A 57,671-nucleotide genomic window follows, 5' to 3' on the forward strand; every position below is an offset into this window, starting at 1 on the left:
AGGCGAATTCTACAGCGTTACAAGCTGCTGTCAACTACCTTTTTCACCGCTGCCGATCAGAAGATCGAAGCACCTCCAGTACTGCCTGAAACATCTAACTCGTTGATACTCAAGGAGTTTTCCGCTCCAACTACGCTGGAAGTGGGGCGCATTATAAGGGGATCTGAGAGGGCGTCAACCCTTAATTTCAATAAACCTCAATTAATGTTCAAAGTGCCGCTTGCGGTCCCTTGCAGCTATTGCGCACTATAGTGCTCAACCGCACGATCACCCATGGATCACCCCCTAGACATGAGCACTCAACCCCGCAGCCTGGCCACCACCCTATTCCCCATTGGCCTGCTATTAATAGCCATGGCGTCGATCCAGTCCGGCGCCTCCCTAGCCAAGAGCATGTTCCCCATGGTCGGCGCGCAAGGCACCACAACCCTGCGCCTGGTATTTGCCAGCATCATCATGCTGCTTCTATTGCGCCCCTGGCGGGCACGCATGAACAGCAGCACCTGGCGCAGCGTGATCATCTACGGCATGGCCTTGGGCGGAATGAACTTCCTCTTCTATATGTCGCTGCGCACGGTGCCGCTCGGCATTGCCGTCGCGCTGGAGTTTACCGGGCCCTTGGCGGTTGCGATTCTCGCCTCACGCCGGGCCATCGACTTTGTCTGGATCGCATTGGCCATCGTCGGCCTACTGCTGTTGATACCGGTCGGCCAAACCGGCAGCGCCATTGACCTGGTAGGCGCCGGCTACGCGCTTGGCGCCGGAGTGTGCTGGGCGTTGTATATCCTTTATGGACAGAAGGCCGGAGCCGAAAATGGTATTCAGACCGCAGCCCTGGGCGTAGTGATCGCGGCACTGTTCGTTGCCCCCATCGGCGTTGTGCACGCGGGCAGCGCTTTGCTCAGTCCGGCGTTGATTCCCCTGGCACTGGGCGTGGCTATCCTCTCGACCGCCCTGCCCTACAGCCTGGAAATGGTCGCCCTGACGCGGATGCCAGCGCGCACCTTCGGTACCTTGATGAGCATCGAGCCGGCATTCGGTGCACTGTCGGGCCTGCTGTTCCTGGGCGAGGTACTCAGCGTTGCCCAGTGGCTGGCCATCGCCGCCATCATCACCGCATCGGTTGGCGCCACGTTGTCGATGCGCAAGGAAACCACGCCGCCGGTAGCCGCCGACTGACATGAGAAATATTTCCATTTGAGACGGCGTTAGCGGTTGTACCCATCCGCCCGGCTGATTAAGCTGTCACCAAATCATAATATTTACGCTATCTACTGTGCCGAACACGGACGCTGGGGAAATTTCAGGAAGAAATCGACGCGATGACGACGGGGGCAGGCAATGTGGTCGCTCCTGCATTTAAGGACAGGAATGAAACGTATTTTGCTCATCCTGGCCATCTTGGCCATTGCTGGGTGTGCCGCTACCGCCAAAACCGAGGTGAAGCGGGGGAAAAAGGGACTGCATATCAATTGCTCCGGCCTCTCCTCCTCCTGGGAAAAGTGCAACAGCAAGGCAGCCACCTCTTGCGGCAGTCGAGGCTATAAAGTCATAGCCCGCTCCGGTGACACTGACGAAGAGCCCGGCGACTACTTGTTCGGGATCAACCCCGCCGGCTACACCAGCCGCAGCATGATCGTGATCTGCAAGTAGCAACGCAAAAGGGCAGCCGACGGGCTGCCCTTTTTATTGCACGCGCAAGCTGCTCAGATCGCTGCGGTGCGCGCCTGCAGCCAGGCCAGTGCCTCACCCTGCAATAGAGGGGTCAAGCGCTCACGTACCTCGGCGTGATAGCTGTTGAACCAACGCAGCTCCTCTTGGCTGAGCATCTCGGGCAGCAGGCAACGGCTATCGATTGGACACAGGGTCAAGGTTTCAAAGGCCAGGAAATCGCCAAAGGCGCTTTTGCCCACCTCGCGATTGACCACCAGGTTCTCGATCCGCACGCCCCACTCACCTGGCCGATAGGTTCCCGGCTCGATCGAGCTGATCATGCCCGCCTGCATCGCGGTTTGTGGCGTGGTCGCCGCCTGGTAGGCGATGACCTGCGGCCCCTCATGCACATTCATGAAATAGCCCACACCATGGCCGGTGCCATGACCATAGTCGACCTGGTCAGCCCAAATCGGCGCGCGGGCGATGGCATCGAGCAGCGGCGAGAGGATACCGCGCGGGAAGGTCGCCCGCGACAGCGCGATCATGCCCTTGAGCACCCGCGTGCAATCCTGGCGCTGCTCAATAGTCGGACTACCAATCGGCACCATCCGCGTAATGTCAGTGGTGCCCCCCAGATACTGGCCGCCCGAATCGATCAGCAGCAAGCCATCACCTTCGATCAGCGCATGCGATTGCTCGGTGGCGCGGTAGTGCGGCATCGCCCCATTGCCATTGAACGCAGCGATGGTGGAGAAACTCAGTGAGACAAAGTCTGGTCGCCGGGCACGGGCGGCGGTCAGGCGCTCATCGATAGTCAGTTCGGTAATGGGTTCCTTGCCCAGGGTCGCTTCGAACCAGGCGAAGAACTCGCAGAGTGCAGCACCATCCTGCTCCATGGCCTTGCGGATATGCACCAGGTCCTGCTCGCCCTTGCGAGACTTGCTCAAGGTCGTCGGGTTGACCCCTTCAAGCAATGACACCTGCGCATCGAGCTTATCCAGCAACCCGCAGGTAACTCGCGTCGGATCGACCAGCAGCCGGCTGCCTTTGCCGATAGCCGCCAACGCCGCCCCGATCTGCTCATAGCCCAGCACTTCAATGCCGTCGACCGACAACACCTGACGCAGATGCGGATCAATCTTCTCCAGCCCGACGAACAACGTCGCCTGCTCCTGGCTGATCAAGGCAAAGGAGACGAACACCGGATTGTAGGAAACATCGCTACCGCGCAGGTTGAACAACCAGGCAATGTCGTCAAGGGTGGCAATGAAGTGCCAGTGCGCGCCCTTATCCCGCATGGTCTGGCGCAGATCCGCCAGCTTCTGCGCGCGATTGACCGTGGCATGCGGTGGCAAGTGCTGATAGACAGGATTGCCAGGCAGCGCCGGGCGGCCCTCCCACACGTGCTCAAGCAGGTCCTTGTCGGTCTTGAGCTGCGCCCCTCGCGCTTGAAGGTTCTGCGCCAATTGGCGAGAAGCACTCAGCGCCAGCACCGCACCATCCACTGCCACGCAGCCTTGCTGCTTAATGTTTTCCCCTAGCCACTCCAACGCGCCAGGCCGGCCGGGCAGCATTTTCATCAGTTCGATACCACTGCCGGCGAGCTCGTTCTGCGCCTGCTCCCAATAGCGGCTGTCGACCCACAGCCCGGCGAAATCCGCCATTACTACCAGGGTCCCGACCGATCCATGAAAACCGGACAACCACTCGCGCCCTTGCCAATGGCCCGGCAGATATTCCGACAGATGCGGATCGGCAGAAGGCACCAGCAAGGCGTCCACCCCTTCCTTGGCCATGACCTCACGCAGGCGTGCGAGGCGCGCTGGCACGCTTTGCTGAATCGGGGACTGACTGTTCATGCGCACTCCTGCGATAACTTCTTCGACATTCAATGGCCTCGATAATGGAACAGCTGCCAGCTCGCCGCAATCGGCACGATGCCGTTATCCCCGCCACCGTCGATCAATCTTGCTGAACTTCGCCGCCGCTGCGGCTTCACATTTCATACACGCCCAGCGGACGAGATTGCACATGCCCTGTTCTCCACAACCGCACAGCGCCGTAGTACTGCTCGACACCCGCGAGCACACCCCTGAGCACGAGCACGCCACCCATCTGCAGCTGGCCGAGCACCTGGCCAAGCTGCTGGGCATAAACTGTACACAGCCTGATCAGCCACCAACCGCAGCTGATCGCTACTACTACCTCCCTACCGAAACCCTGATCGATCCGCAGCGCTACCGCGGTATGGGTATCAACAGCGAGCAGGACCTGTTCGGCGGCATGGTCAGCCATCCTTATATAGCTACCAAGGCGATCTCCCATCCGTTGCCCGCCAATGGCAGTTTTCCACCGGGCTGGACCGACGCCTTCGCCCAGCAGGCCAGTGATGCGCTGCTCAAGGGTTATACCGTGTTCAGCAAGGACGACGCCCGGCGTGCGGCGCAGCTGCTGCTACCTGAGGGGGCGGTGCGGATCAAGCCCGTGTTGGCAACCGCAGGTCGTGGCCAGCAAGTCATCGAACAGATCGATCAGCTGGAACCGTTACTGGCTGAAATGGATGACCAGACATTGAGCCTTTGCGGACTGGTCCTGGAGGAAAATCTCACTGATGTGCAAACCTTCAGCGTCGGCCAGGTGCGAGTGGCCGGCTTGACCTGCAGCTATCACGGCACCCAGCGCCTGACCCATGACCACCAAGGTATCGAGGTATACGGCGGATCGGATCTGCTGGTGGTACGGGGTGACTACCAGGCCCTGCTGCAATTGCCACTGGAAGACCCGGTTCGCTTGGCAGTCAATCAAGCCATGGCCTATGAACAAGCCGCTGAGCAGCACTTCCCAGGCTTTCTTGCCTCGCGGCGCAATTACGACATCGCGCGCGGGCTGGATCAGCACAACCATATGCGCAGCGGTGTGCTCGAACAATCCTGGCGACTAGGCGGCGCCAGCAGTGCCGAAGTACTGGCCTTGCGGGCGTTCGCCGATGACCCGACCCTGCAACGGGTGCAAGCCTCGAGTCACGAAGTGTTCGGCACCACGACGCTGCCCGCAGACGCCACTCTCTTCTATCAGGGGAACGACAGTGAACTCGGACAATTCAGCAAATACGCACGGATCCGCGAGCATGACCATTCAGAGTGAGACCGTCGAATTGCAGGTCCAAGGCGAAACCATCGCCGGAACCTTGGTCAGCCCTGGCAGCAAGATGCCAGGCATTCTGTTCGTCCACGGCTGGGGTGGCAGCCAGCAGCGCGACCTGGCCCGGGCGCGGCAGATCACCGGCTTAGGTTGCGTCTGCATGACCTTTGATCTGCGCGGCCATGAAAAAACCGAAAGCCAGCGCCTGACCGTCACCCGCGAGCAAAACCTGGATGACCTGTTGGCCGCCTATGATCGGCTGGTCAGCCATCCTGCAGTTGACCCTGGCGCAATTGCCATCATCGGCAGCAGTTACGGCGGCTACCTGGCGACCCTACTGACCTTGCAGCGCCCAGTGAAATGGCTGGCCATGCGCGTGCCGGCGCTGTACTGGGACGATGAGTTCAACATCCCCAAGCAGGCGCTCGACCGCCAGCGCCTGAATGCCTACCGCCAACGCAGCCTAGGCCCGGCCGACAACCGTGCCCTGGCCGCCTGCGCGGAGTTTGCCGGCGACGTGCTGTTGGTTGAGTCCGAGCAGGACGACTATGTCCCACACAGCACCTTGATGAGCTACCGCTCAGCGTTCGTCAGCGCCCACTCCCTGACCCATCGCACTGTCGATGGCGCCGACCATGCGTTGTCCAGTGAGGAAAGCCAGAAGGCCTACAGCGCGATCCTCGCTGCATGGATCAGCGAAATGGTCATCGGCGCGCGCCTGGACCGCTACCCGCATTACGCGCCCTGGTACGCCTGAGGCTCGCCAACCTCGCAGTGCAAGCCGCCATCGGCGCCGCGCACCAGACTGCGCAAGGTCTGATAAGCCGCGAAATTCACCCCCTTGGCCTGATGCTGGCAGAGCAGGTCAAGGAACGGCTCCTCGACAAAGCACGCGCTTGCCGCAGCCCATTCATAACGCGATTGCCATTGCAGGTATTGCAGCACGCGGCTGCCATCGTCGCTGGCCTGGATGCTCACACCCAGCAAGCCTTCGCAGCGCGAGGCCAGCTGCTCACTGCGCAGCACCAACGCTTGAGCCAGTGCGGCCTGACGCGCCGCTGGCACTTCGTATTCGATCATCTGGGTGAACCACAGGGCATTAGGGTTTGCCGTCATGGGCTGTCTCCTTGTAGCGGATACTTGCAGCAATGATGGCCGGCAGGGTAAAACCTCCAGTTAACTCAAGGTCAAGGACTATTTTCATGCCGAGCAAATCGCCCAACAGCGAAGAACGCCTGCTCAGCGTCGGCCAGCTCGCCAGTCGCAGCGGGGTAGCGGTCACCGCCCTGCACTTCTACGAAACCAAAGGCTTGATCCACAGCACTCGTAATGCGGGCAATCAGCGCCGCTATCCACGGGCGATGCTGCGCCGGGTTGCGGTGATCAAAATGGCCCAGCGCTTGGGCATCCCGCTGGCCGACATCGCCCAGGCCTTGGCCAGCCTGCCACAAGACCACACCCCCAGCGCCGAAGACTGGCAGCGACTGTCCGCACGCTGGCGCCAAGACCTGGACCAGCGCATCGAAGCGCTGACCCTGCTGCGCGACCAGCTCGATGGCTGCATTGGTTGCGGCTGCATGTCACTCAAGGAGTGCCCGCTGCGCAATCACCATGATCGTATGGCCGAGGAAGGCCCCGGTCCTCACCTGCCCGTGGCAAACGACTACGCTTGACTGACATTCGCCAAGACCCCACAGGAGGCAGCAATGAGCAACCAGGCTTTAATCATCATCGATATCCAGAACGATTACTTCGCAGGGGGCAAATGGACCTTGGAAGGCGCCGACGCGGCAGCTGACAATGCCGCCCGGCTGCTGGCCGCCGCCCGCGAGCGCGGTGACCTGGTGGTGCATGTACGTCATGAGTTCGAATCTGCCGACGCACCGTTTTTCACTCCCGCATCCGAAGGGGCGCAGATACATCACAAAGTGACCCCGCTCGAAGGCGAGCCGGTGGTGCTCAAGCACCAGGTAAATGCTTTTCGCGATACCAACCTCAAGGCCGTGTTGGATCAACGTGGTATCGACAAACTGACCATTGTCGGCAGCATGAGCCACATGTGTATCGACGCCGCCACCCGCGCTGCGGCTGATTTCGGCTACCAAGTCTCAGTCGCCCACGATGCCTGCGCCACCCTGCCCCTGGACTTCACCGACCAGCAAGTGCCTGCGGCGCAGGTCCACGCAGCGGCGATGGCCGCCTTGGCATTTGCCTATGCCGAGGTCGAAAGTACCGACAAGCTGCTGGACAGCTACCAACGCTAAACCTCAGATCACCACATTGCGCACGAAGCGCACAGGTACGTCACCTTCGTTGCGGTAGGCATAGGTGCAGTCGCTGGGAAAGACATGGAAGTCACCCGCGCCAAGCACGTGGACCTGCCCTTCGATGATCAAGGTCAGACGGCCCTCGGCGACGTAGATCTGCTCGCTCCAGCCCTGGGCGTCGGCTTCGCTGGCGTAGCATTCGCCTGGGGCCAAGGTCCATTCCCACAGTTCGACCTCGCGCCGGGCGGGGCTGGTGCCGAGCAACACGGCTTTGCTACCGGCACGCTCGCCGGCCCAGGCCAACTCGTCGATTCGGCTTGGGTCGCGCTTGTCCGGCGCCTGGATCAAAGTGCTGAAGGCCACCCCAAGGGCTTCGGCGATCAGATCCAAGGTGGTCAGGCTGACGTTCTTTTCACCCGCCTCGATAGCCACCAGCATCCGCCGACTGACCCCGGAACGCTCAGCCAAGGCGGCCTGGCTCAAGCTAGCAGCAGCGCGCAGTTGACGAACATTCTGACTGACATGCTGTAACACCGAGGCTCGGTGCGCAGAATTTTTGTGCACTATATTGCTCACTCATCTAGGTTGCGCAGTATACTGCCCACTTTGCGGCGATTGTGCGCCGCCTCCGCCGAGTGTGCAAGACCATGAGCCAAGCCCCCAGCAGCCCACACACCTGCGTTTCCTTGCGCCTGAGTAAAGCCGAGTTGGTGCTGGTGTTCATCACCATGCTGTGGGGCGGCACCTTCCTGATCGTGCACAACGTCATGACCGTCAGCGGGCCGATGTTCTTCGTCGGCCTGCGTTTTGCTGCGGCCGCCTTGTTCGTTGGGCTGGTGTCGGCGCGCGCACTGTCAGGGCTGACCTTCACCGAGCTCAAGGCCGGGGGGCTGATCGGGGTGACGATCATGCTCGGCTACGGTTTGCAGACCATGGGCCTGCAGACCATCAGCAGCAGTCAATCGGCGTTCATCACGGCCCTTTACGTGCCGTTCGTGCCGCTGCTCCAATGGCTGGTGCTGGGCCGTCGCCCTGGACTGATGCCAAGCATTGGTATCTGCCTGGCGTTTGTGGGGCTGATGCTGCTCGCCGGCCCCACCGGTGGCAGCCTGCACTTCAGCGAAGGCGAACTGGTAACGCTGGTCAGCGCGGTAGCGATTGCCGGTGAAATCATCCTGATCAGTCGATACGCCGGCCAAGTCGACGTGCGCCGGGTCACCGTGGTGCAACTGGCTACCGCCTCGGCCTTGTCGTTCCTGATGATCGTGCCGACCCAAGAACAACTGCCGGACTTCTCCTGGCTGTTGCTGACCAGCGCGCTTGGGCTGGGCTTGATGAGTGCGATCATCCAGGTGGCGATGAACTGGGCACAGAAATCGGTTTCGCCCACCCGGGCAACCCTGATCTACGCAGGTGAGCCGGTCTGGGCCGGGATAGTCGGACGCCTTGCCGGCGAGCGGCTCCCGGGCGTAGCGTTGCTCGGCGGCCTGCTGATCGTGGTCGCGGTTATCGTCAGTGAGCTAAAAATACGCCGCACGCGCGACCCAGTGCAGCAGCAAGCCGAAGACCTGCATCAAGCCCAAGGCGAACGCGAAACAGGACAATAAAGCGGCAAACAGCAGCTATGCTTTGAAAAAAACTGTTATAAAAAAACAGCGTGTCACACCCCTTTTGTATGATTCTGCGACAGCTTGCGTGTTGGTGATCACCTTCCCGGCACGTATTATCCTTGGAAACTTCTCCAGATTAGGTCGCTATGTCATTGATAGTGCTATTGCTTCTGCCGTTCCTGGGCAGTTGCCTGGCAGCCGTCCTGCCGCACAACGCGCGAAATGCCGAGTCCATTCTCGCCGGGCTTGTGGCGTTGGTCGGCACCGTCCAGGTGGCACTGATGTACCCGCAAATTGCCGACGGCGGGGTGATTCGCGAAGAATTTCTCTGGTTGCCTAGCCTGGGCTTGAACCTGGTGCTGCGCATGGACGGCTTTGCCTGGCTGTTCTCGCTGCTGGTACTGGGCATCGGCACGCTGGTGTCACTGTACGCCCGTTACTACATGTCGCCGCAAGATCCGGTGCCGCGTTTCTTCGCGTTTTTCCTGGCCTTCATGGGCGCAATGCTCGGCCTGGTGATCTCTGGCAATCTAATCCAGCTGGTGTTCTTCTGGGAGCTGACCAGCCTGTTCTCGTTCTTGCTGATCGGCTACTGGCACCACCGCGCCGACGCCCGCCGCGGCGCCTACATGGCGTTGATGGTCACCGGCGCGGGCGGGCTGTGCCTGTTGGTAGGGGCCCTGCTGCTTGGCCATGTGGTCGGCAGCTATGACCTGGACAAGGTCCTCGCCTCCGGCGAGGCGGTACGGCAGCACGCCCTGTATCCGGTGTTGCTGCCGCTGATCCTGATTGGCGCGCTGAGCAAAAGTGCGCAGTTCCCCTTCCAGTTCTGGCTGCCACATGCCATGGCAGCACCCACCCCGGTATCGGCCTATCTGCACTCGGCCACCATGGTCAAGGCGGGGGTATTCCTATTGGCCCGGCTGTGGCCAACCCTGGCGGGTAGCGAAGAATGGTTCTGGATCGTCGGCGGCGCTGGGGCGATCACCCTGCTGCTGGGCGCCTTTGCCGCGATGTTTCAGAACGACCTCAAAGGCTTGCTGGCCTACTCGACCATCAGTCACTTGGGCCTGATTACCCTGCTATTGGGTTTGAACAGCCCACTGGCCGCAGTCGCCGCCGTGTTCCATATCCTCAACCACGCCACCTTCAAGGCGTCGCTGTTCATGGCGGCCGGGATCATCGACCACGAAAGCGGCACCCGTGACATTCGTCGCCTCAGCGGGCTGATCCGGCTGGTGCCGTACACCGCCACCCTGGCCATGGTCGCCAGCGCCTCGATGGCAGGCGTACCGCTGATGAACGGCTTCCTTTCCAAGGAAATGTTCTTCGCCGAAACCGTGTTCATCAGTTCCACCGCCTGGGTCGAGGCCGCCCTGCCTGTGATCGCCACCCTGGCTGGCACCTTCAGCGTCGCCTATGCGCTGCGCTTCACCGTCGATGTGTTTTTCGGCCCAACTGCCCAAGACCTGCCGCATACTCCGCACGAACCCCCGCGCTGGATGCGCGCGCCGGTCGAACTGCTGGTGCTGACCTGCCTGGTGGTGGGCATCTTTCCCGCTCAATCGGTTGGTCCGCTGCTCGCTGCGGCAGCGTTGCCAGTGGTCGGCGGTACCTTGCCGGAATACAGCCTGGCGATCTGGCATGGCTGGAATGCACCGCTGATCATGAGCCTGATCGCCATGTGCGGCGGTGTGGTGCTCTACCTGCTGCTGCGCAAGCAACTGCGTCGGGGCCGCTTCCCTTATCCGCCGCTGATCGAGCGCTTCAATGGCAAGCGCCTGTTCGAGCACGGTTTGGTGCGCCTGATGTTGCTGGCGCGCCGCGTTGAAGGGGTACTCACCACCCGCCGCCTGCAAAAACAACTGTTCATGCTGGTCCTGGCGGCGTTTATCGCCGGCCTCATGCCAGTGCTGTATACCGGCCTGACCTGGGGTGATCGACCGAAAATCCCAGGTTCCGGAGTGTTCGTCGCGCTTTGGCTGATTGCCATTGCCTGCGCCATCGGCGCCGCCTGGCAAGCCAAGTACCACCGTCTGGCTGCGCTGATCATGGTCAGCGTCTGCGGCCTGATGACTTGCATCACCTTTGTCTGGTTCTCCGCGCCTGACCTGGCCCTGACCCAACTGGCAGTAGAAGTGGTCACCACCGTGCTGATCCTGCTTGGCCTGCGCTGGCTACCGCGCCGGATCGAAGGAGTGTCGCCGCTTCCTGGCAGCCAGGAGCGCGCGCGCCTGCGGCGCCTGCGCGACTTGCTGCTGGCGGTACTGGTCGGTGGTGGCATGGCGCTGCTGTCCTACGCCATGCTGACCCGGCCAACGCCCAACGACATTTCCTCGTTCTACCTCAGCCGCGCCCTGCCGCAAGGCGGCGGTACCAATGTGGTCAATGTGATGCTGGTGGACTTCCGCGGTTTCGACACCCTCGGCGAGATCACCGTCCTGGTCGCCGTGGCCTTGACCGTCTTTGCCCTGCTGCGTCGCTTCCGCCCGCCGAAAGAGAGCATGCAGTTGCCTGCCCAGCAACGCCAATTGGCGCCGGACGTGGTCACCGACCTGATCAACCCGCGGCACGCCACCGATACCGCTCTGGGCTTCATGATGGTCCCGGCTGCGCTGGTGCGCCTGCTGCTGCCAATCGCCCTGCTGGTGTCGATGTACCTGTTCATGCGCGGTCACAACCAACCGGGAGGCGGCTTCGTCGCCGGCTTGGTGATGTCGGTGGCGTTCATCCTGCAGTACATGGTCGCCGGCACCCAATGGGTCGAGGCGCAGATGAGCCTGCGACCGCTGCGCTGGATGGGCACCGGCCTGCTTTGCGCGACCCTGACCGGTGCCGGCGCGATGCTGCTGGGCTACCCGTTCCTGACCACCCATACCGCCCACCTGCACCTGCCTTTGCTGGGTGATGTTCACGTGGCCAGCGCGCTGTTCTTCGACATCGGCGTATACACCGTGGTGGTGGGCTCGACCCTGCTGATCCTGACCGCGCTGGCGCACCAATCGGTCCGCGCCTATCGCCCCAGCAGCCCGCAGAGAACCAACCCACAGCAATCCAGCCAAGCAGGAGCCGCCTGATGGAAGAAGTCATAGCAGTAGCCATCGGTGTCCTGGCCGCCTCCGGCGTCTGGCTGATCCTGCGTCCACGGACCTACCAGGTGATCATGGGCCTGTGCCTGCTCTCCTATGGGGTCAACCTGTTCATCTTCAGCATGGGCAGCCTGTTCATCGGTAAGGAGCCGATCATCAAGGATGGCGTACCGCAAGACCTGCTCAACTACACCGACCCGCTGCCCCAGGCACTGGTGCTCACCGCGATCGTCATCAGCTTTGCCATGACTGCACTGTTCCTGGTAGTGCTGCTGGCCTCGCGCGGCCTGACCGGCACCGACCACGTCGATGGCCGGGAGCGTGACGAATGAGCTGGATGAATCAACTGATCATCGCGCCGATCCTGCTACCGCTGGTGACTGCCTCGCTAATGCTGTTGCTCGGTGAGAAACGTCGGCGCCTCAAGGGCCATCTGAACCTGCTGTCGAGCATCATTGGCCTGGCGATTGCCATCACCCTGCTCACCTGGGTGCGCACTCAAGGTCAGGCCGAGTCGATTGGCGTGTACCTGCCCGGCAACTGGCCGGCGCCCTTTGGCATCGTACTGGTAGTCGATCACCTCTCGGCGCTGATGCTGACCCTCACCGGTATCGTCGGAGTCAGTGCGCTGCTGTTCGCCCGCGCCCGTTGGGATGGCGCCGGGGCCAGCTTCCATGCGCTGTTCCAGATCCAGCTGATGGGCTTGTATGGGGCCTTCTTGACCGCCGACCTGTTCAACCTGTTCGTGTTCTTCGAAGTGTTGCTGGCGGCCTCTTACGGCTTGCTGCTGCACGGCTCGGGGCGCGCACGGGTCAAGGCAGGGCTGCATTACATCGCGATCAACCTGTTCGCTTCCTCGCTGTTTCTGGTCGGCGCAGCCATGCTGTATGGGGTCACCGGCACGCTAAACATGGCCGACCTGGCGTTGAAGATCCCCCTGGTACCGGAGGCTGACCGGGGCCTGCTGCATGCGGGCGCGGCGATCCTGGCGATGGCGTTCCTGGCCAAGGCCGGTATCTGGCCGCTGAACTTCTGGCTGGTGCCCGCTTATGCCTCGGCCAGCGCGCCGGTGGCGGCGCTGTTCGCAATCATGACCAAGGTTGGCCTGTACGCAGTGCTGCGACTATGGACGTTGCTGTTTTCCGGCCAGGCCGGTGCTTCGGCGCATTTTGGTGGGCAATGGCTGATCTACGGCGGCCTGGCGACCCTGGCAGTGGCGGCAGTGTGCATTCTCGCTGCCCAGCGCCTGGAGCGCATGGCAGCACTGAGCATTCTGGTTTCGGCCGGCACGCTGATGGCCGCAGTGGGCTTTGGCCAGCCGATCCTCACCGGCAGCGCGCTGTTCTACCTGGTCAGCTCGACCCTGGCACTGTGCGCGCTGTTCTTGCTGGCCGAGCTGGTCGAACGTTCGCGCTCGGCCAATGAAGCACCGCTGGATGATGACGAAGGCATGCCTTCGCCGTTGGAGTCACTGCACCCGCCCAAGGGCATCAACCTGGACGACGAGCAGAAGGCGGTGATCGGCCAGATCATCCCCTGGACCATGGCCTTCCTGGGCTTGAGTTTCATTGCCTGCGCCTTGCTGATCATTGGCATGCCGCCGCTGTCTGGCTTTATTGGCAAACTGGGCCTGATCAGCGCGCTGTTCAATCCGCTCGGCCTGGGCACCGCCCCCGAGCAGCCGTTGTCCGCCGCCGGCTGGACGCTGGTAACGCTGTTGATCTTGTCGGGCATGGCCTCGCTGATCGCCTTCGGCCGTGTCGGTATCCAGCGCTTCTGGAAGCCTGAAGAGCGCCCTTCGCCACTGCTGCGACGCTATGAGTGCCTGCCGATCGTGATCCTGCTCGGCTTGTGCATCATCTTGAGCTTCAGGGCCGAGCCACTGCTGCGTTACACCCAGGATACCGCCGCGAGCCTGCAAGCGCCTGATGCCTATATCGAAGCGGTGATGGCTACCCGGCCGGTCCCAGGCCCCACCACCTTTGACGTACAGGTGCAGCCATGAGCCGAGTCTTTCCCGCACCGCTGCTGTCCGTTGCACTGTTCGTTCTGTGGCTGCTGCTGAACCTGTCACTGAGCCCTGGCAATCTGCTACTGGGCGCTCTGCTGGGCATTCTCGCGCCGATCCTGATGGCGCCGTTGCGCCCTCAGCACGCACACGTGCGCAGGCCGTGGGTGATCGCCAAGCTGATCGGCCGCGTTGGCCTGGATGTGATCATTTCGAACCTGCTGGTAGCGCGTAGCGTGCTGCGTGCCGGCAGCCGTCCGCCACGCTCGGCGTTCGTCCACATTCCCTTGGCCTTGCGCGATGCCCACGGCCTGGCGGCCTTATCGATGATCACCACGGTGGTCCCCGGTACCGTTTGGTCGGAGCTGGCGCTGGACCGCAGTGTCCTGCTGCTGCATGTGTTCGACCTGGACGACGAAGCGGACTTCATCGAACACTTCAAGCACACCTATGAACGCCCGCTGATGGAGATTTTCGAATGACAGGCCTGCTCGCCAACGCCATTCTCGCCAGCCTGTTCATCTTCGCCATCGCCATGGCCCTGGCGCTGGTCAGGCTGTTTCGCGGCCCGTCCGCCCAGGACCGGGTGCTGGCGCTGGACTACCTGTACATCCTGGCCATGCTGATGATGCTGGTACTGGGCATTCGCTACGCCAGTGATACCTATTTCGAGGGCGCACTACTAATCGCCCTGTTCGGCTTCGTCGGCTCTTTCGCCCTGGCCAAATTTCTCTTGCGCGGTGAGGTGATCGAATGACCGAAGCCCTTGAACTGCCATTGTGGCTGGAGCTGGTCACTGCCGCCCTGCTGCTGACCGCCAGCCTGTTCGCCCTGATCGGTGCCCTGGGGCTGGTGCGCATGAAAGACTACTTCCAACGCATGCACCCGCCCGCGCTGGCTTCGACCATCGGCGCCTGGTGCGTCAGCCTGGCGTCGATCGTGTATTTTTCATGGGTCAAGCAAGGGCCGGTGCTGCATGCCTGGCTGATTCCAATCTTGCTGTCGATCACCGTGCCGGTGACCACACTGCTGCTCGCCAGAGCGGCCTTGTTTCGCAAGCGCATGTCGGGGGAATCGGTGCCAGAAGAAGTCAGCAGCGGCCGCGATCGCGGCAACTGAACCGGCCTCAGCTACGCACCCACTAGCCTGGATCCTGGCTCAGCCTCTCTAGCTCACGTCGCACCATCGCGGCATACGGCGCGGGGTTGAGCCGGTACAGCTCACCCGCCACCCAGCCTAACCAGGCACCGCCCAGCTCATCTTTGCGCGCCAACAGTTGCTCGGCTTGCGCCGTAGCGCGGGCTTGATGCTGAGTGTGAAACTGCGCCCGTCCAGCAGGCGGGCCTTCAGTGCTCACTCGCTAGCCTTGAACGTGGTGAGTTCGCCCTTGCGCCATTTGGCAACTTTGCCGGTTACCGCTTTGAGCATCTTGCCCAGGCCTTCCTGCACTTGCTGCTGTGCGGCGAACACCAGCATTACCCCGTGACCGTTGCGGAACACGATGCCATCACCTTCCGGGACCGAGACAAAGGCATAGTCGCCCTGGCCATAGACATTGAGCTTGATTTCACGAAAACGCAGTTCCAGCTTGCCACCCTCACGACTGGGCAATACTGCCGCGCGAAAGTGATCACCAACCTTGAGTTCCAGGCGTGGCTTGTCATCGACCACCAGAGCGCTTTCAGTGTCGATCTCAGCCATGTACAGGCCTTCAGGACTTTGCTCGGTGACATAGACAAACCGCCCTTGGAACAGCTTGACCAACTTGGCCCGCAAATCACCCAAGGCAAACAATGCGTGGGTATCGAGTGTACTGACTGCCAATGAAGAGTTCCTCAAACCGGTTACATGCGCACCCCTTCGGAACCCCGGAGCGGCGCGGTCATTTCTAAACGATGCTTAAAAGATTATTAAAACCATGCACGATGGGTCTGTGAACATTGGCGATACGTCGCGCAGGAATTATTACTCCAGCTCGCCAGCCAAAGCGTCACAACCTGATAACGGCAGTTTTCCCCATTAGGGAAGCGTAATGTCTGACAACAGCAATGCCAGAAAAGATGCAATAGATAACAGCAGGCCCCCACAGAATGGGCCTCAGCATTCATCAGCGCATTACAAGGGACGAAATATGCACGAAAACACCGAAATCCGTCGAGAGGTGAAAGAAATTTCTTACCTCTATCGGGACAAAAAAGAGCCGCGTTTCGTGGTAATCCCGGCCGGTATCGCCTTCTTTCATGTTACCGAAAGCTCAACTGGGCGAGTCAAGGGCTTCAGGCGGCGTCACCAGGATGCCTGTGAACTGGCTCGCCATCTTGAACGATGAGGCAACCCTCAGGCTGCCTGCCCCTTGGCTAGCTGAGCCATCCAGACGGCCTGACACTCGAGCGCTTCGCCGCGGCTGGCGAACGCCGTACCACGCCGCTCGCCATTGACCAACACCACCCAACACACCCTACGCCCCATGGCCTTGAAGGTAGCAGGCACCCCGGAGCCTATCATTACGGCAACATCGACTCGGCTATGCATAATCCCCTCCGGAATTTAATTAGCAACCTAACGATATAGCTATGATACGCCCGCTCGGGGCTGAATAAAAGCACTCGCCCGTACTGCTGTTTTGCGCCAACAGCAATAAACCCAGGGTTCAATCGAGCCCAGGCTCGGGTCGATAACCCAGGCGCAAACCACCCCAGTGCCGGCCTTTGACGAATACCGGTACCGACAGATCGTGCATCAGCTCAGCAGTATCGCGGCTGTAGGTCTGCAACAGCAGGCGCTGCTGATGACTGCCGCAGCGTATGCCAGTGCGGTCATCGAACAGCCGTTTGCTGCGATTGTGCGCGGTGTCATGGGCCTCATCACCGGTGAGCGGCAGGCTGAACGCCGCATTGTGGGTGGGCACGTAACCTTCTGGGGTGCAGGCGATGGCATAGACCATGCCCTCGTGTTGGGTCAGCAGCGGCTCCTGGATGCCTGGCAGCACACTGTCGGTGTACTGATCAAAACGCGTGTTGAAACGCGGTGGGCGCATGCCGGGGATAGGCTGATAGCGGCGATCGAACAAATCATCCAGGCTGATGAGACCTTGCTCGATATCCTGCTCGAAGCGCTCGCCAATCGCCTGTGCCCCCCGCATAGCCAAGTCGAAAATGCGCTGGTGATAGTCATCCAGACCGACTTCGGCCAGGCGTTCGCTGAGCGCTTCGGCCTGGCTCTCCATCTGCACCGCTGCCTGGGCCAGGCACTGGGTCTGCTGGTCACTGAGTTCAAGGTCGGCGCGCACCTGCCCCACCGCTTGAAACAAGTTGTCCAGTTGCACTTGGTTGACTGCGGTACCCTCGGCGATCTCACCCACTTGGTGCTCCACGCTGGCGGCAAGCTGGGCAATCTGAGTCAGCTGCTCGCCAGTATCTTCGACCTGCTCCAGGCCGCTACTCAGATCGCCGGCCAAGTTGCGGATCTGCTCGACCACCTGGGCGGTACGCGCCTGAATATCGGCCACCATCTCTCCCACTTCGCCGGTAGCTGCCGCAGTACGCCCCGCCAGCCCCCGCACCTCGTCGGCGACGACCGCGAAGCCACGCCCATGCTCACCCGCACGGGCGGCCTCGATGGCGGCGTTGAGCGCCAGCAAGTTGGTCTGGCTGGCGATGGCCTGAATCACCAGGGTGACCCGGGCGATGTCCTCGCTGCGCTGATGCAACGCTTCGATCAACTCGCGGCTGGCGGTTGCGCGAGTGCTGAGCTGATGCATGCGCTGGATCGAGTCGGCCAGTACCTCGCGACCCGCAGCGCTGCTGACATGCGCAGTACGTGCGGCGTCCAGGGCTTGCTGGCTGAGCTGGGCGGTGGCCTTCTCGGTACCGATCATGATCTGCGCACTGTCGACGATTCGCGAGGCGGCGCCCAACTGCGACTGCAAGCGCGTGGCCAGCTGCTGTACCGAAAACGCCATGGCAGCGGCGGACAGCGCGTTATGCGTGGTATTGCGCGCCAAGCTCTGGGTCAGATCGTGGGGCATGGGTAATGGCTGCTCGGCGACGTCGGCAGCCGCTGGCTTACGGCGCCAGAGCGGGATCCACAGCACCAACAACGCCAAGGGTAACGCCAGATAGAACGGCAGTTGAGCAAAGGCCATCGCGGCCAGCACAACGCCCAGCGCCAGGCCTTGCAACAGGGCGACGGTGACAGGGATTCGGCCAGGTGTCGGCTGGAGTGATTGGCTGGCGGGCAGAGATCCTTCTCGCATCATCTTCGTGGTCATCCGTGTGTCGTTATTATGCGGCCATTAAACGCCACTATTAGGCCATTATCTATGGCTCTTTAGGAGGTAAGGGGCTAGGGGTTGACGCAGGACAAGCTTATGGATGGCTCAGGATATAGCGCTGCGCTGAAGATGGCTCCGCTAGCGCGGCGCTTCGCGGGCAAGCCCGCTCCTACAGGGCCCGCGTGGTTTGGTGAGTCAGCGCAGTGCCTGTGGGAGCGGGCTTGCCCGCGAAGGGGCCGGCAGCGGGGACGTAAAGACCATGGACGGGCAAGAAAACGCAAAAAGCCCCAGGGATCGCTCCGTGGGGCCATGCGACAAACGCTGGATCAGATCTGGCGCTGGTGGCGGCCGATCTGCTCGTGGCGCTCTTGGGCTTCGATGCAGTACTTGGTGGTCGGGCTGATCAGCAAGCGCTGCAGGCCAATTGGCTCGCCGCTGTCTTCGCACCAGCCAAAGCTGTCGTCACCAATACGGCCCAGGGCCATCTCCAGCTGCGGCAGCAGGCGCTGGTCGCGCTCGATGCCGTTGACCAGCCAGTGACGCTCTTCCTCGACCGATGCCACGTCAGCTGGGTCCGAAGGGGTATCCAGGCTTTCAATGGTAATGCGGCTCTGCTCGATGCGCTCGTGGGTATCTACCTTCATCGCTTGCAGCAGCTGGGTGAAGAACTCCAGCTGTTCAGCGTTCATGTAGTCATCGGCCGACATGGCCAGCAACTGTTCCTTGGTCATCGATTTCTCTATGAAAAAATGTGCATTTGGGCGATTCAAATGTCGCCCACGCCAGTGCGAGGGCAACGGAATTCTTCAAGCGCCAACCGGCACTCTTTTACAGGGGGCGGCAGTCTAAGGCGACACGTCGCACGGGGCAACAGGGATTAGCCTGCAATTGTCCGAAATGACGCGGAATCCGCCCATCGGCCAGATATCTCCTACCTATGCCAGGCCCTACCCTAACAATTGGCTCAAGACCGCACGCAATTTGCCCGGTTTGACCGGTTTGTTCAGCAGAGGTGCCTTGAGCCGCTGCATGGCGCGCCGACTTTGCTCGCTGCGATCGGCGGTGATCATCACTGCCGGGATGGCGCAGGCGAAGTGCGACCTCAAGTCGCGGACCACATCGCAGCCGGTCAGGCCATGGTCGAGGTGAAAGTCCGCCAGCACCAGTTCTGGGGGGCGATCCTGCAACACCTGCAACGATTCGTCCAGATCTCCCGCAGTAACCACCTCGCATCCCCATTGGGCAAGCAGCGCAGCCATGCTCTGGCGGATGCTCAACTCATTGTCCAGTACCAGCAGGCGTCGCCCAGGCAGCGGGTCGCCGACACGGGCCTGAGGCAGGGACAGGCTGCCCTGGGCGGGCTGCTCATTGGATAACGGCACTTCAATACTGAACACCGAGCCGCGCCCCGGCCAAGACCGGACATCGATGCGGCAATCCAGGATCCGCGCAATGCGCTCGACGATCGCCAAGCCCAAACCCACGCCTTTGCGGTCGACAGCGCGGCCGACATCGAGCTGGTTGAATTCCAGGAAGATCGATTGCAGCCGATCCGCAGCAATACCCCGGCCACTGTCCCAAACCTCGATGCGCAGCCGCTCACCGCGCTGGCGCCAGCCCATCAGCACCCGACCGTGCTCGGTGTAACGACAGGCATTGCTCAAGAAATTACGCAGGATGCGCGTCAGCAGACGCATATCGGTACGCACCACACGCTGGCCACCCCGCACCCGCAAAGCCAGCCCTGCAGCCTCGGCCACCGACTGGAATTCCGAATCCAGGGGCAGCAGCAGATCGTCCAGGCGGTAGTAGTCCAGGTCAGGCTTGATCGCCGCCTGATCCAGGCGGGAGATGTCGAGCAGGTCGGTGAGCAGGTCTTCGGCGCCTTCCAGCGCCTGGTGCGCCCGCTCGACCAGCAATCCTTCTGCCTGGGCCAAGGGCCGCTCGCGCAGGGTCGAGATCAGCAGCCGGGCAGCATTGAGCGGTTGCAGCAGGTCATGACTGGCGGCGGCCAGGTACTTGTCCTTGCTCAGGTTGGCCGCTTGCGCAGCGTCACGTGCCTCGATCAGTTCGTTGGTGCGTTCGGCGACCCGCAGCTCAAGCTGGTCGTTGAGTTGCTGCAAATGGGCCTGGGCCTGCTTGCGCTCGGTGATATCTGCGACAAACCCTTCTACTACGCCCACCTCATCCGGACGCAGCAGCAGGTTCATCAACACATCGATGCTGCTGCCGTCACGCCGGCGCAAGCGGGTCTCATAGCCCAGCAGGGCATGCTCGCGCTGCAGCACCTGGACAATCTCCTGCAGCTCATCAGTGCCACGGTCGAATAACAAGCTGGCCAGGTCGCTGCGCGAGAACAGCAACGCCTGCGGCTGATCGAAGCCGAGCATGCGCGCCAAGGCAGGGTTAGCCGCCCGCATGCCTTGCTCCAAGCTGGCCTGGAAGATCCCATGTACCGCGTGCTCGAACAGCCACTTGTAGCGATTGCGCTCTGCCTCCAACTCCTCCAGGCGCACCGCCAGTTCCGGATAATGGCTCTTGCGCACGGTGTGGTTGGACAACCCCAGCAGCCCAGCCAGGGCATCGGCGCTGGGCTCAGAGGGCCTCGCCATACACCACCTCGACATCACGCAGGCTGGAGTTCCTCGGGTTGGTGAGGATGCACGGGTCATCCATGGCGTGACGCGACAAAAACGGGATATCGCTGCTACCCACCCCGTGCAAGCCAAGCGTTTCATGGAAACCCACCGCATGCTTGAGGGCGATCAGATGCTCGACCAAGCGCTTGCGTACCTGCTCATGGTTCAGGCCACGGCAATCGATACCCAAGGTTTGGGCGATCACCTTGAAGCGATCTGGCGCGGCGCTGTAGTTGAACGCCACCACATGCTCGACCAGCACCGCATTGCACAGCCCATGCGGCAGATCGAGAAAGCCGCCCAGGCTATGCGACATTGCATGCACCGCACCGAGGATGGCATTGGAAAACGCCAGGCCCGCCTGCATGCTGCCCAGCATGACTTTTTCGCGCAGGGCGATATCGTTGGGGCTGGCGATCATCTGCACCAGGTTGCCATTGATCAGGCGCATCGCCTCCAGTGCATGCGGGTCGGTCAGCGGCCCGTGGCCGGTAGAGACGAACGCCTCGATGGCATGCACCAGGGCATCGATGCCGGTGCAGGCAGACAGGAACGGATCCATGCTCAAGGTGGTTTCGGGGTCGATCAACGACACATCCGGCACCACTGCCTTGCTGACGATGGAAAACTTCATCCGCTGTTGCTGGTTGGAAATGATCACGAACTGCGAAACATCGGCAGAGGTGCCCGCCGTGGTGGGGATCAGGATCAGCGGCGGGCTCGGCACGCGAATGGTGTCGACCCCTTCGAACTCAAGAATGTGCCGGCCGTGGGCGACTACGATGCCAATACCCTTGGCGCAGTCCATCGGGCTACCGCCGCCGACGGCGACGATCACATCGCACTGTTCGCTGCGGTAACGCTCGGCGCCGGCCATCACCTCTTCGACCCGCGGATTGGGCGAGACGTCGGTGTACAGGCAGTAGTCGATGCCCTGCCCTTGCAGACTGGCTTCGATATCGGCCACCCATCCGGCAGCCACCACACCCGGGTCGCTGACCAGCAGCACCTTGCGCGCACCGAACGTGCGGGCGTAGTTGGCGACATGGTGCCTGCAACCGGCACCAAAGATGATTTCGGGGGAAACGAACTTGCGCAACTGGCTCAGATTAGGGCTCATGCAACGCCTATTGTTCTTGTCGTAGTGTTCCTGAGCCTAAAGCATCCAGCAGGGTTTGTAATCCAGGTGAGCGCCGGCCGCCGCACACAGCGACCGGCGCCTGGAGGATCAACGGTTGGCGAAGTACATGGTCACTTCGAAACCGATACGCAGATCAGTGAACGCGGGCTTTTTCCACATAGGTTCATCCTCTTCTGGCACCACGAGATTGCGGTGCGTTTATTGATACACCGTTTCCGGTGCACTGCCATTGCTACTTTAGGACCGGTTACTACCCATACCGATCAAAAGAAGCCCAGGGGATTGATGTCGTAACTGACCAGTAGGTTCTTGGTCTGCTGGTAGTGGTCGAGCATCATCTTGTGGGTTTCACGGCCTACGCCGGATTTCTTGTAGCCGCCGAAAGCGGCGTGGGCCGGATACAGATGGTAGCAGTTGGTCCACACTCGGCCAGCCTTGATCCCCCGCCCCATGCGATAGGCGCGATTGATGTCGCGGGTCCACACCCCGGCCCCGAGGCCAAACTCGGTATCGTTGGCAATCGCCAGCGCCTCGGTCTCATCCTTGAAGGTGGTGATGCTGACCACCGGCCCGAAGATTTCCTCCTGGAACACGCGCATCTGGTTATTGCCCTTGAGCAGGGTCGGCTGGATGTAATAACCGCTGGCAAGCTCACCCTCAAGTCGCTCGGCCTGGCCGCCAGTCAGCAGCTCAGCGCCCTCCTGCTCGGCAATTTCAAGGTAGGAGAGAATCTTGTCGAACTGCTGCTCGGAGGCCTGGGCGCCGACCATGGTCGCGGTGTCCAGCGGGTTGCCGCGCTTGATCTGTTTGATCTTTTCCAGCACCACCTGGATGAATTGCGGGTAGATCGACTCCTGCACCAGCGCCCGCGACGGACAAGTACACACCTCGCCCTGGTTGAAGAACGCCAGCACCAGCCCTTCGGCGGCCTTGTCGATAAAGGCAGGTTCGGCTTGCAGGATGTCCTCGAAGAAGATGTTCGGCGACTTGCCGCCCAGCTCCACCGTGGAAGGAATGATGTTTTCGGCTGCGCATTTCATGATGTGCGAGCCTACCGGGGTGGAGCCGGTAAAGGCGATCTTGGCGATGCGTTTGCTGGTGGCCAGCGCCTCGCCCGCTTCACGGCCCAAACCATGGACGATGTTGAATACGCCGGCAGGCAGCAGATCGCCGACCAGTTCGGCCAGCAGGGTGATCGATTGCGGGGTCTGCTCGGCCGGTTTGAGCACCACGCAGTTACCCGCAGCCAAGGCCGGCGCGAGCTTCCAGGCGGCCATCAGCAGTGGGAAGTTCCACGGAATGATTTGCCCAACCACCCCCAACGGTTCGTGGAAGTGATAAGCCACAGTGCCGTCATTGATCTCGGCAGCGCCGCCTTCCTGGGCGCGGATGCAGCCGGCGAAGTAACGAAAGTGATCCGCCGCCAGCGGCACATCGGCATTGAGCGTCTCGCGGATGGCCTTGCCGTTGTCCCAGGTTTCGGTGATCGCCAGCTTCTCAAGGTTGGCCTCGATGCGATCGGCGATCTTCAGCAAGATCAGCGAGCGCTCCTGCACCGAGGTTCGGCCCCAGGCATCGGCAGCGGCGTGTGCGGCATCCAGTGCACGCTCGATATCAGCGGCGCCGGAACGGGGGAACTCGGCGATCGGCTGGCCATTGACCGGTGATGAATTGGTGAAGTATTCACCGGCAACCGGCGCAACGAACTCACCGCCGATGTAGTTGCCATAGCGCAATCTGAACTGAACGAGGGCACCGGGGGTGCCGGGTGCGGCGTAGATCATGGGAAGAGCCTCGGCTGGACTGGGCCTGTCGCGCTGACAGGCGGTGTCTGGATTCTAGGGACGCCGGCCGCGCCGACGAATCAGCCGATGGGCGCACTTGACTGGTTCCTTGGTATCAACCGGTTAACACCCATCAACCCAAGCTCAAAGGCTTGATACAGGTCCATCAACAAACCGCTGGAACCCTCATGGATCTGCATCAACGCCTTGCCCAATACAGCGGCCTGGATTGCCAGGTTGCCAAACGCTTTAGTACACGCCCAGCCCTGATCGAAGTCGCTAGCGCGATCTTGCGCGAGCAGTGGTCGGCACGGCGCCTCAGCGCCAAGCATGATCCGCTGAGCCTTTACCTGGTCAGTCAGACATCGGCAGGACGAGCCTGGATCCGCCCGCTGGCGCAGGTGTTGGTCGAACGCTACTGCCTGCGGCGCACACTCAACCTGATCGAAGGCGAAGACAGCCTTTGCACGCGCCAGGACGGTGACCCAAGCGCCAAGGTCATTATCGACCTGCACGGGGTCGAACTGCTGATCAACCAGTGCGCGCCATTCTTGCTGGAAGCCTACAAGCAGGCCCTGGCCAGTTACTGGAGCCGCTTCGATCGCAACGGCCAAACGCCTTGGGGATGGTATGCACAGTACCTGCAAGAACAGTTCAAGCTGAGCGTCGACGCAAAACAGCAGGATGCCACCTCGTCGCCAATTGCCATCAGCATTGCCCGCCTGGTGCAACAGTACCCAGACCACAGCCAGCGCCAGCTGCGACCCGAGGCCAACGCCTTGAAAGTTTCCCAGCTGGCAGTCGACTTTTCGCCCTTAGGCTTCATCGACGCGGACCTGGCCAGCGCCGTACTGATCGAAAACGCCAGTGCCAGCCCAGGGCAATCCGTCCACCTGCTGTTCACCCTGGGTTCGATTCTGTATCCGGTCACCTCGCGTGAAGCAATGCTCAAGGCCATTGCCAGACACTGGCCGGCCGAGGTAGCGGCACTGTCGCCACAAGTGACCATTACACCTTCGCTGGGGCAGGTGTTCGAAGAACAGGCCGCTGCCATGCTGCATCAACAATTACGCCTGATCGATCAATTGGCACCGCGCTACCAATCCAGTTATGACGCACTCACCCTGGGGCTTGACCTGGACCGCCTGACGGCGATGCTCGACTTGTGCAATGGCGCTGAGGCGCAGCAACGCCAAGCGCTGATCAATCGTTTGCCAGACTGGTTGCGCAATGCTCCAGCTAGCCAACTGATTCGCTACAGCACCCTGCTGCTCGACGTGGCGCAGGATTATCAGCACGCCAACGGCACGTTCTGGTTGCACGATGTCGACACCGCGGAACAATTCGCCAATCGAACGATGGCCGCGCGCTTTGCCCTCGACCACCCTGGCAGCACGCTCGACCCTGAGCGGGTCAAGGTGGTCAACTACCAGACCATCGCCGCCGCCACCCCGGCGCAAGGCGCGCCACTGATCACAGGAGAGGTACGCAGGGTCGAGCTGTCGTTGGCGCAGTTGGCCATCGGTAACCTCGGCCTGCTCAAACCTGGCCGAGTGGAATTGCGCTCTAACAACGACCAGGCGCTGCCAAGCTGGATGAGCGAGGCCTACCTGCGCACCCTCATCAGCCAGCTCGATATCGCCACCCGTTATCCGCAACTGCTGGCAACACTACTGCTCAATGACCCTGTCAGCCGCCAGGAACGCGAACGCCTGCTGGGCAACCAGTTGCGCTCGCAACTGCCAAGCCTGGCCTTGGAGTTGCACCTGCGCGGGCAAAGTATCAGCGCAGATGCACCTGAGCGCATCGCTCAAGTCTTCGCCCCCGCCGGAGTTGATGAGGCGCCGAACTGGGTACTACGCCCGCTAGGCTTCATCAAGGAGACCGGAGCCAGCCCGGACCGACCGATGAACGCCTGGTTGATCGAAGCCAGGCAACCCGGCCAGACACCTTGCCTGCTGTATCGACCGCTACACCCCCAGCCGTTGCTGGAGTTTGCCGACCGCATGGCCCTGTTCGTCGCCATCAGCAGCCCCGGCGAACTGCAAAACGACCTGCTCCAACGGCTGCCTGCGGAGGATCGCAAGTACTATGCCCATGGCGGTTTTCTCGAGCCGCATCTGTTTTACCCACTGGCAGACACCAGCGCAGTACCGTTCAGTACGCCGGCGCCGGTCAGCCTGACAATGGATGACCCCGTGATGCATCCTGAACAGGCCCTTTATAAAGCCTGCGTGGACGAATCCATCCAACGTTTTCGCGAGCATTCCAGCACCAGTGCGCAAAGCCGCTGGAACCGCTGGAAAGAGCTTGGCTGGCTGCTGTTCAATACCCTCTTGCCGCTGGCCGGGGAAACCTTGGGCCGGGCGGCCTGGCTGGTGCAGATGGAAGTCGCCCTGGCCGATTACGTCAACCTCGAACCACAAAGCGACCCAAGTGATCAGCGTCTGGCGCTGGTCAATCTGCTGATCAATGTCGCCACCCTGTTGTTCTCACATTCAGTACTGCGCCTGCGCCTGGAAGAGGATCCGCCACCACGCTTGCCTGTCAGTGAGCCAGCGCTTGCCAACCCGCCTGCGGCCATCGAACAGACTTCACCCCTGCCGCCAGTGCTGGACTTCAACTGGTCCCGCCCGCATCAGGGGCTTTCCCCAACTCAACGCACAGCCCTGCAACAGCTGCAGAGCCCTCTGACCTACCACGAGCTGGGTCCGGCGATCAGCCATGGCCCACTGCGGGGGTTGTACCTACACCAGGGCAGCTTGTGGGTGGTCCTTGAAGGCAAGGTCTACGGGGTCATTCTGGACGCTGAACAGAACCAGGGGCGTATAGTCGGACAAACCTCTGCGCAGGCGCTTGGCCCCTGGCTACAACGCGACCCGGTCGGGCGCTGGCAATTGGACCTGGGCCTGCGCCTGCGCGGCGGTATGCCGCTGACAGAACGCCTGCGCCAACGCAATGAACGTATTGCTCAACAGTGCGAGGCCATCAATAAGCAGCTCGACGACGACAAGGCCACCTCAGTATTGATGGACAAGATGTTGAAGGTGGCAACCGACCTTGCAACCACCTCCGCTGCCAACAACGCTCTGACCAGCAGCCTGGAGACCACCCGCAACGTCTCGGCCTTCTGGTCCGAGCATGTGCGCCATGCCGATGCACGCAATGCCCTCGCTCCGCTGCGTGATTATGCAACCCTGCGCGCCCATGGCCTGCGTCAAGACAGCCTGTGCCTGCAGGTCATCGAATTGATCTTGCGCAAACTCTGGCGACCGAAGAGGGAGCAACTGCTTGGCTTTGCCCGGCGCCAGCAGGCCGGTGAAGAGCTGACCGCCACTGAACTTGGTCAGGCGGGCGATTGCCTCACTGAAATGATGCCGTTGCTGGAAGAGCGGATCAGTAACCTCGATGCACTGGGCGTTCGCCAGCAGGAATTAGGCAAGATGGCCAGCCGCACCCGTTCCGATATCGCCGAAGCTCATCGTCAAGCTTGCCACGTCAACGCAGGCCCCGAAAAAGCCCTGTCACTGCGCTTTCTACGGCTGGAGGCGTTGGTCAATCGCATGATTCTGGTACACAGTGTGATCAACTACGACGCCGCCTTTTGGCTGCAGCGCTGCTGGACCAACTTGCAGCTGGGCATCTCCCAGCGACTGAAACTGTTCGAGCGCACTGACCTGAGCGAGGAGGTGCAAGTCCGATTGCTGCGCAGCATCGACCAACAGTTTCGCGCCGCCAAACGGCAACTGGGAAACCTCACCGTTCTGTACAAGGATGCGCCGCCAGCCATTGCAACCCTGGGGCAACTGAACAAAGCGCTAGAGTCGATCCTGGAAAAACTCGGTCAAGACTTGGGTGAACTGCCCAACTACCCGCCGACCAACAGCCTGGCGCAACTGCGTCACCAATTACCCGGTCTGATCGAAACCAGCGAGCATGGACTGTTACTCGGCGATCCAAGCGCCGAAGACAGCAATGTCGTGGACATTGCCGGCCTTGAAGGCCAAGGCCCCACACAGACTTACCGGCTGGAGCAAGGTGCCTGGCGCGAAGTGACCGCGCCTGTCGCACCAACGCCAGACAATCGCCAACCACTGGCGCAGTTGCTCACACAAAGCACCAGCCTAATGGCCGATGCGCGCCAGCAAGTAGCCAAGCTTGAGTTGCCCAGCGCCAGCAACTACCTGCCAGTCGAGCTCGAAGAGTTGGTACAGCATCAGCGCGACAGGTTACGCAGCCACGTCGCTGCCATCGAACAACGCCTGACCGAGCACAATCAAGTCGACGAGGCGCACCAGGGCCTAAGCGCCACCCAAGTGACCAAAGCGCTAGACCGCCTGGCCAGCCAATTCGAGCAACAGGCGCTCGCCCTGCGCACACGTGCAGCACTGGCTCAGCCGCCTCGCATGGCCGAAGTGCAATATCTGGTCGACCACGGCCAGGTGACCATAAGGCGCATTCCCGGGCGTAGACACTTGGCCAAGATCAAGGGCAGGCCTGACGACTTTCTCGACGAGTACGCCATCGAACACCAGGAGCGCACCCTGTGGTATGCGCATTTTCACTACGCAGCCAACAGCACGGCCAAACCGCAGTTCACCGCCGGCCATTTGAAAACTGCAGCACAGCGGCATATCGCCGGGCAGCAGGGCAAAGATCCGGCCACCGGCAGGCAGGTTGCCGTGTACCGCGCACCGATAACATCTGCTGCGGCGCAGAAGTACTTCTTCGACACGTGATTCTCAGGCAGGGCGTGCCAGCGCCCTGCCCTTGCTCAGAAGCGGCCGGTGCAAGCGAAGCCATTCGCAGGTCCCCAAGCACGTGGTAAGTGACTACCGCCGCCACCGGCCGCAGCAACGCTTTACTGCAGCTCCACTTCAACGGGAGCTTCGCTCATGGGTCTGATAACCCAACAGCTAATCAACAAAAGTGACTTTGGCTGCACGCTGACCGAGCTATTCAGCGACTGTCCGACCTTGCCTGATGTAGCCACGACCCTGCTGGTCGAGCAGTGGCGGGCTCGCCGCTTAGGCAGTCAATCCCCAGCGCAGTTGCTGCTGCGCAGCAGCATGCCTAGCGCGAGCCAGGACTTTATCCGACCGCTGCATCAACTGCTGATCGAGCGCTACTGCAACCGTGCGTCTATACACCTGGACAGCGCCCAGGATGAATTGATCGAAACCGCCAATGACATCAATACAGTCGCAGTGGATCTATCCGCGCTGGAGCGTCTGATCAATGACTGCGGGCCAGTGTTGATCGATCATTACAAGCAAGCCTTGGTCGACTACTGGAACCGCGCAGACAGCCATGGCACAACGCCTTGGCAACGCTACAGCGGCTACTTGCGCCAGCAGCTGCTGACCAGCATCGGACACGCCCGCCGTTCGCTGTCGCCGCAAGCAATAGAAATGGCAGTCGCACTGGCGGCATATCCTTGCGCTGAGTCCCGCCAACTCGCCCACTCTCGCGCCCTGCGCCTGTCAGTACTTTCGGTCAGGCTCAGTCCGGGGCAGCGCCTGGGCGAGTTGGCCAGCGCCTTGGTCATCGAGCCGAGCAGCCACTCTGAAGGCCGCCAATCCGCGCTGCTGTACAGCTTGAGTGGCCGACTGCTGGAGTTTGAGTCGATGCAGGCCCTACTCGACAGCCTCGGCCGGCATTGGCCTGAGCTGACCATCAAACATCCCCAGTTGTATCTCAGGTCGGTGCCAGGCCATGCCCTCGATGCTCAGGCAAGCCATATGTTCGAGCAACAACTGAATTGCATCGACACTGTTGCTGAGCAGTGTGACCAGCGTGACGCGGTGCAGCGCCTGAACTTGAGCCTGACCTACCTGACCTCGATGCTGGACTTGTGTCCGGATCAGGAGCAGCTAGGGCTGGAGGAACTTGCCAAACAGTTTCCCGACTGGCTGCGCAATGCCAGCGAAGCGTCGCGTGATCAGTACGCAGGGCTACTGGTCGACATCGGCCAGGCCTACGATAGCGCCAAGGGTGGGTTCTGGCTCGACGGTGTCGATGACGCCGAGTTGTTTGCCTACACCCGCCTGAGTGAACGCCTGTTGCGCGACCACCCCGACAATACCCTGCAGCCGTGGAACCTGCAGGTGATCAATCACCAGACCGTCGCTGCAGCCCTGCCCAACGGTAACTTCGATGGCAACGTAACGCCCGTCACCTACACCCTGGCGCAGCTGGCGATCGGCAACCTGGGCTTGCTCAAGGCAGGTCGAGTCGAGCTCAAGGACAAGTCAGGGCAGGCTTTGCCGAGCTGGATGAACGAAGCCTACCTGCGCACGCTGATCACCGAGCTGGACATCGGCAAGGCCTACCCCGACATGCTGCAGCGCAGCCTGCTCGATGACGACAGGGAAAAGTCCAGGCGCAAGCACCTGCTCTCGCAGCAACTGCGCGCCCAATTACCAGCTGCTGCGCTGGAGTTGCACCTGCAGCAGAATAAACTCACGCTCGATGGTGTCAGGGTCGTGCGCAGGTTGTTCGCCCCACTGCCGACTCAAACAGCAGTGCCGTTGATCCAACCGTTAGGTTTTCTAAGTGAGCCTGACGTGCCAGCCGATCTGGCGCGCAATGCCTGGCTGATCGAGCCAGACCCAAGCGATGGCGCCACCCTGTGCCTGCTCTACCGGCCGTTGCATGCCCAGCCCCTGCTGGAGTTCTCCGGACGTGAGGCATTGCTAGCGGCGTTGGCAGCTACAGGTGATTTACAGACCGATATACTTGATCGCCTGGCAGAATCGGTGCAGTCCATCTATGCCAATGGCGGCTTCCTTGAGCCAAACCTGCCGCACCTGCGCCTGACCAACTTCATCCTCCCCTATGCCTACCAGCGGCCAGGCCCGGTCACCCTGGCGCAAAGCGCAACTGCAGGCGAGCTTGCCGAGGCAATCTACCAAGGCTGCGTGGCCGAGACCATCGAGCATTTCAAACGCCACGCCAGCACCTCAGCACAAACCCAGCGCCAGCAATGGCAACAGTTGGGCTGGCTGTTACTCAATCTGGTACTGCCGCTAACTGGCGGTATTGTGGCGGCGACCGTGTGGGTAGTGCAGGTCGGCGTGGCCCTGCGTCAGTACCTGCAAACCGACGCCAAGCGCACACCCAGTCAGCATCGCGTTGCGCTGGTCAACTTGCTGGTCAATGTGGCACTGGCAATATTTGCCTCCACGAGGCCAAGCCTGCGCCTGAAAAGCTCACCCGACCCTGCACTGAGTGAACCTGCGCCCAACGCCCTCGCACCAGTGACGGTGACCGCTCAAGCGGCCGACCAGGCAGTCCATCAGCCACTGGCGATGGACTGGGCGCATACCGACCCGATCCTCGACAAGCCGCAACGCGAAGCCTTGGCTCGCCTGCGCGCAGGCCGCAACCGTGAAGCGTTGGGCGAGCCAATCGAGTCGGGACACTGGGCTGGCCTGTATCAAACCGACGATGAGCACTGGGTGGTGCTAGGCCGTGACGTCTACCGGGTCAGCCTCGACGAAGATCTGCAACGGCCACGTATCATTGGCGCGACCGATGAGCAAGCGCTGGGGCCGTGGCTACATCGCAACAGCAGCGGGCATTGGCAGCCAGATCTGCGTTTGCGCCTGCGCGGTGGTATGCCGCGTAGCACTAGCGGCCGTGCCCGTCTACAGCAGAGCAGGCTTACCCTGGAGACGTTGAGAGCCACACTCGATCGCGACCTGGCTACCGGCCGCGATTACATCATGCGTCTAAACGTACTCCAAGACCTGCTAAAAGCCGACGAGCGCGAACCGTCCCTTCGCCGCAATCTGGCCTCAATAGACACCATCGCTCAGTTCTGGGACAAACATGTGGCGGATATCAAGCGCTATATCGACCTGCAGCCTGGCGCACGCTTGCAATCACGCCTGTCGCTGACATTGTTCCAACAGTTCGCCAGCAAAGTTGTGCGCCATTCTGCACTGAGCACGTTGATCGACCTGAAGATGGTCGAGTCCGCGTTGCAGCACCTGGAGCACCCCCACGACCTGGCCGCAGCGCTTGAGCGGCTGGAAGAAACACCCGAGCTGACCAACCAACTGGTGAGTAACGGTGACCGCCTGCGCGATACCCTGACCGAGCTGGAGCGCCTGGCAAGTCGTTACCACGAAGGGACCGAGAAATGGCTGGCCACCGCGCGCGAATGCTTGAAGGTCCCGATTGACCAAGTGACCTTGTCCTCACGCCTACGCCGCATCGACAGCGCCTGGCGCCGGCTGCTGATGCAGCCCGAGCTGTCCGACCGGGCGTATTACCTGCTGCGCCGTGGCTGGAAGAACCTGGACCTGGCAATCAGCCAACGCCTGCGGCTGTTCGCGATGCCCCAGGCCAGCGAAGAGCTCAGCGCCCGCTTGCTGCATGACATGCATAGCAAGCTCGGCGTGGTGCAAAGTGCCCTGGACAACCTCAAGGCGGAAATACTCGGCAAGCCAGCTGCCCAGTCAATTCTTGCGCAATTGCAAGATGACGTACGCTTTGCCTCCACCAATGTGAACAGTGAGCTTGAAGACTATCCGCCGCTCAGCACCGTGGAACAGCTGCGTCAAAAGACCCCTGGCCTGATCGAAACCACTAGCCACGGGCTGCTGTTGGGGCAGCCGCGAGCAAGCGACGCCTCTTTGGTCGACATCCTCGATGAGCACCAACGGCCGCTGATGACCTTCCACAACGAGCTGGGCGAATGGGTACAGTCCAAGGAACCTGAACCTGAGAGAGGCACGGCCCCGGTGACACCAGTACCGGCGCAGCGCCTGGGCGAGCTGTTCGGTAATGCCGAGGAAATGATGAGTGGGGCCCAGCAAATGCTGAGCTTCATGCAATCCAAAGCCGCGGAAAACTTTCTGCCGGTGGAGATCGAAGAGTTGCTCGAACTCAAGCGCGAACCGGTGGCACGCCTGGAGTCGACATTACGTCAGCGCCTGGCCGATGAGCCTGGGCTGGCGCCTGCTGACCTCAGCAGCTATACCCAGCGCCTGGATACCCTAGCTGAGCAACTGAACGCGCTGCTCAGGCGCAGCGAAGAAATCTGCACCAAGGCCATTGTCAGGCATAAACCACAGATGTCTGGGCTGCGCTACCTGATCGACCGCCAACAGGTACGCATCCAGCTGGTCAAACGGCGCAAGGAGCTGTCTGCTGTGCAAGGTCGGCCGCAGGATTACCTGGATGAATACGAGATCCTGCGCGACGGCAGGCCACTGTGGTACGCCCATTTTCACTACCGCAGCCGTCTGGATGAAAACCCAGACTATGTCGCCGGCCACTTGAAAACTGCTGCTCAGCGCAGCATCCGCGGGCAAACGCTCACCGACCTGAACACGCAAAAGGTCGAGTTCGTGTACCGTGCGCCGATCACCCGAGCCGAAGCGGTACGCTACTTCTTCGCGCCTCACGCGGATGCCAGCAACCTATAAAAACCTGTAGCTGACGGGCGTTGCCAGGCAACGCCCTTCACCTATGATCAACGATCCTTGAACTGCGCCTCGCGCTTGGCAACGAAGGCCGCCATGCCTTCTTTCTGGTCTTCGGTGGCGAAGGCGGCGTGGAATACCCGGCGCTCGAAGCGCACCCCTTCGCTCAAGGTCACTTCGAAGGCGCGGTTGACGCTTTCCTTGACCATCATGCTGACCGGGATCGATTTGCTGGCGATAGTCGCGGCCACTTTCAACGCTTCTTCGAGCAGCTCTGCCTGCGGCACCACGCGCGCCACCAGGCCAGCGCGCTCGGCCTCTTCGGCGCCCATCAGGCGACCGGTCAGGCACAACTCCATGGCCTTGGCCTTGCCCACCGCACGGGTCAGGCGCTGGGTGCCGCCCATACCCGGCAACACGCCAAGGTTGACTTCCGGCTGACCGAACTTGGCATTGTCAGCGGCCAAGATGAAGTCGCACATCATCGCCAGTTCACAGCCGCCGCCCAAGGCAAAGCCAGATACCGCAGCGATGATCGGCTTGCGCCGATTGGCGATGCGGTCGGCGTCGCTGAACAGGTCATCGACGTAGATCTGCGGGTAAGTCAGGTCAGCCATTTCCTTGATGTCGGCGCCAGCGGCGAACGCCTTGACAGAGCCGGTCAGCACCACACAGCCGATGTTCGGATCCTTCTCCAGCTGGTCCAACGCCTGGTTGATCTCACTGACGATCTGCGCGTTCAGTGCGTTCAACGCCTGCGGGCGGTTGAGGGTGATCAGGCCGACTTTGCCGTGGATATCCAACAGGATGGTTTCAAATGACATGCAGGCTGCTCCTTCAAAGATTGCGCGCAATGACCATGCGCTGAATGTCGCTGGTGCCTTCGTAGATCTGGCAAACCCGCACATCGCGGTAGATGCGCTCCAGCGGGAAGTCGCTCAGATAGCCATAACCGCCCAGGGTCTGCAAGGCATCCGAACAGACCTTTTCGGCCATTTCCGAGGCGAACAGCTTGGCCATCGAGGCTTCTACCAGCGCTGGGCGCCCGGCGTCGCGCAAGGCCGCAGCGTGCAGCACCATCTGCCGGGCGACGGCAATGCGCGTAGCCATGTCGGCCAAGCGGAAGGCCACCGCCTGGTGCTCGATCAATTTTTTGCCAAAGCTCTGGCGCTCGTTGGCGTAATCACGCGCCACTTCGAATGCGGCGCGAGCCATGCCGACCGATTGCGAGGCGATACCGATGCGCCCGCCCTCAAGGTTGGCCAGCGCGATCTTGTAGCCCTCGCCCTCCTCGCCCAGGCGATTGGCCAATGGCACGCGCACATCATCGAAGACGATCTGACAGGTATCGGAGGCGTGCTGACCGAGTTTGTCTTCAACCCGCGCCACCTGATAACCGGGTGAATCGGTGGGCACGATGAATGCGCTGATGCCGCGTTTGCCCGCTTCAGGGTCGGTCACGGCGAAGACGATCACCACCCCGGCGTTCTGCCCGGAGGTGATGAACTGCTTGCTGCCGTTGAGCACGTAGTGCTCGCCATCGCGCCGCGCCCGCGTCTTCAGGCTGCTGGCGTCGGAGCCGGCCTGCGGCTCGGTGAGGGCGAACGCGCCGAGCATCGCGCCACTGGCCAGCGGCGCGAGGAACTGCTGCTTTTGCTGCTCTGTGCCAAATTTGAGAATCGGTACGCAGCCCACCGAGTTGTGCACACTCATGATGGTCGAGCAGGCGCCATCGCCCGCAGCGATCTCTTCCAAGGCCATGGCATAGGCAACATAACCGGTGTCGCTGCCGCCATATTGCTCAGGCACCAGCATGCCAAACAGGCCCAGCCCGGCCATCTCGTCAATCGCCTCGCGGGGGAAGCGATGCTCCTTGTCCCATTGCTCGGCGAAAGGCTTCAGACGCTCCTGGGCAAAATCACGTACAGCGTCGGCAATCTGTTTTTGTTCGTCAGTGACCAGCATGTTTCACCTCAGTACAGGCATTCGACCGCGATGGCGGTCGCTTCACCGCCGCCGATACAGATCGCCGCGATGCCACGGCGCAGGTTGTTCTGGCGCAGCGCCGACAGCAGGGTGACCAGGATGCGCGCACCAGACGCGCCAATCGGGTGGCCCAGGGCGCAGGCGCCGCCATGGATATTGACCTTGGCGTGCGGCAGGTCCAGGTGCTTCATGGCCGCCAGGGTGACCACGGCGAAGGCTTCGTTGATCTCGAATAGATCGACCTCGGCCAGGGTCCAGCCGGTGCGCTTGATCAGCTTGTCGATGGCGCCGATTGGCGCGGTGGGGAACAGCGCCGGAGTGTCGGCAAAGGCCGCATGGCCATGGATCACCGCCAGCGGTTTGAGGCCACGTTGTTCAGCCTGAGAGCGGCGCATCAGCACCAATGCTGCGGCGCCATCGGAAATCGAACTGGAGTTGGCCGCAGTGACCGTACCGCCTTCGCGGAACGCCGGACGCAGTTGCGCGATTTTGTCCAGGCGCGCCTTGGGCGGCTGCTCGTCATCACTGACCAAACGTTTCTGCTTGCCCTCAGTGACTTCCACTGGAACGATTTCAGCAGCGAAACGACCATTCTGGATAGCCTGTTGAGCGCGGGTCAGCGACTCAATGGCAAAGGCATCCTGCGCTTGCCGGCTGAACCCACCACTTTGCGCGCAATCCTCGGCGAAGGTGCCCATCAGCCGGCCTTTGTCGTAGGCGTCTTCCAGACCATCCAGGAACATGTGGTCGATGATCTTGCCGTGCCCCATGCGATAGCCGCCGCGGGCCTTGTCCAGCAGGTACGGGGCATTGGTCATGCTTTCCATGCCGCCAGCAACCACCACCTCGGCGCTGCCTGCCAGCAGCAGATCATGAGCCATGATCGCCGCCTGCATGCCTGAGCCGCACATCTTGTTCAAGGTGGTGCAAGTAGTGCCTTTATCCAGGCCTGCGCCCAGTGCCGCCTGGCGCGCCGGCGCCTGGCCGAGGCCTGCCGGCAGCACGCAACCGAACAGCACCTGCTCGACGCTGGCGGCATCGATGCCTGCGCGCTCGACAGCGGCCCGAATCGCCGCAGCACCCAGCTGCGGCGCGCTCAGGCTTTTCAGATCGCCTTGCAGGCCGCCCATGGGCGTGCGCACGGCACTGACGATAACAATCGGATCGTTGGCGAGGGTCATGAGCAATTCTCCTTACTTGGCAGCCATGCGCAGGGCACCGTCGAGGCGGATCACCTCGCCGTTGAGCATGCTGTTTTCAATGATATGGCGAGCCAGCGCTGCATACTCGTCAGGGCGACCCAGGCGTGGCGGGAACGGCACCCCGGCGGCCAGCGAGTCGCGTACTTCCTGGGTCATGCCGGCCATCATCGGGGTTTCGAAGATGCCCGGGGCGATGGTAATCACGCGAATGCCAAAGCGCGCCAACTCACGCGCCGCAGGCAGGGTCAGGCTGGCGATGGCGCCCTTAGAGGCGGCGTAGGCGGCCTGGCCGATCTGGCCGTCATAGGCGGCAATCGAAGCGGTGTTGATGATCACCCCGCGCTCGCCATCTTCACCCGCCTCGCCCTCGGCCATGGCCGCAGCGGCCAGGCGCAGCAGGTTAAAACTGCCGATCAGGTTGACGTTGATCACCTTGGCGAAGCTGTCCAGGCCATGCGGCCCGTGCTTGCCGAGAACCTTTTCAGCGCCGACGATACCGGCGCAGTTGATCAGCCCGTGGAGGCTGCCAAAGGCGCTGACGGCAGCGTCCACCGCAGCCTTGGCGGCCTGTTCGTCGCTGATGTCGGCGACCGCGTAGCGCGCCTGCTCACCCAGCGCCTGGGCCTTGGCCGCTACCGCTTCGGCGTTGAGATCGACCAGCATTACCTTGGCGCCGGCTTCGATCAGCATCTGTGCGGTCGCCGCGCCCAGCCCGGAAGCTGCGCCGCTGACGATGAAGTGTTTGTTGGCAATGTGCATGATGAGGTTTCCTTCAGGCGCTGGCGGTTGCTGCCAGGGCTGCTTGTTGTTTGGCGATTTCCTGGTTGCGCAGGATGAAGCGTTGCAGCTTGCCGCTCGGGGTCTTGGGCAGCTCGCTGACGAATTCGATTTCACGCGGGTAGGCATGGGCATACAAGCGCTGGCGCACGTGCTGGCGCAGGGTCTCTTCCAGTTCAGGGCTACCCTGCACGCCGCTGGCCAGCACCACGAAAGCCTTGATCAGCTCGGTGCGCTCCGGGTCGGGCTTGCCAACCACTGCGGCCTCGATCACTGCCGGGTGTTCGATCAGCGCGCTTTCGACATCGAACGGACCCACCCGATAACCGGAAGTGGTGATGACATCGTCACTGCGCCCGACGAAGCTGATACTGCCGTCAGTATTGAGCTCGACCGTGTCGCCACTGAGGTAGTACTTACCGACGAAACTTTTGGTCGGCAAGCCGTGATAGCCGCCGAACCAGCACAACGGCGACTGCTCGCGGTCCACCGCAAGGATGCCGGGCACGCCGGCAGGCAGTTCGTTGTGGTGCTCATCAAGCACGACGATGCGGTGGCCGGGAATGGCAAAGCCTGCAGAGCCCAGGTGCACCGGATGGGCCAGGCCATGGTGGTTGCACAGGACCATACCCAGTTCGGTCTGCCCATAGTGATCGTGAATGGTCACGTCGAGCTCATCGGCGAACCAGCGGATAACCTCGGGATTGAGCGGCTCGCCAGCACTGCTGACCACCCGCAGACGACCCTTGATCGGCGCGGAGAACTCGCGCCCAGCGGCGATCAGCAAGCGATAAGCGGTGGGCGAGCCGGCCAGGTTGGTGATGCCGAGCTTGTTGATGATCCGCGCACAGCTCTCGACGCTGAACGGCCCATCATAGAAGGTGGTGGCGTGGCCCAGCGCCAGCGGCCCGGTGACCGCGTAATACAGGCCATAAGCCCAGCCTGGGTCGGCCAGGTTCCAGAAGTTATCCTCAGGGCGCAGCTCGATGGCATCGCGCATGTAGCCCTGGAAGGCAACGATGGCGCGCAGCGGCACCTCCAGCGGCTTGGCCGGGCCGGTGGTGCCGGAGGTGAACATCAACAGGAACGGATCATCGCCCCGACGCAGCACTGGCTCGCACTCAGGCTCGGCCGTCGCCAGCAGTTGCTGGAAATCAGCATCGCCGGCACGCGCATTGACGCTGATGATCGACGGGCAGTCAGCCACCTCATCGAGTTTGGCCCGGTTGTTGGCATCGGTGATGACCACCTTGGCCTGCGACTGCTCCAGTCGGTGCTCGATCGCCTTGGGCCCGAACGCGGTGAACAGCGGCTGATAGACCGCGCCCAGGCGCCAGGTGGCCAGAATCGTGATCAGCAGCTCAGGGGTGCGTGGCATCAGCCCTGCGACCCGGTCACCGGCAATGACGCCCTGGGCCTTGAGTACGTTGGCAAAGCGCGCAGCCTGCGCCTGCAGTTGCTCGAAACTAAAGCGCTGGCCATTGCCATCGCGATCTTCGTAGATCAGGGCAAGGGAGTTGCTGCCGGTGTGTCGATCACAGCATTCGACACAAGCATTGAGGGCGTTCAGATTGCCGTGCAAGGCCGCCTCTGCGGCCTTGGCGTGTTCGAACGAACGGACGGCCTCGGCGTAATCGCGCATCGTCAGACTCCTGGTTTCTTATTGTTGGAGTAGCACCATCGGTCTGACGATGTTGTCGCCGCACGCCGTTCGCAGCAATGGCCAAACCGCTCAATCGGGATGAGCGGTTTGGCCGCTATGACGCAGGTTCAATCGGCTGGATGCCAGCTACGCATGACCTCGCTGGTCAGTTTCAAAATCAGGTCAGCCTCGGCCTGCTTGAACGCCTTGGCGATTTCATCACTGCGTTTGAGCAGCTCACCTTCCGGTAAACCTTGCAGTGCCTCTTGCTGAATCCAGAACGGCTGCGCGACCTGCTCGAACTGCGCTGCGTGTTCGCGGCGCAAGTAATCGATCCAGAAATCCCGCTGGCTGATGTAGCTAACCAAATCATTGGTGGCTGACGCCCATCTCACCTGTGCGGCGGCGTTGCTTAACTGCTGCTGAGTCACTCCGGCAATCTGCCCGAACTGCATCGTGCGCGGCTGGCCCGGTAGGTTCAAGGTACGGGCCAGACCAATGCGATAAGCCAAGCTGACTTCAATTTCATCCACCCGCTCACGCCCACGCGTGGCGGCGTCTTGCTCTGACAAGCCAGTACTACGCAGCCTATCGGTTTCCATGGTGATGCGCCGTTCGATGTCCAAATGGGCAATACGCTCGACTTCGTCCAGCCGGAACAGACCCCGCGCCAACTCCAGCAACGATAGCTGTTCACTCGCCGAGCTCGCCTGGGCCACCAGCATGCGAATCTCTAATCTGCTGAAACACGAGATCAAGCGATCCACACACCCCCGCGCGGCGGCCAGCTCAAATACTTCGGCGCGTAACACGCTGTTATCGCTGATCGCCGCAAGCAAGGCCCACACCCGCCGACTCAGGTCCTGGCGGGCATGCTGAAAATCGCTGGTATCCGTCAATAGATCGAGCAGGCGGAAGAACTCTTCACTGTTGGCCTCTGCACGCAGGGCATCCCAGCGTGCTTTGCCCTCTGCGCGCTGGGCCTCTTGCAAGGATGCAAGCCATGTCTGCCTGACTTGCGAAGGCTCAACAACGGCAGGCTGCACTATCTGTGGCGCAGGCTCAGGGGCGTACAGGCGCTCACGAACATCGACCGCCAGCGGGTTGTTGCGCAGTTCCAAGGCTTGTCGGGTTTGCGCAGAGGCCGTAAGCAAGGTTTCCGGCACCTGAGCGATCTGGTTATCACGAAGATCGGCCAACTCAAGCATCCCACACCACTCCAGCCCCTCGGGTACACTTTGCAGACGCGTCTGGCGCAAGCTGAGTTCGCGCAGACGTGATAGCTGACGAAACTGCAGACTGATTGCACCCAGTGGATTGAAACTCAGGTCCAAGGTTTGCAGCCTATGCAGCTCACGAATGGTATCGGCAGACGTCTGGGTCATGCGAATCCGATTGCGCGCCATGCGCAGCTCCACCAGGCTGGTCAACTGCGCGATATCATCAGGGATGCCAGTTAGCGCGTTACTGTTCAGATTGAGCCATCGCACACGAGAGAAGCAACGCAAGAATCCAGTAGGAATGGTCTGAAGATTCAACCCCACCATAATCAGGTCTGTCACGTGGCCAAAGTCGGTATTGGCCGGCAAGGTCGGGAGACTTGCGATATCCAACCCAATCAGGCTCAGGCGAACACCGGCCAATTGCCCGGCTCCGTTGAGCAACCGTTGCCCCTGAAGCTGCCAACTACGGCGTAATTCAGTCGCAACGTGTCGGCGTCGGGTGTACCGATTGGTAGCACGCTCTTGCTGCACCCATTCCTCCAGCGATTGGTCAAGCTGGCGGTACTCCTGGAACTGCTGAGTCAAGTTGAGATAGGCGGTCTCAGGATTTTCCAACAGCAGTGCCACGAAGCGATCAAGGTCACGGTCGTTGAAGCTCGGATAAAGTGTACGCGCAGAGCGCATTAGCAGACGCCGCGAAGGATGCCCACCCTCGCCGCGACCACTGAGCAAATACCCAAGCCGCCCATCGGCCAGTCGCTGCATAGGGCTGTGCCATGGTTTGATCTTTGCCATCCCTACCAACTGCGCAAGCGCCGGATTCCCCGAGGGCAGCCAGCTGCGCAGATCATTGATGATGCGCTCACGGGCCGTGGCCCCCTGCCATTTCAGGCGCGTGCAATCAGCAGCGGACAGAAGCGCAGCCAACGCCTCTGGCAAGCCTTCGGGCTCACTCAATTGCAGTGGGTGTTTAAATCCATCCCGGTTGTAGCAAAGAAAACGCCCTGCGCGTCGCACCAAAATCGCACTGACCTTGCGCGGGTCGTTGTCCGGATACAATCTGGCCAGTAACGGTCCGGTATCGGATTTGTCCCGCAATTCCAGATCTTCTGGCCCGGTCAAGGCGCCATACTGACGCAACAGAGCGAACGCCAGTTGTACGGTCCCTGGTTGATAGCTGGCGTCCAGGTACAAGCCTTCACGCATGCGCGTCAGTTGCGCCAACTGCAAGTGCGCACGCGCCTGCTCGGCAACCGCCAGAGGGACGCGGTGTTGCGTGAGCATGCACTGGCGCTGCTCATCGGTGGCAAGCTTGAGCACGTCCAGTGCGTAGGCGCTTGGTAATCCTTTGAAATGTTTCTGGATCAGGCTCAGCAGCGGGTCTTGTGGCAGGTACTTGACGCTAAAATGCTCGAACAGTCGCTCGCCAAGCTCAGCATCATTGTCGAGAAAATCAGCCTTCTGCTCCTCGACCGACAACGCATCGAGCTTCAAATAGTCGCTGCACCAGCCAAACAGCTCCAGGTCATAATCTTGGCCGTCGGCCAACTGCTTGAAGAACGCTTGGACCCGTGCATCCACGGCAAACCGCTCCAGGGTATCGCGCAGAGTAATCGGCATTGGCCGGTTTTCTACCAATAAGCCGCGCAAGTAGTCTTGATCGACATCGGCGACTTTCAAAATGTGCTCGACACGTGCTGCCGACAAGCTAGCGGCGGGCGGCCATAGACGCCCCAGCAACAAACCTTCACCCTGCCAGGCAAGCGGTTGCTCGCTCGTCAAGCGCCAGCATCGCTCGCCGTTGAACTCAAGCAAAGGCCCAAAACTGGCCTCACCTTGGGGGTGGACTAACTGCCAAGCACTGCGCTTGGGCACAGGCCTGACCCTATAGTAGGTATCACCATTTCGCCACCAATGGCCTGTTTGATTGGCCAGCAGGCCGTTATCGAGTGCCATCAGGTCGTCGGGCGGAGCAAGGACGGCATACGGGCCTAGATCGCCCGACCACAGTCGCGGCCGACCCGCGTCGTTCTCTATCGGCAGCAGTTGGTCAACCACAGCGCTGCGCTTGAAAGCGCGCGCAACCAACGTCGCGCCGCCCGCCACTGCAGCCGCCACCACCACGGTCTCGGCAACCCCGAGCAAGTGCTCGATAGCTTCGTGCTGATGCCCTTGGCTCCAGTCCCAAACACCTTCACAGAACTGTGACACGGTCTGCCCAACCAAGTCGGCAGCCAGCAGTGCACCGACAACCGGGACGAAAAGGCCGGCTAGGTTGAGTAGGTTCCCCCCGACCATTTGCAAGTTGCGCAACTGGTCGGCGCTGGCACGGGCATTGATCTGCGCGGTCGGTACCGCAAGAAAACGCGCATTGTCTCGGATGCGTTGCACCTGTTGCTCGGCCAAGGTCTTGAACAGCGGGTCGTGGATTACCTCGCAGGAAGCCGTAGCATCCGTCTGTGGATCCTTTAGACGAAGCTGCAACAATCCCAAGAAGCTTGCACGCTCCGATAGGTCAATTCGCCGACTGAATCGCTGTTGGTAACCCTCTTCACGCAGCAGTGTGCCAAGAGCCAGGCTAGCTTCACGCCAAGAGGTGAAGGCCCGCAGCGATTGCTGGCGATCACCAGGTAAGTACAGGATCACCCCCTCCACGCTGATCTGCGGCACACGTCCTGGAATGGGCACGATCCCTTGCCGCTCGAACGCTAGAGCCCCTTCGACACGACAGTCCAAGACTTTCAGGGCTCCGGCATGTACCCGGTCGCTTTTCGCATGGGTGGCAGGTTGCCCGTTGACTACCCGACGTAGCATATCGATGTCGGCTGAAGACAACTGCTTCTTCAAGAACGCAACCTCGATTGCCAACGCCAGTTGCAGGCGTTTGTCCTCGCTCAGCGCAGTGAGTAAGCCTGGGGTGAAAACGGTTTTCAGATGCTGCTGGTACTGCCCACCGACATCTACTTTCCGACAAAGATTGACCAACTCCGTGCTGTCGTTGGTCAGCACCTGCTCCGCCTCACCGGTCGAGCTATCGGCTGGATAAACCAGGGCAGTCTGCTCAAAAAACGCTTCACCCTGTTTGAAATTCTGCAGAAAGACCTGCACAGCTGGCGTACGCACGAAATACGATCGGTACTCTTGCGGGCCGCTTGCATCCGCGCTCAGATGACGCCGCTCCTCACGCCACTGGGCCTTGTCGAGGTCGACCGACAGCGATAAGGAGGAGGAACGCAACGCCTGCTGTAATAGCGGCCTGGCGAAGCTGTTCGGGGGCTGCAGCGCGGCTAGTGCCGAGTGAACCTGTTGTTGGCTGCGCACATGATTGTCAAAGCTGCTGCGCAGCGCCTGAAACTGATTGAAGCTGGCCTTTTTGAGCCAATCGGGCAGCGTATGGACGATGAATGCATCAGTTGCCCGTTGAAATTGGGTATCGGTGTTGTTCTGTTCCATGATCAGCACTGTTCGGTTGATGAACCACCTAGAGTGCGGTGCTTCAACATCCTCGATCAGCGGGAAAGCACACCGCCTAGGGCAGCTCGTCCCCACGGCTATGGACCAGGCTCCGATAGTGCCCTGGGTTGCAGCCGAACCACTTGCGAAACGCCTTGTAGAACGAGCTGCTATCAGCGAAGCCAAGACGCTCGGCAATGTCCCCCAGGCTCGGCTCGGCCTGTGCTAGCCAAGCTATCGCCAGCTCTCGACGCACGCTGTCTTTGAGGCCCTGATAAGTCTGCCCCTCTTCGGCCAATCGCCGGCGCAAAGTGGCGCTGGACAGACACAAGTGCCGGGCCAAGCTGCCGGCGTCTGGCCATTGCGTCGGATCCAGGCCTAGCAGGTCAGCGCGGATACGCCTGGCCAGGCTGGCCGGATCGCGATATTTGACCAGGATATTGCCCGGTGCCTCGGCCAGGAAACGCTGTAGTTCCTGCGCCGAGCGCTTGATGGGCAGGTCCAGGCAATCGCCGGTAATGATCATGCGCGTGCGCGGCCGGCCAAATTGCAGGTTTTCCGAGAACATCACCCGGTAATCGTCGCAAAACGGCGGCTCAGCGCAGCGCAGGTCGATCGCCAAAATCGCAATGCGTCGCCCGGCCAGCCAGCAGGCCACGCCGTGCACGATCATCCAGAAGGTGAAATAGGTAAATGCCCGGCGCGGCTGCTCGCACGGTTCATTAACCACGATCTCGGCCAGGCTCTGCTGACGCACCAGGCTCGGTTGCAGGTCGTCGAGCATCAACGAAAGAAAGCCCAAGGCAATCTCCAGCCCCGCCCCCAGGCTCGGCTGGGCCATCGCCGCGCGGGTCATGAAGGCCAGGCTGCCATTGGGCAAGCCGCGCCGGTCCATGGCGAAGAACTCATCGTTGCAGCGCCGCGCCAATAGCCGCCAGAGCCTTGCATAAGCTTGCGCAGAAACCCGCGCCTCAGGCAGTTCCAGTTGCGCTGGGTCGATGCCGGCGCGCAGCAACACGCCGGTGTCGGGCTGGCCCGCCGGGCAGGTCTGCAACAGCGCTTCACGCACCAGTTGCATGGAGATCGTGTCTTTCTCGCTCATCGGCCGTCCAGCGCCAGGTTGCTCGGAGTCGGCCATCTTAGGCCGCTGCGCGGTATTCGTCAGCATGGCTCAAAGATCCGTGGCCAGCCCCAGAAAAGCCTGGATCAAACGCAGCTCGCGGCGTCGTTCCAGGCAACCGATCATATGCCGGTTGACCAGCCCTGCCCCGCTGATCGGCCGCGCCACTACCCGTGGGTCGTGGGCCACTTCAACCGACGAGACGATGCCAATGCCAAGCTCGGCGGCGACCGCCTCGGTGACCGCCTCGCGGCTGTCCAGTTCGAGCAGCACCCGCGGGCTGACCTTGGCCTCGCCACAGGCCTGATCGAAGGTGCGCCGAGTGATCGAGCTGGGTTCGCGCAGGACCATGATCTGCCGATCGAGATCGGCCAAGGGCAGCTCACCCTGATCGTCGGCCCACGGGTGGCCGACCGGCAACAGCGCGCACAGGCGTGAGTCGCCCAGGCTTTGCAGGTACAAGCCCTTGCGCGGCTCGACCTCGGTCAGCACCGCCACGTCGGCATGCTCCGAAAGCAGCGCCGCCAAGGTTTCCTGGGCATTGCCCAAGCGCAGGTTGACGGTGATACCAGGGTAGCGGGCACGCAGCTGGGCGAGCATCGGCATCACCCGGTGCGGACCATCGGCGGCAACCTCCAACCGTCCGGTCAGCAACTGGCGATTGGCTTCGAGCATCGCCTGCGCCTCTTCCGCCAGGCCGAACATGGCCCGCGTGATGGCAGCCAGGCGCGTGCCCTCTTCGGTCAGCTCGACCCGGCGCGCGGTCCGTCGCAGCAAGGTGATCTGGTAGTGCTCTTCCAAGGCTTTGACGTGTCCGGTCACTGCCGGCTGGCTGATGAACAAGCGGGCGGCGGCGCGGGTGAAGCTGCCTTCGCGGGCGACAGCATCGAATGCACGGAGCTGGAACAGGTTCATATTTATCGGCCTGACTTATGGCTGGCATAACGACAAACAATTTGATTGATGGCAAGGCCAATTGCAACCTAGCACCCGTAGTTTCAGCACCACTTTTCGGCTGACCACCTGCTGCTTGCGAGGAACTCCGGTATGAGCAACGCCCCTATCCTGCTGACCCCCGGCCCACTGACCACCTCCGCCCGTACCCGCCAAGCCATGCTGGTGGACTGGGGCTCGTGGGATCGCGACTTCAATCAACTGACTGCCAGTGTCTGCGAGCAGCTCCTGGCAATCCTCGACGCCAGCGCCAGCCACCACTGCGTGCCGCTGCAAGGCAGCGGTACCTTCGCCGTGGAAGCCGCCATCGGCACCCTGGTGCCGCGTGACGGCAAGGTCCTGGTGCTGATCAATGGCGCCTATGGCCAGCGCCTGGCCAAGATCTGCAAAGTGCTGGGGCGCAACTTCAGCACCTTCGAGACCGCCGAAGACCAACCGACCACCGCCGAAGACGTCGAGCGCCTGCTGGCAGCCGATCCGGCCGTGACCCATGTGGCACTGATCCACTGCGAGACCAGCACCGGCATCCTCAATCCGCTGCCCGAGATCGCACAAGTCGTGAAACGCCACGGCAAGCGCTTGATCATCGACGCCATGAGTTCCTTCGGCGCGCTGCCGATCGATGCGCGTCAGGTGCCGTTCGAAGCGCTGATCGCCGCCTCCGGCAAGTGCCTGGAAGGCGTACCGGGGATGGGCTTCGTGTTCGCCGAGAAGAGTGCCCTGGCTGACGCCGAAGGCAACGCCCATTCGCTGGCCATGGACCTCTACGACCAGCACAGCTACATGGCCAAGACTGGCCAATGGCGCTTCACCCCACCGACTCACGTGGTCGCCGCCCTGCACGAAGCCTTGCAGCAATACAACGAAGAAGGTGGCCTGCCGGCGCGTCATCAGCGCTATTCGGACAACTGCCAGACCCTGCTCAAGGGCATGGCGGCGATCGGTCTGAAAAGCTTCCTGCCGGCTGAAATCCAGGCGCCGATCATCGTCACCTTCCACGCCCCCAACGACCCGCGCTACCAGTTCAAGGACTTCTATGAGCGGGTCAAGGCCAAGGGTTTCATCCTCTACCCGGGCAAGCTGACCCAGGTCGAAACCTTCCGCGTCGGTTGCATCGGCGTGGTTGGCGCAGACGGCATGCAGGCCGCCGTCGATGCCGTGGCCCAAGTGCTACGGGAAATGGAAGTGCTGGACATCTGACTTCGCCCCTACCTTTGAAGGATTACAGGACATGAACTACAGCAACCCTACCCGCCTGCAAGCCGCCATCCTTGACTGGGCTGGCACCGTGGTCGACTTCGGCTCCTTCGCGCCAACCCAGATCTTTGTCGAGGCCTTTGCCGAGTTCGATGTCGAGGTGTCCATCGAAGAGGCCCGTGGCCCGATGGGCATGGGCAAGTGGGACCACATTCGCACCCTGTGCGACCAGCCGGCGATTGCCGAGCGCTATCGCAAAGTGTTTGGCCGCACCCCGACAGATGATGATGTCACAGCTATCTACAACCGCTTCATGCCGCTGCAGATCGAGAAGATCGCCGTGCACTCGGCGCTGATCCCAGGGGCGCTAGAGACCCTGACCGGGCTGCGCCAGGATGGCCTGAAGATCGGCTCGTGCTCGGGTTATCCGAAAGTGGTGATGGACAAGGTCGTGGAGCTGGCCAAGCAAAACGGCTATGTCGCCGACCACGTGGTGGCCACCGATGAGACCCCCAACGGCCGCCCCTGGCCGGCCCAGGCCCTGGCCAACGTGATCGCCCTGGGCATCGATGATGTGGCGGCGTGCGTCAAGGTCGACGACACCGTGCCGGGGATTCTCGAAGGTCGCCGCGCCGGCATGTGGACCGTGGCGCTGGTGTGCTCGGGCAATGCCCTGGGGCTGACCTGGGAAGGCTATCAGGCGCTTAGTGCCGAGAAGCTCGAAAGTGAGCGCAAGCGCATTCATACGCTGTTCGAAAGCTCGCGCCCGCACTACCTGATCGACACGATCAATGACTTGCCAGAGGTGATTGCCGACATCAACCGGCGCTTGGCCAAGGGTGAGATGCCGCAGGCATTTTGATTATGTGCCGTCAGATCTGACGCTATCGCGGGGCAAGCCCGCTCCCACGCCAATCACCTCATGCCTGAGGCATGGCGTGGGAGCGGGCTTGCCCCGCGATCAACGACTCACACGGCCCGATTGAGCTTCACCCAGGCAGCAAACTTATCGATAAACGCCTGCAAGAATGGCCGAGTCTTGTCATTGAGCTTGCCAGACTCTTCGAACAAGCTCGCCGCCCCACCGATATACGCCTCGGGCATCTGCATGCACGGCATATCGAGAAACACCAGCGACTGGCGCACTGCATGGTTGGCGCCAAACCCGCCAATCGCTCCCGGCGAGACGCTCACCACCGCCGTTGGCTTACCCCCCCAGGCGCTCTGGCCATACGGCCGCGAGCCCACGTCAATCGCATTTTTCAGGCAACCCGGCACCGAGCGGTTGTACTCCGGGGTGACGAACAGCACCGCATCGCTACGGCGGATCTCGTCGCGAAAGCGCTTCCACGCATCCGGCGCGCCGCTGGCCTCGACATCCTCGTTGTACAGGGGCAGGTCGCCGATCTCGACGATCTTCAGGGCAAGGCTGGAGGACGCCAGCTCACTCAAGGCCCGGGCCACCTTGCGGTTGTAGGATTCCTTGCGCAAGCTGCCGACCACGACTGCTACCGAAAACACCTGGCTCATGGCGATTTACACCCTCTGCTGGCTGATGGACTCAGTAGTTATAGATGACCGTTCCTCGGCGCCGAGGTTTTTTTCCCCTTGATAGAAAACTTCCCAAGGGTTTCACTGGTCTATGCCTGCAGACATTTCCTACATTTTTCAGAGGTTTCCCCCCAAAATGGCAGCAGTACTGGTCGGCCAATTCCACGCCCGTGACGCCGAAGGCCGTATCTACCCCGTCCATGAGTTCCAGGAGTCGACCCTCCAGGCCGATGGCAGCGTGCTTGGCGCGCCGATCAGCAGCTATCGCCTGGCCATCGGTGACCGGGTCAACCATCTGGGTGAGGACCGTTTCGAACTGGCGCAAAGCGGCGTGGAAATCATCCGCATTCCTTGACGCAGTCGACCGTGTAGATGCGCCCTTGGCCACAGTCTTCGCTTTGCAGACCGTGCACATCGGCGACAAAACCGGGGAAGCCCTGGTCGAACGCGCGGGCGAAGGCCAGGTAATCGAGGATCGAGCGCGTCGCTTCGGTGAAGCGTTCGCCTGGCATGATCAACGGGATACCAGGCGGATAGGGCACCAGCATCACCGCCGAGATCCGCCCTAGCAACGCTTCGACCGGCACTGCCTCGACCGCCCCGCGCACCAGATGGTCATAGGCCAGCGCCGGGCTGATGGCCACGTCCGGCAAACGGGTAAACAGGCGCTTGAGCTGCTTGGCCGTGGCATTGCTGCGATAACACTCATGCAACTGGCCGCACAGATCACGTAGGCCCAATCCCTGATAACGTCCCGGCGCCTGGGCCACCACGCTCGGCAGGCTGACGCTCAAGGGGCTGTTCGCGTCATAGTGGCGCTTGAACTCCAGCAACTCGGTTAGCAAAGTGCTCCATTTGCCCTTGGTGATGCCCATCGAGAACAGCACCAGAAAGCTGTACAGTCCGGTCTTTTCCACCACCAGCCCACGCTCCCAGAGAAACTTGCTCACCACCGCCGCCGGAATGCCGTGCGCACCCAGCGCGCCACCAGCCGTCAGCCCAGGCATGACCAGGGTGACCTTGAGCGGATCGAGCAACACGTAGTCCTGCTCGACCTCGCCAAAGCCATGCCAGGGCGCACCGGGCTGCAACAGCCAATCCTGGGCGGTAATGTGCTGGATGCCCTCGGCACGCTCCGGCTGCCAGATGCTGAACCACCAGTCATCGGCAGCGATATGCTCGCGCAGGTTGGCCAGGGCGCGGCGAAAGCTCAGCGCCTCGTCGAACATCTCCTGCAGCAGCGAGCGTCCGGCGGGGCCTTCCATCATCGCCGAGGCGACGTCCAGCGAGGCCAGGATGCTGTACTGCGGCGAGGTAGAGATGTGCATCATGAACGCTTCATTGAAGCGGTCGCGGTCGAGCTGGCGCGTGGCGCCGTCCTGCACATGAATCATTGACGCCTGGCTGAAGGCGGCCAACAACTTGTGGGTCGAATGGGTGCTGAACAGCAGCGGGCTGTCGGCGCTGCGCGGCGTACCCATGGCATAACGGCCGGCAAAAAACTCATGAAAGGCAGCATAGGCGAACCAGGCTTCGTCAAAATGCAGCACTTCGACGCTATTACCCAAAGCCTGCTTGATCATCCCGGCGTGATAGCACAGCCCGTCGTAGGTCGAGTTGGTCACCACTGCCAGCTTGATCCGCGCCGGTCGGCCTGTGGCCAGCGGGTTGGCGGCGATCTTGGCCTGGATCGACCCAGCGCTGAACTCACTCAACGGAATCGGCCCGATGATGCCCAGTTCGTTGCGCTCGGGGCACAGGTAAATGGGAATGGCGCCGGTCATGATGATCGCGTGCACCACTGACTTGTGACAGTTGCGGTCGACCAGCACCAGGTCGTCACGGCCGACCATCGAATGCCAGACGATCTTGTTGGCCGTCGAGGTGCCGTTGATCACGAAGAAGGTGTGATCGGCGCCGAAATTGCGCGCAGCGCGTGCTTCAGCCTCGGCCAACGGGCCGGTGTGATCGAGCAAGGATCCCAACTCGGGCACCGATACCGACAGGTCGGAGCGTAGCGTGTTTTCGCCGAAGAACTGGTGGAATGCCTGCCCCACCGGGCTCTTGCGATACGCCACACCGCCGCCGTGGCCGGGGGTATGCCAGGAATAGTTCGATTGCGCAGTGTGCTGCACCAATGCCTTGAAAAACGGCGGCAACAGGCCATCGAGGTAGTTGTGGGCAGCCCGCGCGACCTGGCGGGCGAGAAACGGCACGGTGTCTTCGAACAGGTAAAGAATGCCGCGCAGCTGGTTGAGCTCGCTCATCGCCTCGGCGGGGGCGTTCTCCAGGGTGACCTGCTCGCCGAGGGCGAAGATCGGCAGGTTTGGCGCCCGCAGACGCGCCAGGCTGATCAGCTCGGCCATGTTCTGCAACAGATGAGTGTTGTCGCCGACCCCTTCAGCGGCGATCAGCATGCAGGCCAAGCCATGATGGGTAGCGGCGACCAGGCGCGCTTCGGCGTGGTCGGCGGCGGCCAGGATGGTGAAGCCGTCCTGGGCCAATTCAGCGGCGATGGCACGCACACGCTCGCCGGCGACGCTGTCGGCCTTGATCGCCCGGTGAACGATCAGGATCGGGAACTGCAGGTCCTTGTACATGGGCAACCACCACCTGGGCAGAACTGCTGGGTTCTTTCAGGGTAGAAGCTGGTTGCTCAGGCTGCGACGTTTAGTATTTGCGCTGTCAGCCCCGGCCTCTTCGCGGGCAAGCCCGCTCCCACAGGGATCGTAGCGTTCTTAAGCCGACAGCCTGGAGCGGGCTTGCCCGCGAAGAGGCCAGCCCTGACACCCCCCCCGCAGGGCTCGATCAACCTTCGGTCAGGCTCTGCCACAACGCCGGCCCACCCGCCGACTTGGCCACTGCTGCCAGACGCTCGGCATGCGCTTCCAACTCTTCAGCCGAGGCCATGATGATCCGCCCAGGCTGGCGTCCGACGATACGGCGAATCTCACTGCCAGTGCTGTTGCCACCCTCTTCACCGTCAGCGCCATGCCCAGCCAGCGACAGGCTGGTCTGCCCGCCGGTCATCGCCAGGTAAACGTCCGCCAACAACTCGGAGTCGAGCAAGGCGCCGTGCAGTTCACGGCCGGAGTTGTCGATGCCGTAGCGTTTGCACAAGGCATCGAGGCTGTTGCGCTGGCCCGGATGGCGCGCACGCGCCAGCATCAGGGTGTCGAGAATGCCGCAGTGCTTGGAGATGTCTGCGCGGTCGTGCTGACCGAGCATGGCGAACTCGTTGTTGATGAAGCCAACGTCGAACGCTGCGTTATGGATGACCAGCTGGGCACCCTGGATGAACTCGAAGAACTCCTCGGCCACCTCGGCAAAACGTGGTTTGCCAACCAAGAATGCATCGGTGATGCCGTGCACGCCAATCGCGCCTTCGTCACTCTCGCGGTCGGGCTGCAGATAGACGTGGAAGTGCCGCCCGGTCAGGCGCCGGCCCATGACTTCGACACAACCGATCTCGATGATCCGATGCCCCTCACTGACCGGCATGCCGGTCGTTTCGGTATCGAGGACGACGAATCTGCTGTTCTGCTGCTCCACGCGGGTGGCTCCAACTGGTACTTCAAGGGAAAGCCGGCGATTGTACCCCAGCTCAGCGCTTGGCGCGTACCTCGTCGACGCCGCGGTTGGCCAACTGGTCGGCGCGTTCGTTGCCAGGGTGGCCGATATGCCCGCGCACCCATTTCCAGGTGACCTTGTGTCGGTTGACCTGCTCGTCGAGCTCGCGCCACAAGTCAGCGTTTTTCACCGGCTCCTTGGCCGCGGTCTTCCAACCGCGCTTCTTCCAATTGGCCATCCACTCGTTGATGCCCTTCATCACGTACTGCGAGTCGGTGGTCAGCACCACCTCGCATTCACGCTTGAGCGCCCGCAGGCCTTCGATCGCCGCCATTAGTTCCATGCGATTGTTGGTGGTCTCGAGCTCACCGCCCCACAATTCCTTCTCAACGCCCTTGTAGACCATCAGCACCCCCCAGCCACCCGGGCCAGGGTTGCCCTTGCAGGCGCCATCGGTGTAGATCTCGATGCTATCGCTCATGTACTGCCTTAACTCGCTGTGGATTATCGACCGGGATGGCGCTCACGCTGGCTAGTTGCCTCGCGGTTGACCTTGGCCAGCGGTAACGGCAGCAACTTACCCATTGGCTCGCGCCGCTCCAGACGCAGCGGCCGCAGGCCGACCACCATCTTGCGCGCCACCAGCAGGTAGACCCCGCCGCCAGAGGTTTGCCAACCACCGGCCATCCGCTCCCAACCGGCCAGGCGTTGTTGCCAGGCCGGCGAGGCCAGCGGCGGACGATAGCAGCCGAAGCGGCGTTTCTCCAGCGCAAAGCCGAGCAGGTTGAGCCAGTCGCCGACCCGCGACGGCGAGATGCAGCGCGCCTTGCGCAGCGCCCCATGGCTGAAGAAATGGCGCATGCCCCAGCTGCTCCACGGGTTGATGCCCACGATCAGCAAATGGCCACCCGGGCGCACAGCGCTGGCCGCCTCACGCAGCAGGCCATGCGGCGACAGGCTGAAGTCCAGGCCATGCTGCAGCACCACCACATCGGCTGCGTGCTCGGAGAGCGGCCAGGCCTGTTCTTCGCAGACGATCTCGACCCCTGGCAGCGGCGCGCCCAGGCGCACGTTGCGATGCACCTGCGGAGCACTGGGCGGGGGTTCGGCGCAGGGGCCGTAATGCACCAGGTAGCCGCCGAAGAAGCGCGCCAGCTCGTCTTCGAGCAGCTTTTCTTCCTCGCGCAGCATCAATTGCCCCAGGGGGCCCTGGAACCAGTCGCGGGCCAGGCTGATCAGTTCGATCCAGTCAGGATCGGCCTGGGCAAAGGCTTGGTCGGTCATTGCGTTTTCCCTCCAAGGTTCTCCCGCCGCGCCATCGCGGCTAAGATGCCCTCATGTCCCACGCCAGATGATTCGGATCCGCACCATGATACAGATCGATGCCCTACCCGCTTTCTCCGACAACTACATCTGGTTGTTACAGGATACTGCCAAACGCCAGTGCGCGGTGGTCGATCCCGGTGACGCCGCGCCGGTGCTGGCCTGGCTCAAGGCCAACCCCACCTGGGCGCTGACCGACATCCTGGTCACCCATCACCATCACGATCACGTCGGCGGTGTCGAACAACTCAAGCAGATGACGGGCGCGCGCGTTTGCGGCCCGGCTGCCGAAACCATCCCCGGCCGCGACCTGGCCCTGCAGGACAATGCCCAGGTTACCGCGCTGGGCCTGAGTTTCCAGGTCATGGCGATGCCCGGCCATACCCTGGGACACATTGCCTATTTCACCACGCAGACGCCCACCCCCCTGTTGTTTAGTGGCGACACCCTGTTCGCGGCCGGTTGTGGCCGCTTGTTCGAGGGCACCCCAGAGCAAATGCACAACTCCCTTGAGCGGCTGGCCGCCTTGCCCGCCGCAACCCAAGTGTACTGCGCCCACGAATACACCTTGAGCAACCTGCGCTTTGCCAAGGCTGTAGAACCAGAAAACCCGCACGTTGTCGCACGCTTTGCCGAGATTAGCCGCCTGCGTGAGCAAGATCGCATCACATTGCCATCAACGATCGGCTTGGAACGCTTGACCAACCCCTTCCTGCGTACCGCTGAAACATCCGTTAAACAAAAAGCAGACGAATGGAAGGGTCTTTCAAACGTAGGCCAAGCCGCTGTTTTTGCTGCCTTGAGGTCTTGGAAAGACGGCTTTTGATAACCTCAAGATATATCGCAATTGGTCCTCAAAGGTTGACCGGGCGGAAAGCGGTTCCTAGAATCGCCGAAATTTTTTGCCCGGATACCCGTCCCAGCCGATGTCTTCCCGTAGCCGCAGAACCTCGCAATCCGTCGCTTTGACGCGCCTCGCACAGATCAGTGCGCTGGCCCTGGCCGCCACTTTGGTGGGCTGCCAGAGCACCCGTCAGGTTGACGAATCCGAAAGCGTTCGCGCGCACAACTACCAGGCTCGGATCAAGCACAAACCGGCGCCGCTGATGGTCAAGCCCAAGGAGCAAGCACCCCAGGATGTCTGGGAGCGCATGCGCCAGGGCTTTGCCCTGCAAGACAGCATCGACGTCAACCCGCGCATCGAACAGCAGCGCCTGTGGTTCGCCAGCAACCCACGTTTCGTCGAAACCGCCGGCGAGCGCGGCAGCCTGTACCTGCATTACATCGTCGAGCGCTTGGAAGAACGCGACATGCCGCTTGAGCTGGCGCTGCTGCCGGCGATCGAAAGCGCCTACAACCCGATGGCCTACTCGCGGGCCCACGCCGCTGGCATGTGGCAGTTCATCCCGTCCACCGGGCGCCACTTCAACCTGCGTCAAACCAATTTCTACGATGGCCGCCGCGACATCACCGCGTCGACCAATGCTGCGCTGGAATACCTGACCCGCCTGCACGACATGTTCAACGGCGACTGGCTGTTGGCGCTGGCCGCCTACAACGCTGGCGAAGGCACTGTCAGCCGGGCGATCGAGCGTAACGAAAAGCTCGGCCTGCCGACCGATTACTGGAACCTGCCCCTGCCGCAGGAAACCCGCGACTACGTGCCCAAGCTGCTGGCGCTGTCGCAGGTGGTGTCGACGCCTGAGTCCTACGGCGTCAACCTCAACCCGATCGCCAACGAGCCCTACTTCGAGGCCGTGGCCATCAACGACCGCCTGGACCTGTCCAAGGTCGCCGCCTTCGCCAACATGGACGAAGACGAACTGATCCAGCTCAACCCCGCGTTCAAGAAGCGCATGACGGTCGATGGGCCCAAGCAGTTGCTGGTGCCTACCGCCAAGGCCCAGCTGCTGTCGGCCAGCCTGTCCAACCTCAACCCCGAGCAGTTGGTCAGCCTGCAGCCGCGTAAAGCGGTGTTCGAGGCGGCGGTGGCTGAAGCCAAGGCGCCTGCAGCGCGTAGCTACCGGGTCAAACGCGGGGACAACCTGGGCAGCATTGCCAAGGCCAATCGGGTTTCGGTCAAGGACATCCAGCGTTGGAACCGGCTCTCGGGCAACCGCCTGAAAGCTGGCCAGGTTCTGGCCCTGCGCGGCGGTAATGCACCTTCGGCTGCCGGCAACCGGGTTGCGTCGTCCAAGCAGCGCTCGACCCAGTACAAAGTACGCAAGGGTGACTCGCTGTACCTGGTGGCCAAGCGCTTCAATGTCGAGATGCAGCACCTCAAACGCTGGAATCCGCGTAGCGGCCATGCGCTCAAACCCGGCCAGACCCTGACTGTCTACCTGGGCCATTGATGCAATTGGGGCTGCTTTGCAGCCCCACCTTAGCAACAGCACCCAATAGCGCTGCGCCCTCTCCGCTCCCAGCACTCTTTTTCCAACCCCGCCAAGCTGTTACTGTAGCCCGACCAAAGCCCAAAGCCCTCTGGATCGGATGCCGACTTGATACGTCCCCTCCTGCTGTCATTCAGCCTGGCCTTGAGCTTTCCCGCAGGCGCGATGGTGAGCGAAAGCCACGGTTACGCGCAGTTCGGTACGCTCAAATACCCGGCCACCTTCACCCACTTCGACTGGGTCAATCCGCAAGCGCCCAAGGGCGGGACCTTGCGGGCCATGGCATTCGGCACCTTCGACACGCTCAACCCTTATACCTTCAAAGGCTCAAGCCCGGTCACCACGCCAAACTTCCTGCAGTACGGCATCAACGAGCTCAACGAGACGCTGATGGTCGGCACCGGCATGTACGACCCGTCTGGCGACGAACCCACCTCCAGCTACGGCCTGATCGCCCGCTCGGTCGAGTACAGCGAGGACCGCAGCTGGGTGGTGTTCAACCTGCGCCCCGAAGCACGCTTCCACGATGGCAAACCGATCACCTCGGCGGACGTGGCGTTCTCCTACCGCACGCTGCTCAAGGACGGCCACCCGCTGTACCGCACCAACCTGCAGGAAGTGCAACGCGTCGATATCCTCGGGCCGTTGCGCATCCGCTTCGTGTTCAAGCGCGCTGGCAACCCTCTGCTGATCCTGCGCCTGGGCGAAATGCCGGTGTTGCCCAAGCACTACTGGCAAAAGCGCGACTTCAAGGCAACCACCTTCGAGCCACCGCTGGGCAGCGGGCCGTATCGCATTTCTGAAGTGCAGCCAGGCCGGCGCCTGGTATTCACGCGGGTCAAGGACTACTGGGGCAAGGATCTGCCGGTCAACCGCGGCAAGTACAACTTCAACCGCGTCGAATACGAGTTCTATCGCGACGCCACCGTCGCCTTCGAGGCGTTCAAGGCCGGTGAGTTCGACATCTACATCGAGCACCAGGCCAAGAACTGGGCCAACGGCTACAACTTCCCGGCGGTGCGCCGCGGTGAAGTGATCAAGGCGCAGATCCCGCATCGCATCCCGACCCAGACCCAGGGCCTGTTCATGAACAGCCGCCGGGCGACCTTCAGCGACCCGCTGGTGCGCCAGGCGCTGGGCCTGATGCTCGACTTCGAGTGGACCAACCGCGCCCTGTTCAGCAGCGCCTATCGCCGCTCGACCAGCTACTACCCCAACAGCGAGTTTGCCGCCACCGGCCTGCCGACCGGCAAGGAGTGGCTGCTGCTGGCGCCGTTTCGCGAGCAACTGCCGGCAAAGCTCTACACCGAGCCGTACAAGGTCAGCCACACCGACGGCAGCGGCGTCAGCCGGCAAACCCTGCGCCAGGCCCTGGCGCTGTTCGCCCAGGCGGGCTGGAAGCTCGATGGCCAGCGCCTGGTAGACGCCAAGGGCAAGCAGCTGCGCATCGAGCTGTTGCTGGTCAACCCCAACCTTGAACGGATCCTGCAACCTTATGTCGAAAATCTGGCGAGCATCGGCATCGATGCGCGCTTGCGCACCGTGGACCGCGCCCAGTACAAACAACGGCTGGACCAGTTCGACTTCGACATGATTCTGATGACCCTGAACCAGACCTTGAGCCCCGGCCTTGAGCAGTGGCTGTACTTTCATTCCAGCCAAGCCTCGACCAAGGGCAGCAAGAACTATGCTGGGGTCAAGGACCCGGTGGTCGACCACCTACTCGACACCCTGCTCGCCGCCCGTACCCGCGACGACCAGGTTGCCGCTGCGCGCGCCCTGGACCGGGTACTGTCGTGGCACTACTACATGATTCCCAACTGGTATCTCGACAATCACCGCTTGGCCTACCGCAACCGGTTCGCCTTCGTCACCACGCCGCCCTACACCCTGGGCTTGAACAGCTGGTGGCTCAAGACTTCGGAGAAAGCCAAATGATGCCGACCCACAGCCTGCGCCGCCTGGCTGGCAGCTTGCTGCTCGCCTGCCTGAGCGTGACGGCAATGGCCGCGCCGCAACACGCCCTGACCTTGTACGATGAGCCGCCCAAGTACCCGGCGAGCTTCAAGCACTTCGACTTCGTCAACCCCGACGCGCCCAAGGGCGGCACCTTCCGCCAATCCAGCTTCGGCGGTTTCGACAGTCTCAACCCGTTCATCAACAAGGGCGTGCCTGCAGAAAACATCGGCAGCATCTACGACACCCTGATGCGCCAAAGCCTGGATGAGCCTTTCACCG

At 61.7% G+C, this 57,671-nt stretch carries 49 protein-coding genes (1 of these 49 running past the window's edge); 24 read left to right on the top strand and 25 right to left on the bottom strand.

Translation table 11 applies throughout. The features are described 5' to 3' along the window. From AAZU54_RS19490 to AAZU54_RS19500, 3 genes are all read left to right on the top strand, one after another. Positions 1–252: hypothetical protein (locus AAZU54_RS19490; protein ID WP_434727532.1), on the top strand; the 252-nt coding region annotated here is incomplete at its 5' end. Between the two features lie 39 nt (positions 253–291). Next, positions 292–1,179, top strand: a complete 888-nt coding sequence (rhtA, locus tag AAZU54_RS19495) for a threonine/homoserine exporter RhtA (RefSeq protein ID WP_186555785.1) — start codon at positions 292–294, stop codon at positions 1,177–1,179. 192 nt (positions 1,180–1,371) lie between these two features. After that, positions 1,372–1,653 (top strand): hypothetical protein, encoded by a 282-nt coding sequence (locus AAZU54_RS19500; protein WP_186555784.1) that lies wholly within the window; start codon positions 1,372–1,374, stop codon positions 1,651–1,653. A gap of 53 nt (positions 1,654–1,706) precedes the next feature. Here AAZU54_RS19500 and AAZU54_RS19505 read toward each other — a convergent pair whose 3' ends face one another. Next, a complete protein-coding gene (locus tag AAZU54_RS19505; RefSeq protein ID WP_186555783.1) occupies positions 1,707–3,515 on the bottom strand; it encodes an aminopeptidase P family protein in 1,809 nt (602 codons plus the stop codon). A gap of 172 nt (positions 3,516–3,687) precedes the next feature. Here AAZU54_RS19505 and AAZU54_RS19510 point away from each other — a divergent pair, with 172 nt between their 5' ends. Next, positions 3,688–4,800 carry a DUF3182 family protein gene (locus AAZU54_RS19510; RefSeq protein WP_434727533.1) on the top strand — a complete coding sequence of 371 codons (1,113 nt, stop codon included), beginning with the start codon at positions 3,688–3,690 and terminating at the stop codon, positions 4,798–4,800. Further along, entirely contained in the window at positions 4,784–5,554 is a 771-nt protein-coding gene (locus AAZU54_RS19515; protein WP_434727534.1) for an alpha/beta hydrolase family protein, read from the top strand. Before AAZU54_RS19510 ends, AAZU54_RS19515 begins: the two co-directional genes overlap by 17 nt. Here AAZU54_RS19515 and AAZU54_RS19520 read toward each other — a convergent pair. Next, positions 5,533–5,913, bottom strand: a complete 381-nt coding sequence (locus AAZU54_RS19520; RefSeq protein WP_186555780.1) for an antibiotic biosynthesis monooxygenase — start codon at positions 5,911–5,913, stop codon at positions 5,533–5,535. The genes AAZU54_RS19515 and AAZU54_RS19520 overlap by 22 nt on opposite strands. An 86-nt stretch (positions 5,914–5,999) precedes the next feature. Between AAZU54_RS19520 and soxR the strand changes: the two genes are divergently transcribed. Next, complete coding sequence (soxR, locus tag AAZU54_RS19525) at positions 6,000–6,470, top strand: redox-sensitive transcriptional activator SoxR (protein WP_186555779.1); 471 nt, start codon at positions 6,000–6,002, stop codon at positions 6,468–6,470. Between the two features lie 33 nt (positions 6,471–6,503). After that, positions 6,504–7,061 (top strand): cysteine hydrolase family protein, encoded by a 558-nt coding sequence (locus AAZU54_RS19530; RefSeq protein WP_186555778.1) that lies wholly within the window; start codon positions 6,504–6,506, stop codon positions 7,059–7,061. A 3-nt stretch (positions 7,062–7,064) separates the two neighbouring features. Here the strand turns inward: AAZU54_RS19530 and AAZU54_RS19535 are convergent, their stop codons facing one another. After that, the gene (locus tag AAZU54_RS19535; protein ID WP_434727535.1) at positions 7,065–7,628 is read right to left on the bottom strand and encodes a helix-turn-helix domain-containing protein; all 564 of its coding nucleotides are present in this window, start codon (positions 7,626–7,628) and stop codon (positions 7,065–7,067) included. Between the two features lie 83 nt (positions 7,629–7,711). Here AAZU54_RS19535 and AAZU54_RS19540 point away from each other — a divergent pair, with 83 nt between their 5' ends. From AAZU54_RS19540 to AAZU54_RS19570, 7 genes are all read left to right on the top strand, one after another. Further along, positions 7,712–8,671, top strand: a complete 960-nt coding sequence (locus tag AAZU54_RS19540) for a DMT family transporter (protein WP_434727536.1) — start codon at positions 7,712–7,714, stop codon at positions 8,669–8,671. 149 nt (positions 8,672–8,820) lie between these two features. Further along, positions 8,821–11,751 (top strand): monovalent cation/H+ antiporter subunit A, encoded by a 2,931-nt coding sequence (locus AAZU54_RS19545; protein WP_186555775.1) that lies wholly within the window; start codon positions 8,821–8,823, stop codon positions 11,749–11,751. Further along, positions 11,751–12,095, top strand: coding sequence for a Na+/H+ antiporter subunit C (locus tag AAZU54_RS19550; RefSeq protein WP_186555774.1), 345 nt, complete (start codon positions 11,751–11,753; stop codon positions 12,093–12,095). Before AAZU54_RS19545 ends, AAZU54_RS19550 begins: the two co-directional genes overlap by 1 nt. Further along, a complete protein-coding gene (locus AAZU54_RS19555) occupies positions 12,092–13,768 on the top strand; it encodes a monovalent cation/H+ antiporter subunit D (protein ID WP_405129258.1) in 1,677 nt (558 codons plus the stop codon). The genes AAZU54_RS19550 and AAZU54_RS19555 overlap by 4 nt, the downstream gene beginning before the upstream one ends. After that, positions 13,765–14,253: a Na+/H+ antiporter subunit E gene (locus tag AAZU54_RS19560; protein WP_186555772.1), complete on the top strand. Its 489-nt coding sequence runs from the start codon at positions 13,765–13,767 to the stop codon at positions 14,251–14,253. Before AAZU54_RS19555 ends, AAZU54_RS19560 begins: the two co-directional genes overlap by 4 nt. Continuing rightward, entirely contained in the window at positions 14,250–14,528 is a 279-nt protein-coding gene (locus AAZU54_RS19565; protein ID WP_186555771.1) for a K+/H+ antiporter subunit F, read from the top strand. The genes AAZU54_RS19560 and AAZU54_RS19565 overlap by 4 nt, the downstream gene beginning before the upstream one ends. After that, positions 14,525–14,890: a Na+/H+ antiporter subunit G gene (locus tag AAZU54_RS19570; RefSeq protein WP_186555770.1), complete on the top strand. Its 366-nt coding sequence runs from the start codon at positions 14,525–14,527 to the stop codon at positions 14,888–14,890. Before AAZU54_RS19565 ends, AAZU54_RS19570 begins: the two co-directional genes overlap by 4 nt. A 22-nt stretch (positions 14,891–14,912) precedes the next feature. On the opposite strand, the gene AAZU54_RS19575 is transcribed toward AAZU54_RS19570, so the two are convergent. Together AAZU54_RS19575 and AAZU54_RS19580 are read right to left on the bottom strand one after the other, a co-directional pair. Then, a complete protein-coding gene (locus AAZU54_RS19575) occupies positions 14,913–15,128 on the bottom strand; it encodes a hypothetical protein (RefSeq protein WP_312155140.1) in 216 nt (71 codons plus the stop codon). Continuing rightward, positions 15,125–15,595 carry a hypothetical protein gene (locus AAZU54_RS19580; RefSeq protein WP_186555768.1) on the bottom strand — a complete coding sequence of 157 codons (471 nt, stop codon included), beginning with the start codon at positions 15,593–15,595 and terminating at the stop codon, positions 15,125–15,127. Before AAZU54_RS19580 ends, AAZU54_RS19575 begins: the two co-directional genes overlap by 4 nt. 208 nt (positions 15,596–15,803) lie before the next feature. Between AAZU54_RS19580 and AAZU54_RS19585 the strand changes: the two genes are divergently transcribed. After that, a complete protein-coding gene (locus AAZU54_RS19585; protein ID WP_186555793.1) occupies positions 15,804–16,100 on the top strand; it encodes a hypothetical protein in 297 nt (98 codons plus the stop codon). Positions 16,101–16,108: 8 nt separating this feature from the next. Here AAZU54_RS19585 and AAZU54_RS19590 read toward each other — a convergent pair whose 3' ends face one another. From AAZU54_RS19590 to exaC, 7 genes are all read right to left on the bottom strand, one after another. Continuing rightward, positions 16,109–16,303 carry a hypothetical protein gene (locus tag AAZU54_RS19590; RefSeq protein WP_434727537.1) on the bottom strand — a complete coding sequence of 65 codons (195 nt, stop codon included), beginning with the start codon at positions 16,301–16,303 and terminating at the stop codon, positions 16,109–16,111. 118 nt (positions 16,304–16,421) lie between these two features. Next, on the bottom strand, positions 16,422–18,041 hold the full coding sequence (locus tag AAZU54_RS19595) for a methyl-accepting chemotaxis protein (protein ID WP_434727538.1): 1,620 nt from the start codon (positions 18,039–18,041) through the stop codon (positions 16,422–16,424). Positions 18,042–18,370: 329 nt separating this feature from the next. Then, positions 18,371–18,775: a TraR/DksA family transcriptional regulator gene (locus tag AAZU54_RS19600; protein WP_186555765.1), complete on the bottom strand. Its 405-nt coding sequence runs from the start codon at positions 18,773–18,775 to the stop codon at positions 18,371–18,373. 216 nt (positions 18,776–18,991) lie between these two features. Next, a complete protein-coding gene (locus AAZU54_RS19605; RefSeq protein WP_186555764.1) occupies positions 18,992–20,656 on the bottom strand; it encodes a hybrid sensor histidine kinase/response regulator in 1,665 nt (554 codons plus the stop codon). Next, positions 20,640–21,803, bottom strand: a complete 1,164-nt coding sequence (ercA, locus tag AAZU54_RS19610) for an alcohol dehydrogenase-like regulatory protein ErcA (RefSeq protein WP_405129260.1) — start codon at positions 21,801–21,803, stop codon at positions 20,640–20,642. Before ercA ends, AAZU54_RS19605 begins: the two co-directional genes overlap by 17 nt. A gap of 108 nt (positions 21,804–21,911) precedes the next feature. Continuing rightward, positions 21,912–21,983: a pyrroloquinoline quinone precursor peptide PqqA gene (pqqA, locus tag AAZU54_RS19615; RefSeq protein ID WP_009394664.1), complete on the bottom strand. Its 72-nt coding sequence runs from the start codon at positions 21,981–21,983 to the stop codon at positions 21,912–21,914. Positions 21,984–22,087: 104 nt separating this feature from the next. Continuing rightward, positions 22,088–23,608, bottom strand: coding sequence for an acetaldehyde dehydrogenase ExaC (exaC, locus tag AAZU54_RS19620; protein WP_434727539.1), 1,521 nt, complete (start codon positions 23,606–23,608; stop codon positions 22,088–22,090). A 188-nt stretch (positions 23,609–23,796) separates the two neighbouring features. Here exaC and AAZU54_RS19625 point away from each other — a divergent pair, with 188 nt between their 5' ends. Beyond that, entirely contained in the window at positions 23,797–28,347 is a 4,551-nt protein-coding gene (locus AAZU54_RS19625) for a hypothetical protein (RefSeq protein ID WP_434727540.1), read from the top strand. Positions 28,348–28,503: 156 nt separating this feature from the next. Beyond that, the gene (locus tag AAZU54_RS19630; RefSeq protein WP_434727541.1) at positions 28,504–33,045 is read left to right on the top strand and encodes a hypothetical protein; all 4,542 of its coding nucleotides are present in this window, start codon (positions 28,504–28,506) and stop codon (positions 33,043–33,045) included. A 47-nt stretch (positions 33,046–33,092) separates the two neighbouring features. Here the strand turns inward: AAZU54_RS19630 and AAZU54_RS19635 are convergent, their stop codons facing one another. The 8 genes from AAZU54_RS19635 to AAZU54_RS19670 form a co-directional block, all read right to left on the bottom strand. Beyond that, positions 33,093–33,866, bottom strand: coding sequence for an enoyl-CoA hydratase (locus AAZU54_RS19635; protein WP_434727542.1), 774 nt, complete (start codon positions 33,864–33,866; stop codon positions 33,093–33,095). Between the two features lie 13 nt (positions 33,867–33,879). Then, the gene (locus AAZU54_RS19640; protein ID WP_434727543.1) at positions 33,880–35,007 is read right to left on the bottom strand and encodes an acyl-CoA dehydrogenase; all 1,128 of its coding nucleotides are present in this window, start codon (positions 35,005–35,007) and stop codon (positions 33,880–33,882) included. 8 nt (positions 35,008–35,015) lie between these two features. Beyond that, entirely contained in the window at positions 35,016–36,209 is a 1,194-nt protein-coding gene (locus tag AAZU54_RS19645) for an acetyl-CoA C-acyltransferase (RefSeq protein WP_186555757.1), read from the bottom strand. Positions 36,210–36,221: 12 nt separating this feature from the next. Further along, positions 36,222–36,989 carry an SDR family NAD(P)-dependent oxidoreductase gene (locus AAZU54_RS19650; RefSeq protein WP_434727544.1) on the bottom strand — a complete coding sequence of 256 codons (768 nt, stop codon included), beginning with the start codon at positions 36,987–36,989 and terminating at the stop codon, positions 36,222–36,224. A 13-nt stretch (positions 36,990–37,002) separates the two neighbouring features. Next, on the bottom strand, positions 37,003–38,649 hold the full coding sequence (locus tag AAZU54_RS19655; protein WP_186555755.1) for an acyl-CoA synthetase: 1,647 nt from the start codon (positions 38,647–38,649) through the stop codon (positions 37,003–37,005). Between the two features lie 128 nt (positions 38,650–38,777). Then, positions 38,778–43,511, bottom strand: a complete 4,734-nt coding sequence (locus AAZU54_RS19660; RefSeq protein ID WP_434727545.1) for an NEL-type E3 ubiquitin ligase domain-containing protein — start codon at positions 43,509–43,511, stop codon at positions 38,778–38,780. Continuing rightward, the gene (locus AAZU54_RS19665; protein ID WP_186555792.1) at positions 43,402–44,427 is read right to left on the bottom strand and encodes an AraC family transcriptional regulator; all 1,026 of its coding nucleotides are present in this window, start codon (positions 44,425–44,427) and stop codon (positions 43,402–43,404) included. Before AAZU54_RS19665 ends, AAZU54_RS19660 begins: the two co-directional genes overlap by 110 nt. A gap of 69 nt (positions 44,428–44,496) precedes the next feature. Beyond that, entirely contained in the window at positions 44,497–45,360 is an 864-nt protein-coding gene (locus AAZU54_RS19670) for a LysR substrate-binding domain-containing protein (protein ID WP_312152844.1), read from the bottom strand. Between the two features lie 132 nt (positions 45,361–45,492). Here AAZU54_RS19670 and AAZU54_RS19675 point away from each other — a divergent pair, with 132 nt between their 5' ends. Then, on the top strand, positions 45,493–46,599 hold the full coding sequence (locus tag AAZU54_RS19675) for a 2-aminoethylphosphonate--pyruvate transaminase (protein ID WP_312152842.1): 1,107 nt from the start codon (positions 45,493–45,495) through the stop codon (positions 46,597–46,599). Positions 46,600–46,630: 31 nt separating this feature from the next. Then, positions 46,631–47,458 (top strand): phosphonoacetaldehyde hydrolase, encoded by an 828-nt coding sequence (gene phnX / locus AAZU54_RS19680; protein WP_434727546.1) that lies wholly within the window; start codon positions 46,631–46,633, stop codon positions 47,456–47,458. Between the two features lie 107 nt (positions 47,459–47,565). Here the strand turns inward: phnX and AAZU54_RS19685 are convergent, their stop codons facing one another. Next, the gene (locus tag AAZU54_RS19685; protein ID WP_186555750.1) at positions 47,566–48,126 is read right to left on the bottom strand and encodes an NADPH-dependent FMN reductase; all 561 of its coding nucleotides are present in this window, start codon (positions 48,124–48,126) and stop codon (positions 47,566–47,568) included. A 157-nt stretch (positions 48,127–48,283) separates the two neighbouring features. On the opposite strand from AAZU54_RS19685, the gene AAZU54_RS19690 reads away from it, so the two are divergent. Further along, the gene (locus tag AAZU54_RS19690) at positions 48,284–48,502 is read left to right on the top strand and encodes a hypothetical protein (protein WP_186555749.1); all 219 of its coding nucleotides are present in this window, start codon (positions 48,284–48,286) and stop codon (positions 48,500–48,502) included. Here AAZU54_RS19690 and AAZU54_RS19695 read toward each other — a convergent pair. The 4 genes from AAZU54_RS19695 to AAZU54_RS19710 all read right to left on the bottom strand — a co-directional run bounded on the left by AAZU54_RS19695 (position 48,486) and on the right by AAZU54_RS19710 (position 53,001). After that, entirely contained in the window at positions 48,486–50,747 is a 2,262-nt protein-coding gene (locus AAZU54_RS19695) for an Orn/Lys/Arg decarboxylase N-terminal domain-containing protein (protein ID WP_405129266.1), read from the bottom strand. The genes AAZU54_RS19690 and AAZU54_RS19695 overlap by 17 nt on opposite strands. Before the next feature lie 208 nt (positions 50,748–50,955). Continuing rightward, the gene (dnaQ, locus tag AAZU54_RS19700; RefSeq protein WP_312155127.1) at positions 50,956–51,699 is read right to left on the bottom strand and encodes a DNA polymerase III subunit epsilon; all 744 of its coding nucleotides are present in this window, start codon (positions 51,697–51,699) and stop codon (positions 50,956–50,958) included. 52 nt (positions 51,700–51,751) lie between these two features. Then, entirely contained in the window at positions 51,752–52,198 is a 447-nt protein-coding gene (gene rnhA, locus AAZU54_RS19705; protein ID WP_186555747.1) for a ribonuclease HI, read from the bottom strand. A 23-nt stretch (positions 52,199–52,221) separates the two neighbouring features. After that, entirely contained in the window at positions 52,222–53,001 is a 780-nt protein-coding gene (locus AAZU54_RS19710) for a class I SAM-dependent methyltransferase (RefSeq protein WP_186555746.1), read from the bottom strand. An 85-nt stretch (positions 53,002–53,086) separates the two neighbouring features. On the opposite strand from AAZU54_RS19710, the gene gloB reads away from it, so the two are divergent. The 4 genes from gloB to AAZU54_RS19730 form a co-directional block, all read left to right on the top strand. After that, positions 53,087–53,866, top strand: a complete 780-nt coding sequence (gloB, locus tag AAZU54_RS19715) for a hydroxyacylglutathione hydrolase (protein WP_312153407.1) — start codon at positions 53,087–53,089, stop codon at positions 53,864–53,866. Between the two features lie 100 nt (positions 53,867–53,966). Then, a complete protein-coding gene (locus AAZU54_RS19720) occupies positions 53,967–55,394 on the top strand; it encodes a lytic transglycosylase domain-containing protein (protein ID WP_264234937.1) in 1,428 nt (475 codons plus the stop codon). Between the two features lie 147 nt (positions 55,395–55,541). Beyond that, complete coding sequence (locus AAZU54_RS19725) at positions 55,542–57,371, top strand: extracellular solute-binding protein (protein ID WP_202885259.1); 1,830 nt, start codon at positions 55,542–55,544, stop codon at positions 57,369–57,371. After that, a protein-coding gene (locus AAZU54_RS19730) for an extracellular solute-binding protein (protein ID WP_186555743.1) crosses the window boundary here: on the top strand, positions 57,368–57,671 show its 5' portion. The gene runs 1,556 nt beyond the window's last position; only the first 304 of its 1,860 coding nucleotides appear in the window; its start codon is at positions 57,368–57,370; its stop codon lies beyond the right edge, outside the window. The genes AAZU54_RS19725 and AAZU54_RS19730 overlap by 4 nt, the downstream gene beginning before the upstream one ends.

It is taken from the genome of Pseudomonas sp. Je.1.5.c, from assembly GCF_051129895.1.
Classification (GTDB): Bacteria; Pseudomonadota; Gammaproteobacteria; order Pseudomonadales; family Pseudomonadaceae; genus Aquipseudomonas; species Aquipseudomonas urmiensis.

Coding starts and splice junctions, on each gene's coding strand:
- AAZU54_RS19595 (WP_434727538.1), bottom strand. CDS start 18,041: ATGACCACGAAGATGATGCGAGAAGGATCTCTGCCCGCCAGCCAATCA.
- AAZU54_RS19670 (WP_312152844.1), bottom strand. CDS start 45,360: ATGAACCTGTTCCAGCTCCGTGCATTCGATGCTGTCGCCCGCGAAGGC.
- AAZU54_RS19600 (WP_186555765.1), bottom strand. CDS start 18,775: ATGACCAAGGAACAGTTGCTGGCCATGTCGGCCGATGACTACATGAAC.
- AAZU54_RS19560 (WP_186555772.1), top strand. CDS start 13,765: ATGAGCCGAGTCTTTCCCGCACCGCTGCTGTCCGTTGCACTGTTCGTT.
- AAZU54_RS19555 (WP_405129258.1), top strand. CDS start 12,092: ATGAGCTGGATGAATCAACTGATCATCGCGCCGATCCTGCTACCGCTG.
- AAZU54_RS19720 (WP_264234937.1), top strand. CDS start 53,967: ATGTCTTCCCGTAGCCGCAGAACCTCGCAATCCGTCGCTTTGACGCGC.
- phnX (WP_434727546.1), top strand. CDS start 46,631: ATGAACTACAGCAACCCTACCCGCCTGCAAGCCGCCATCCTTGACTGG.
- AAZU54_RS19630 (WP_434727541.1), top strand. CDS start 28,504: ATGGGTCTGATAACCCAACAGCTAATCAACAAAAGTGACTTTGGCTGC.
- AAZU54_RS19540 (WP_434727536.1), top strand. CDS start 7,712: ATGAGCCAAGCCCCCAGCAGCCCACACACCTGCGTTTCCTTGCGCCTG.
- AAZU54_RS19565 (WP_186555771.1), top strand. CDS start 14,250: ATGACAGGCCTGCTCGCCAACGCCATTCTCGCCAGCCTGTTCATCTTC.
- gloB (WP_312153407.1), top strand. CDS start 53,087: ATGATACAGATCGATGCCCTACCCGCTTTCTCCGACAACTACATCTGG.
- AAZU54_RS19605 (WP_186555764.1), bottom strand. CDS start 20,656: ATGGCGAGGCCCTCTGAGCCCAGCGCCGATGCCCTGGCTGGGCTGCTG.
- AAZU54_RS19530 (WP_186555778.1), top strand. CDS start 6,504: ATGAGCAACCAGGCTTTAATCATCATCGATATCCAGAACGATTACTTC.
- AAZU54_RS19675 (WP_312152842.1), top strand. CDS start 45,493: ATGAGCAACGCCCCTATCCTGCTGACCCCCGGCCCACTGACCACCTCC.
- AAZU54_RS19545 (WP_186555775.1), top strand. CDS start 8,821: ATGTCATTGATAGTGCTATTGCTTCTGCCGTTCCTGGGCAGTTGCCTG.
- AAZU54_RS19655 (WP_186555755.1), bottom strand. CDS start 38,649: ATGCGCGATTACGCCGAGGCCGTCCGTTCGTTCGAACACGCCAAGGCC.
- AAZU54_RS19690 (WP_186555749.1), top strand. CDS start 48,284: ATGGCAGCAGTACTGGTCGGCCAATTCCACGCCCGTGACGCCGAAGGC.
- rnhA (WP_186555747.1), bottom strand. CDS start 52,198: ATGAGCGATAGCATCGAGATCTACACCGATGGCGCCTGCAAGGGCAAC.
- AAZU54_RS19665 (WP_186555792.1), bottom strand. CDS start 44,427: ATGAGCGAGAAAGACACGATCTCCATGCAACTGGTGCGTGAAGCGCTG.
- soxR (WP_186555779.1), top strand. CDS start 6,000: ATGCCGAGCAAATCGCCCAACAGCGAAGAACGCCTGCTCAGCGTCGGC.
- AAZU54_RS19520 (WP_186555780.1), bottom strand. CDS start 5,913: ATGACGGCAAACCCTAATGCCCTGTGGTTCACCCAGATGATCGAATAC.
- AAZU54_RS19650 (WP_434727544.1), bottom strand. CDS start 36,989: ATGCACATTGCCAACAAACACTTCATCGTCAGCGGCGCAGCTTCCGGG.
- AAZU54_RS19500 (WP_186555784.1), top strand. CDS start 1,372: ATGAAACGTATTTTGCTCATCCTGGCCATCTTGGCCATTGCTGGGTGT.
- AAZU54_RS19585 (WP_186555793.1), top strand. CDS start 15,804: ATGTCTGACAACAGCAATGCCAGAAAAGATGCAATAGATAACAGCAGG.
- ercA (WP_405129260.1), bottom strand. CDS start 21,803: ATGAGCCCTAATCTGAGCCAGTTGCGCAAGTTCGTTTCCCCCGAAATC.
- AAZU54_RS19625 (WP_434727540.1), top strand. CDS start 23,797: ATGGATCTGCATCAACGCCTTGCCCAATACAGCGGCCTGGATTGCCAG.
- AAZU54_RS19505 (WP_186555783.1), bottom strand. CDS start 3,515: ATGAACAGTCAGTCCCCGATTCAGCAAAGCGTGCCAGCGCGCCTCGCA.
- AAZU54_RS19635 (WP_434727542.1), bottom strand. CDS start 33,866: ATGTCATTTGAAACCATCCTGTTGGATATCCACGGCAAAGTCGGCCTG.
- AAZU54_RS19685 (WP_186555750.1), bottom strand. CDS start 48,126: ATGAGCCAGGTGTTTTCGGTAGCAGTCGTGGTCGGCAGCTTGCGCAAG.
- AAZU54_RS19550 (WP_186555774.1), top strand. CDS start 11,751: ATGGAAGAAGTCATAGCAGTAGCCATCGGTGTCCTGGCCGCCTCCGGC.
- AAZU54_RS19645 (WP_186555757.1), bottom strand. CDS start 36,209: ATGACCCTCGCCAACGATCCGATTGTTATCGTCAGTGCCGTGCGCACG.
- AAZU54_RS19590 (WP_434727537.1), bottom strand. CDS start 16,303: ATGCATAGCCGAGTCGATGTTGCCGTAATGATAGGCTCCGGGGTGCCT.
- AAZU54_RS19710 (WP_186555746.1), bottom strand. CDS start 53,001: ATGACCGACCAAGCCTTTGCCCAGGCCGATCCTGACTGGATCGAACTG.
- AAZU54_RS19515 (WP_434727534.1), top strand. CDS start 4,784: ATGACCATTCAGAGTGAGACCGTCGAATTGCAGGTCCAAGGCGAAACC.
- exaC (WP_434727539.1), bottom strand. CDS start 23,608: ATGATCTACGCCGCACCCGGCACCCCCGGTGCCCTCGTTCAGTTCAGA.
- rhtA (WP_186555785.1), top strand. CDS start 292: ATGAGCACTCAACCCCGCAGCCTGGCCACCACCCTATTCCCCATTGGC.
- AAZU54_RS19570 (WP_186555770.1), top strand. CDS start 14,525: ATGACCGAAGCCCTTGAACTGCCATTGTGGCTGGAGCTGGTCACTGCC.
- AAZU54_RS19510 (WP_434727533.1), top strand. CDS start 3,688: ATGCCCTGTTCTCCACAACCGCACAGCGCCGTAGTACTGCTCGACACC.
- AAZU54_RS19695 (WP_405129266.1), bottom strand. CDS start 50,747: ATGTACAAGGACCTGCAGTTCCCGATCCTGATCGTTCACCGGGCGATC.
- AAZU54_RS19640 (WP_434727543.1), bottom strand. CDS start 35,007: ATGCTGGTCACTGACGAACAAAAACAGATTGCCGACGCTGTACGTGAT.